General features: G+C 67.6%; 61 protein-coding genes and 1 tRNA gene (2 of these 62 cut by a window edge). 54 read left to right on the top strand and 8 right to left on the bottom strand.

What is annotated here, in order from left to right; all coding sequences use genetic code 11:
• The 25 genes from SL003B_RS22515 to SL003B_RS22495 form a co-directional block, all read left to right on the top strand.
• Positions 1-97, top strand: the 3' end of a protein-coding gene (locus SL003B_RS22515; protein WP_013654720.1) for a phage head morphogenesis protein. The gene continues 1,166 nt to the left of window position 1, outside the view; 97 of the gene's 1,263 nt are visible here — the last part of the coding sequence; its start codon lies beyond the left edge, outside the window; the stop codon is at positions 95-97.
• A gap of 352 nt (positions 98-449) precedes the next feature.
• Positions 450-1,463 (top strand): phage protease, encoded by a 1,014-nt coding sequence (locus SL003B_RS20125; protein ID WP_013654719.1) that lies wholly within the window; start codon positions 450-452, stop codon positions 1,461-1,463.
• Positions 1,464-1,512: 49 nt separating this feature from the next.
• Entirely contained in the window at positions 1,513-1,914 is a 402-nt protein-coding gene (locus tag SL003B_RS20120) for a hypothetical protein (RefSeq protein ID WP_013654718.1), read from the top strand.
• A gap of 36 nt (positions 1,915-1,950) precedes the next feature.
• Positions 1,951-2,850, top strand: a complete 900-nt coding sequence (locus SL003B_RS20115; protein WP_013654717.1) for a Mu-like prophage major head subunit gpT family protein — start codon at positions 1,951-1,953, stop codon at positions 2,848-2,850.
• A 77-nt stretch (positions 2,851-2,927) separates the two neighbouring features.
• Positions 2,928-3,197 (top strand): hypothetical protein, encoded by a 270-nt coding sequence (locus tag SL003B_RS20110; RefSeq protein ID WP_013654716.1) that lies wholly within the window; start codon positions 2,928-2,930, stop codon positions 3,195-3,197.
• A 21-nt stretch (positions 3,198-3,218) separates the two neighbouring features.
• Positions 3,219-3,635 carry a gp436 family protein gene (locus SL003B_RS20105; RefSeq protein ID WP_013654715.1) on the top strand — a complete coding sequence of 139 codons (417 nt, stop codon included), beginning with the start codon at positions 3,219-3,221 and terminating at the stop codon, positions 3,633-3,635.
• Entirely contained in the window at positions 3,632-4,111 is a 480-nt protein-coding gene (locus tag SL003B_RS20100) for a phage virion morphogenesis protein (RefSeq protein WP_013654714.1), read from the top strand. The genes SL003B_RS20105 and SL003B_RS20100 overlap by 4 nt, the downstream gene beginning before the upstream one ends.
• Positions 4,108-5,577, top strand: a complete 1,470-nt coding sequence (locus tag SL003B_RS22510; RefSeq protein ID WP_013654713.1) for a phage head spike fiber domain-containing protein — start codon at positions 4,108-4,110, stop codon at positions 5,575-5,577. Before SL003B_RS20100 ends, SL003B_RS22510 begins: the two co-directional genes overlap by 4 nt.
• Positions 5,574-6,140 (top strand): hypothetical protein, encoded by a 567-nt coding sequence (locus SL003B_RS22505; protein ID WP_013654712.1) that lies wholly within the window; start codon positions 5,574-5,576, stop codon positions 6,138-6,140. Before SL003B_RS22510 ends, SL003B_RS22505 begins: the two co-directional genes overlap by 4 nt.
• Before the next feature lie 13 nt (positions 6,141-6,153).
• On the top strand, positions 6,154-6,345 hold the full coding sequence (locus SL003B_RS20085; RefSeq protein ID WP_041375658.1) for a hypothetical protein: 192 nt from the start codon (positions 6,154-6,156) through the stop codon (positions 6,343-6,345).
• Positions 6,346-6,349: 4 nt separating this feature from the next.
• Positions 6,350-6,757: a GPW/gp25 family protein gene (locus tag SL003B_RS20080; RefSeq protein WP_013654711.1), complete on the top strand. Its 408-nt coding sequence runs from the start codon at positions 6,350-6,352 to the stop codon at positions 6,755-6,757.
• A complete protein-coding gene (locus SL003B_RS20075; RefSeq protein ID WP_013654710.1) occupies positions 6,754-7,602 on the top strand; it encodes a baseplate J/gp47 family protein in 849 nt (282 codons plus the stop codon). Before SL003B_RS20080 ends, SL003B_RS20075 begins: the two co-directional genes overlap by 4 nt.
• Entirely contained in the window at positions 7,599-8,753 is a 1,155-nt protein-coding gene (locus SL003B_RS23585) for a phage protein gp27 (RefSeq protein WP_013654709.1), read from the top strand. Before SL003B_RS20075 ends, SL003B_RS23585 begins: the two co-directional genes overlap by 4 nt.
• Positions 8,754-8,760: 7 nt before the next feature.
• Positions 8,761-11,973, top strand: coding sequence for a DUF4815 domain-containing protein (locus SL003B_RS20065; protein WP_013654708.1), 3,213 nt, complete (start codon positions 8,761-8,763; stop codon positions 11,971-11,973).
• Between the two features lie 11 nt (positions 11,974-11,984).
• Positions 11,985-13,058 carry a phage tail fiber repeat family protein gene (locus SL003B_RS20060; RefSeq protein WP_013654707.1) on the top strand — a complete coding sequence of 358 codons (1,074 nt, stop codon included), beginning with the start codon at positions 11,985-11,987 and terminating at the stop codon, positions 13,056-13,058.
• Positions 13,055-13,564: a hypothetical protein gene (locus tag SL003B_RS22500; protein WP_013654706.1), complete on the top strand. Its 510-nt coding sequence runs from the start codon at positions 13,055-13,057 to the stop codon at positions 13,562-13,564. The genes SL003B_RS20060 and SL003B_RS22500 overlap by 4 nt, the downstream gene beginning before the upstream one ends.
• A gap of 175 nt (positions 13,565-13,739) precedes the next feature.
• Entirely contained in the window at positions 13,740-15,002 is a 1,263-nt protein-coding gene (locus SL003B_RS20050) for a phage tail sheath C-terminal domain-containing protein (protein WP_013654705.1), read from the top strand.
• A gap of 38 nt (positions 15,003-15,040) precedes the next feature.
• Positions 15,041-15,559, top strand: coding sequence for a phage major tail tube protein (locus SL003B_RS20045; protein ID WP_013654704.1), 519 nt, complete (start codon positions 15,041-15,043; stop codon positions 15,557-15,559).
• Positions 15,560-15,584: 25 nt separating this feature from the next.
• Positions 15,585-16,037 (top strand): phage tail assembly protein, encoded by a 453-nt coding sequence (locus SL003B_RS20040; protein WP_013654703.1) that lies wholly within the window; start codon positions 15,585-15,587, stop codon positions 16,035-16,037.
• On the top strand, positions 16,034-16,159 hold the full coding sequence (locus SL003B_RS23440; RefSeq protein ID WP_148259355.1) for a GpE family phage tail protein: 126 nt from the start codon (positions 16,034-16,036) through the stop codon (positions 16,157-16,159). Before SL003B_RS20040 ends, SL003B_RS23440 begins: the two co-directional genes overlap by 4 nt.
• 12 nt (positions 16,160-16,171) lie before the next feature.
• On the top strand, positions 16,172-18,655 hold the full coding sequence (locus SL003B_RS20035; protein WP_013654702.1) for a phage tail tape measure protein: 2,484 nt from the start codon (positions 16,172-16,174) through the stop codon (positions 18,653-18,655).
• Positions 18,656-19,087, top strand: coding sequence for a phage tail protein (locus SL003B_RS20030; protein ID WP_013654701.1), 432 nt, complete (start codon positions 18,656-18,658; stop codon positions 19,085-19,087).
• On the top strand, positions 19,084-19,344 hold the full coding sequence (locus tag SL003B_RS20025; protein WP_013654700.1) for a tail protein X: 261 nt from the start codon (positions 19,084-19,086) through the stop codon (positions 19,342-19,344). Before SL003B_RS20030 ends, SL003B_RS20025 begins: the two co-directional genes overlap by 4 nt.
• On the top strand, positions 19,344-20,348 hold the full coding sequence (locus tag SL003B_RS20020; RefSeq protein WP_013654699.1) for a phage late control D family protein: 1,005 nt from the start codon (positions 19,344-19,346) through the stop codon (positions 20,346-20,348). The genes SL003B_RS20025 and SL003B_RS20020 overlap by 1 nt, the downstream gene beginning before the upstream one ends.
• A gap of 63 nt (positions 20,349-20,411) precedes the next feature.
• Complete coding sequence (locus SL003B_RS22495; protein WP_013654698.1) at positions 20,412-21,134, top strand: hypothetical protein; 723 nt, start codon at positions 20,412-20,414, stop codon at positions 21,132-21,134.
• 315 nt (positions 21,135-21,449) lie between these two features.
• Here the strand turns inward: SL003B_RS22495 and SL003B_RS20010 are convergent, their stop codons facing one another.
• Together SL003B_RS20010 and SL003B_RS20005 are read right to left on the bottom strand one after the other, a co-directional pair.
• Positions 21,450-22,106 carry an RES family NAD+ phosphorylase gene (locus tag SL003B_RS20010; RefSeq protein WP_013654697.1) on the bottom strand — a complete coding sequence of 219 codons (657 nt, stop codon included), beginning with the start codon at positions 22,104-22,106 and terminating at the stop codon, positions 21,450-21,452.
• Positions 22,066-22,449 carry an MbcA/ParS/Xre antitoxin family protein gene (locus SL003B_RS20005; protein WP_041375656.1) on the bottom strand — a complete coding sequence of 128 codons (384 nt, stop codon included), beginning with the start codon at positions 22,447-22,449 and terminating at the stop codon, positions 22,066-22,068. Before SL003B_RS20005 ends, SL003B_RS20010 begins: the two co-directional genes overlap by 41 nt.
• A gap of 494 nt (positions 22,450-22,943) precedes the next feature.
• On the opposite strand from SL003B_RS20005, the gene SL003B_RS20000 reads away from it, so the two are divergent.
• From SL003B_RS20000 to SL003B_RS19945, 12 genes are all read left to right on the top strand, one after another.
• Positions 22,944-23,612 carry an RNA polymerase sigma factor gene (locus SL003B_RS20000; protein WP_083812134.1) on the top strand — a complete coding sequence of 223 codons (669 nt, stop codon included), beginning with the start codon at positions 22,944-22,946 and terminating at the stop codon, positions 23,610-23,612.
• Between the two features lie 136 nt (positions 23,613-23,748).
• A complete protein-coding gene (locus SL003B_RS19995) occupies positions 23,749-24,573 on the top strand; it encodes a flagellin (protein ID WP_013654694.1) in 825 nt (274 codons plus the stop codon).
• Positions 24,574-24,644: 71 nt separating this feature from the next.
• A complete protein-coding gene (gene fliD, locus SL003B_RS19990; RefSeq protein WP_013654693.1) occupies positions 24,645-26,312 on the top strand; it encodes a flagellar filament capping protein FliD in 1,668 nt (555 codons plus the stop codon).
• Between the two features lie 2 nt (positions 26,313-26,314).
• Positions 26,315-26,761, top strand: a complete 447-nt coding sequence (locus tag SL003B_RS19985) for a flagellar export chaperone FliS (RefSeq protein ID WP_013654692.1) — start codon at positions 26,315-26,317, stop codon at positions 26,759-26,761.
• A gap of 205 nt (positions 26,762-26,966) precedes the next feature.
• Complete coding sequence (locus SL003B_RS23120; protein ID WP_049792622.1) at positions 26,967-27,476, top strand: hypothetical protein; 510 nt, start codon at positions 26,967-26,969, stop codon at positions 27,474-27,476.
• Between the two features lie 11 nt (positions 27,477-27,487).
• Positions 27,488-27,976, top strand: coding sequence for a periplasmic heavy metal sensor (locus SL003B_RS19975; RefSeq protein WP_013654690.1), 489 nt, complete (start codon positions 27,488-27,490; stop codon positions 27,974-27,976).
• 167 nt (positions 27,977-28,143) lie between these two features.
• Positions 28,144-28,812 carry a flagellar hook assembly protein FlgD gene (locus SL003B_RS19970; RefSeq protein WP_013654689.1) on the top strand — a complete coding sequence of 223 codons (669 nt, stop codon included), beginning with the start codon at positions 28,144-28,146 and terminating at the stop codon, positions 28,810-28,812.
• Between the two features lie 9 nt (positions 28,813-28,821).
• Complete coding sequence (gene flgE / locus SL003B_RS19965) at positions 28,822-30,078, top strand: flagellar hook protein FlgE (RefSeq protein ID WP_013654688.1); 1,257 nt, start codon at positions 28,822-28,824, stop codon at positions 30,076-30,078.
• Between the two features lie 2 nt (positions 30,079-30,080).
• Positions 30,081-30,347 carry a hypothetical protein gene (locus SL003B_RS19960; RefSeq protein ID WP_013654687.1) on the top strand — a complete coding sequence of 89 codons (267 nt, stop codon included), beginning with the start codon at positions 30,081-30,083 and terminating at the stop codon, positions 30,345-30,347.
• A 10-nt stretch (positions 30,348-30,357) separates the two neighbouring features.
• Positions 30,358-30,813, top strand: coding sequence for a hypothetical protein (locus SL003B_RS19955; protein WP_013654686.1), 456 nt, complete (start codon positions 30,358-30,360; stop codon positions 30,811-30,813).
• A gap of 12 nt (positions 30,814-30,825) precedes the next feature.
• On the top strand, positions 30,826-32,205 hold the full coding sequence (gene flgK, locus SL003B_RS19950; RefSeq protein WP_013654685.1) for a flagellar hook-associated protein FlgK: 1,380 nt from the start codon (positions 30,826-30,828) through the stop codon (positions 32,203-32,205).
• Between the two features lie 40 nt (positions 32,206-32,245).
• Positions 32,246-33,142: a flagellin gene (locus tag SL003B_RS19945; protein ID WP_013654684.1), complete on the top strand. Its 897-nt coding sequence runs from the start codon at positions 32,246-32,248 to the stop codon at positions 33,140-33,142.
• A gap of 55 nt (positions 33,143-33,197) precedes the next feature.
• Here SL003B_RS19945 and SL003B_RS19940 read toward each other — a convergent pair whose 3' ends face one another.
• Positions 33,198-34,001, bottom strand: coding sequence for a cyclic nucleotide-binding domain-containing protein (locus SL003B_RS19940; protein ID WP_339325432.1), 804 nt, complete (start codon positions 33,999-34,001; stop codon positions 33,198-33,200).
• Between the two features lie 242 nt (positions 34,002-34,243).
• Positions 34,244-35,167 carry an AraC family transcriptional regulator gene (locus SL003B_RS19935; RefSeq protein WP_013654682.1) on the bottom strand — a complete coding sequence of 308 codons (924 nt, stop codon included), beginning with the start codon at positions 35,165-35,167 and terminating at the stop codon, positions 34,244-34,246.
• Positions 35,168-35,318: 151 nt separating this feature from the next.
• On the opposite strand from SL003B_RS19935, the gene SL003B_RS19930 reads away from it, so the two are divergent.
• From SL003B_RS19930 to SL003B_RS19895, 8 genes are read left to right on the top strand one after another with little or no spacing between them, the layout of a single operon-like run.
• Positions 35,319-36,773: an aldehyde dehydrogenase family protein gene (locus tag SL003B_RS19930; protein ID WP_013654681.1), complete on the top strand. Its 1,455-nt coding sequence runs from the start codon at positions 35,319-35,321 to the stop codon at positions 36,771-36,773.
• 37 nt (positions 36,774-36,810) lie between these two features.
• Entirely contained in the window at positions 36,811-38,010 is a 1,200-nt protein-coding gene (locus SL003B_RS19925; protein ID WP_013654680.1) for an amino acid ABC transporter substrate-binding protein, read from the top strand.
• Positions 38,011-38,064: 54 nt separating this feature from the next.
• Positions 38,065-38,931: a branched-chain amino acid ABC transporter permease gene (locus SL003B_RS19920; protein ID WP_013654679.1), complete on the top strand. Its 867-nt coding sequence runs from the start codon at positions 38,065-38,067 to the stop codon at positions 38,929-38,931.
• Positions 38,928-39,866 carry a branched-chain amino acid ABC transporter permease gene (locus SL003B_RS19915; RefSeq protein WP_013654678.1) on the top strand — a complete coding sequence of 313 codons (939 nt, stop codon included), beginning with the start codon at positions 38,928-38,930 and terminating at the stop codon, positions 39,864-39,866. The genes SL003B_RS19920 and SL003B_RS19915 overlap by 4 nt, the downstream gene beginning before the upstream one ends.
• The gene (locus tag SL003B_RS19910; protein ID WP_013654677.1) at positions 39,863-40,591 is read left to right on the top strand and encodes an ABC transporter ATP-binding protein; all 729 of its coding nucleotides are present in this window, start codon (positions 39,863-39,865) and stop codon (positions 40,589-40,591) included. Before SL003B_RS19915 ends, SL003B_RS19910 begins: the two co-directional genes overlap by 4 nt.
• On the top strand, positions 40,584-41,906 hold the full coding sequence (locus SL003B_RS19905; RefSeq protein WP_013654676.1) for an ABC transporter ATP-binding protein: 1,323 nt from the start codon (positions 40,584-40,586) through the stop codon (positions 41,904-41,906). Before SL003B_RS19910 ends, SL003B_RS19905 begins: the two co-directional genes overlap by 8 nt.
• A gap of 13 nt (positions 41,907-41,919) precedes the next feature.
• Positions 41,920-43,395, top strand: coding sequence for an aldehyde dehydrogenase family protein (locus SL003B_RS19900; protein ID WP_013654675.1), 1,476 nt, complete (start codon positions 41,920-41,922; stop codon positions 43,393-43,395).
• A 20-nt stretch (positions 43,396-43,415) separates the two neighbouring features.
• On the top strand, positions 43,416-44,972 hold the full coding sequence (locus tag SL003B_RS19895; RefSeq protein WP_013654674.1) for a flotillin family protein: 1,557 nt from the start codon (positions 43,416-43,418) through the stop codon (positions 44,970-44,972).
• An 84-nt stretch (positions 44,973-45,056) separates the two neighbouring features.
• Here the strand turns inward: SL003B_RS19895 and SL003B_RS19890 are convergent, their stop codons facing one another.
• Complete coding sequence (locus SL003B_RS19890) at positions 45,057-45,893, bottom strand: MBL fold metallo-hydrolase (RefSeq protein ID WP_148259353.1); 837 nt, start codon at positions 45,891-45,893, stop codon at positions 45,057-45,059.
• 188 nt (positions 45,894-46,081) lie between these two features.
• On the opposite strand from SL003B_RS19890, the gene SL003B_RS19885 reads away from it, so the two are divergent.
• Complete coding sequence (locus SL003B_RS19885; protein WP_013654672.1) at positions 46,082-46,432, top strand: RidA family protein; 351 nt, start codon at positions 46,082-46,084, stop codon at positions 46,430-46,432.
• 266 nt (positions 46,433-46,698) lie between these two features.
• On the opposite strand, the gene SL003B_RS19880 is transcribed toward SL003B_RS19885, so the two are convergent.
• Positions 46,699-48,135 (bottom strand): XRE family transcriptional regulator, encoded by a 1,437-nt coding sequence (locus SL003B_RS19880; RefSeq protein WP_013654671.1) that lies wholly within the window; start codon positions 48,133-48,135, stop codon positions 46,699-46,701.
• A 128-nt stretch (positions 48,136-48,263) separates the two neighbouring features.
• On the opposite strand from SL003B_RS19880, the gene SL003B_RS19875 reads away from it, so the two are divergent.
• Positions 48,264-48,554: a helix-turn-helix domain-containing protein gene (locus SL003B_RS19875; RefSeq protein ID WP_013654670.1), complete on the top strand. Its 291-nt coding sequence runs from the start codon at positions 48,264-48,266 to the stop codon at positions 48,552-48,554.
• Positions 48,555-48,564: 10 nt separating this feature from the next.
• On the opposite strand, the gene SL003B_RS19870 is transcribed toward SL003B_RS19875, so the two are convergent.
• Positions 48,565-49,587: a helix-turn-helix transcriptional regulator gene (locus SL003B_RS19870; RefSeq protein WP_013654669.1), complete on the bottom strand. Its 1,023-nt coding sequence runs from the start codon at positions 49,585-49,587 to the stop codon at positions 48,565-48,567.
• A gap of 219 nt (positions 49,588-49,806) precedes the next feature.
• On the opposite strand from SL003B_RS19870, the gene SL003B_RS23580 reads away from it, so the two are divergent.
• Positions 49,807-50,064: a YjiS-like domain-containing protein gene (locus SL003B_RS23580; protein ID WP_013654668.1), complete on the top strand. Its 258-nt coding sequence runs from the start codon at positions 49,807-49,809 to the stop codon at positions 50,062-50,064.
• A 23-nt stretch (positions 50,065-50,087) separates the two neighbouring features.
• Here SL003B_RS23580 and SL003B_RS19860 read toward each other — a convergent pair whose 3' ends face one another.
• Positions 50,088-51,062 carry a complex I NDUFA9 subunit family protein gene (locus tag SL003B_RS19860; protein WP_013654667.1) on the bottom strand — a complete coding sequence of 325 codons (975 nt, stop codon included), beginning with the start codon at positions 51,060-51,062 and terminating at the stop codon, positions 50,088-50,090.
• 174 nt (positions 51,063-51,236) lie between these two features.
• Here SL003B_RS19860 and SL003B_RS19855 point away from each other — a divergent pair.
• The 6 genes from SL003B_RS19855 to rpoN all read left to right on the top strand — a co-directional run.
• Positions 51,237-51,321, top strand: a tRNA-Leu gene (locus SL003B_RS19855).
• A 251-nt stretch (positions 51,322-51,572) separates the two neighbouring features.
• Entirely contained in the window at positions 51,573-52,193 is a 621-nt protein-coding gene (locus SL003B_RS19850) for a ribonuclease D (protein ID WP_013654666.1), read from the top strand.
• A gap of 185 nt (positions 52,194-52,378) precedes the next feature.
• Positions 52,379-53,041, top strand: a complete 663-nt coding sequence (lptC, locus tag SL003B_RS19845) for an LPS export ABC transporter periplasmic protein LptC (RefSeq protein ID WP_148259493.1) — start codon at positions 52,379-52,381, stop codon at positions 53,039-53,041.
• Positions 53,038-53,574 (top strand): LptA/OstA family protein, encoded by a 537-nt coding sequence (locus tag SL003B_RS19840; protein ID WP_013654664.1) that lies wholly within the window; start codon positions 53,038-53,040, stop codon positions 53,572-53,574. The genes lptC and SL003B_RS19840 overlap by 4 nt, the downstream gene beginning before the upstream one ends.
• Positions 53,575-53,664: 90 nt before the next feature.
• Positions 53,665-54,462 carry an LPS export ABC transporter ATP-binding protein gene (gene lptB, locus SL003B_RS19835; protein WP_013654663.1) on the top strand — a complete coding sequence of 266 codons (798 nt, stop codon included), beginning with the start codon at positions 53,665-53,667 and terminating at the stop codon, positions 54,460-54,462.
• Between the two features lie 90 nt (positions 54,463-54,552).
• Positions 54,553-55,546 carry the 5' portion of an RNA polymerase factor sigma-54 gene (rpoN, locus tag SL003B_RS19830; RefSeq protein WP_013654662.1) on the top strand. 545 nt of this gene lie beyond the right edge of the window, so the window shows 994 of its 1,539 coding nt (coding positions 1-994); it begins with the start codon at positions 54,553-54,555; its stop codon lies off the right edge, out of view.

The following is a 55,546-nucleotide window of genomic DNA, read 5'->3' as shown; positions in this document are numbered from 1 at the left end:
GCTCGACCCGGCCCGAAGCGCGTGGCGGGTTCGCACGATCTTCACGACGAAGCGGCGGCGCTACTTCGATCGCCAGCCGGGCGACATGATCAGATGATGCCAGCCGGGCGACATGATCAGATGATGAAAGAGAAGGAGCACACGGACAGGAAGGTCGCTACCCCTTCCGCTCTCTAAAGCCGAGCGCGCCCGAAGGCTTTGATTTGCCCGTGTGCGCCGTCTTGATAGCACAGGCAACGCGCGAGCTCAAACCGATTGCCGCTGGCGCGGCCTGTGGCGGGCGTTTGAGGCTTGCCGGGCATCTTCCCGCCGCAAGCCTCAAACGCCGCTCCTACCCCCTTTGAGACCCCTTTAACGGCGATCCTGCGCGCGATGCGCGGTCGCAAGTTGCAGCTGGCGGCAATGTCGGCTTTGGGAAGTGTCTCCGCCTGACAGTGTCAGGGGCGCAGATGATGCGGGCGACATTCACTTTGTCGCCCATGACGACGCGAACCGCAACCGCCCTTTTTGCGACAGCCGCCATCGCCTCCAGCGAGGGAGCGTCCGCGCCCGAATGGGTGCAGATCTTTCCGGCCGGCCCGGATCTTGTCGCGCGTGACGGCCGCCGCTGGCGCCTCACCGATCCGCAGGCGGTGATTGCCGCCTTCGAGGCGAACGGCGCACCCATCCCCATCGACTACGAGCATGCGCAAGCGCACCGCGCCCCGAAAGGGGAGCTGGCGCCTGCCGCCGGCTGGATCGCGGCCATGGAGGTCCGGGAGGGTGCCATCTGGGCGCGCGTCGAATGGACCGAGAAGGCGAGCGCCATGATCGCGGCCCGCGAGTACCGGTTCGTATCCCCCGAGTTCTATTCCACCAAGGCCGGCGAAATTGTCCGCGTCGTCGGCGCCGGCCTCGTCAACCGTCCTGCGCTGAGGATGACGGCGCTTTCCCGCGCCGAAGGTTCGACCGCCCCCCACACCCTGGAGACTGACATGGATTTCACCGCCCTTTGCCGCGCGCTCGGCCTTGTGGACGACGCCTCGATCGACACCATCCTTGCGGCCGTGCAGCGGCTGCAGGGCGAGCTCCGTACCGCGCTCGCCGCCGCCGAGGCGCCGTCCATGGAGCGCTTCGTGCCGCGCGCCGACTACGACCAGGCGATCGCCCGCGCCGGTGCGGCCGAAACCTCGCTCGCCGCCGAGCAGACAAAGATCCGCGACGCGGAAGTGAACGCGGCGATCGAGGATGCGGTGAAGGCCGGCAAGATCGCTCCCGCCTCGCGCGATCACTACCGCGCGCTCTGCGCGGCCGAGGGCGGCCTCGACACATTCAGGAAGCTCGTCGGCACGATGCCGGTCATCGGCGCCCCTTCCGATCTCGACGAGCGCGATCGGAAGGGGCGCCCCGCGCTCACCGATCAGCAGCGCTCGATTGCCGCCATGCTGGGGCAGTCGGAGGAAGACTACGCGACGTCGCTCTGACCGGTCCTAGGCGGACCGCCTCTCCACCTGATCAATCCGGAGCCATCCCATGCCCCTCGCCAAAGAACGCCAGACCCCGATGCGGATCCCCGACTACGAGAGCCATCCGCTCGCGGCCGGTGTCAAGATCCACGCAGGCGCACTCGTCGTGCTCGACGCCGGTCTAGCCAAGCCCGGCTACACGGCCACCGGCCTTGTCTCGCTGGGCCGTGCCGAGCGCACCGTCGACAACACCGCCGGCGCGGCCGGCGACGCGCGCGTCGAGGTCCTGCGCAAGCGGACCTTCCTCTTCGCCAACCTGGAAGCCGATCCGGTGGCCCTCGCCGATGTCGGCAAGACCTGCTTCGTGGTCGATGACGAGACGGTCGCGAAGACCGACGGCACCGGCACCCGCTCGCCGGCCGGCCGCGTGGCGGCCGTCGATCCGTCCGGCGTCTGGGTCGATTTCTAGTCCGGCCACACCCGCCGCCCAACAAGGACCTATCCCATGATCATCAACCAGCAGTCCCTGGACGATCTCTTCCGCGGCTTCTCCCGCGCCTATCAGCACGGGTTCGACGACACGAAGCCGCACTGGCCGAGCATCGCGACCATGATCCCGTCCAGCACGCGCGAGAACTCCTATGCGTGGCTCGGCAAGTTCCCGAAGCTGCGGGAGTGGATCGGGTCGCGCACCTACGAGACCATGCAGACCCGCCGCTACACGGTGCTGAACCGCAAGTTCGAGGGCACGATCGAGGTCGATGCCGACGACATCGCGGACGACAATCTCGGCATCTACGCGCCCTTGTTTACCGAGATGGGCCGCGCGGCCGCCGCTCATCCGGACGAGCTGATCTTCGAGCACCTCGCGAACGCCTTCGAGGCCGAGTGCTACGACGGCCAGCCCTTTTTCGACACCGACCATCCGGTGCTTGACCCGCAGACGCGCAAGGAGGTGTCGGTCTCCAACATGCAGGCCGGCGCCAATCCCGCGTGGTACCTCATGGACACCCGCCGGGCGCTGAAGCCCCTGATCTACCAGAAGCGGCGCGACTACCGCTTCGTCCGCAAGGACGACCCGAAGACGTCCGACCGTGTCTTCGACAAGGACAAGTACGCCTATGGCGTCGACGGCCGGGCCGCGGCCGGGTTCGGCTTCTGGCAGATGGCTTACGGCTCGAAGCAGGAGCTGACCAAGGAGACGCTCCGGGCCGCGCGCACCGCCATGAAGGAGCTGAAGTCGGACGAGGGCCGGCCGCTCGGCATCGTGCCCAACATCATCGTGGTCGGAAATTCCAACAGCGACCGCGCCCGCGATCTCCTGCTCGCCGAGCGCGAGGCGTCCGGCGCCACCAACACCGACCGCGGGCTCCTGGAGATCGTCGAGATCCCGCATCTGGCCTAATCGCAGCTGGCCTGATCGACGCCCGCCCGCGCCGCCCGCCCGGCGGGCGCCCCCACCCTCTTGAAACAGGGATCCCGATGACCCGATCCAGGACAAGGCGCGCCGCGACCGCGCCCGAAGAAAGCAAACCCGCCGCCCCGGGAGCCGGGGCCGGGATCGAGACGCCGCCGACGATCGCTCCTGCGGCAGCGGGCTTTCTCGTCGTCACGTCGCCGCGACCGCGCCGGCGCGCCGGCCGTGCCTTCGGCCGCGATCCCCTGCGCATTCCGCTTGCCGGGCTGGGCGAGGACGAGCGCCGGGCGATCGAGGCCGACCCGCTGCTCTTCGTCCGCGTCGAAGAGGCGTAGGCAACCGCGAGGACAATGACCGTGGCCTATGCAGGCAAAACCGACATCGAGACGATCTGGGGGGCGGACTTCCTCGCCGACCTGTTGCCCGAGGATGTCGATCCGGCCGACGCCGTGGCCACCGCGCTTGCCTTCGCCTCGGCCGAGATCGACGCGCATCTGTCGGCGCGCTACGAACTGCCGCTCGCCGACCTGCCGCAGATCCTGATCGCGCCGGCCGTCAACATCGCGGTCTACCTGCTCGCCAACCGGCACGCCTCGCTGACGACGACGATCGAGGAGCGCTACAGGCAGGCGGTCGACCTGCTGAAGCGGATCGCCGAAGGCAAGGCCGGGCTCGGCCGCAGCGAACCGGCAATCGTCATCGACGGCGCGGCGAGCGAGAGCGGCGCGGCGTTCTTCTCCGAAGCGCGCCTGTTCGGGCGGCGCCAGCCATGAGCGGCGTCGCCATCCGCGTCGACGACACCGATCTGGCGCGCCGCCTCGTCACGATCGAAGGGATCCTCGACGCACCGCGCGAGGAACTCGCGGAAGGGATCGGGCGGCTGGTCCAGGAACAGACACGACGGCGCATCGAACAGGAAAAGACCACACCCGAAGGTGCCGCCTGGAAGCCGAACCGCGCGGGAACGTCGATCCTGTACGCCGAAGGACACCTCTCGCGGTCGGTCGACTATGTCGCGTCGAGCGCAGGCGTGCTGGTCGGCTCCGGGCTCGCCTATGCCCGCATCCATCAGCAAGGCGGCACCGTCAAGCCGAAGACCGCCAGGGCGCTGCGGTTCATGGTCGGCAACGCGGCCGTCTTCGCCCGGACGGTGACGATCCCGGCCCGCACATGGCTGGGACTTTCGGCCGAGAACCGCCGCGACATCGAGGACGCGACGCGCGACTGGATCGGGAGCCTTCTGCAATGAGCCGGATCAACGAGTTCCGCACCGCCGTCGAGGCGACCTTCACCGCCGCGCTGCCCGTTTTGCGCAGCTGCGCGGTGCAGTTCGGCCGGTTCGACCTGGACGAGCTCCAGCGCAACACGATCCGGGCGCCGGCGCTGCGGATCGGCGTCATCCGGGCGCCCGTCCAGGCGAGCGCCGGCGGCTCCTACGATGTCGGACTCGAAATCGCCGCCTTCGCGATCGCGGAAGGCAAGGAACCGGGGCGCGATGCAGACGCCTGGGCGATCGCCGAGGCCGTGCTCGCGGTGCTGTCGCCGCGCCAGCGGTTCGGGCTGGCGCGCATCGGCGCGCCGCAGGGCTTGCGGATCGCGCCGCTCATCTCGGGCCAGTTCGACCGGCGCGGCGTCTCGGTCGTCGCGGTGGAATGGACGCAAGCCCTGCGCGAGGTCACCGCCGGCGTCTTCGCCGAGGGCGAGCCGATCGAGCTCACGCTCGACGTGAACGGCGCGCCGTTCTGGCCGCCGCCCCCCGACGACACCCTTCCCGACGACAGCCTCCCCGAGGACGGGCGTCCCGCCTGGGTCCCCGCCGGGGCCGCGTTCTACCTCAATGCCCTCGCGGATCGAGCGTGGATCAACGGTCGCGCCTACGCGGCGCTTGAAGACCTGATTGCCTCGCCCGATGCGGACTTCGCGCGACCGACCGTGGGAACCGGCGTGGTGGATGGCGCGCTCGTCACATTTGCGCTCAACACCCCGCGTCTGACAGACGGCGGGTTACTCATCGAAGACGCGAGTACGAATTTGATCCTCACGTCGACAGACGTCAGGGAGGGAACCGGATGGCTTGGTTGGTGGAACCAACCAAGCCTTGCCAACCTCACCGGGGGCATCGCCGATCCCTTTGGCGGCAACGGCGCCGTGCGGTGGAACGCGGCCGCCACAAGCGGCAGCGGCAGCGGCATACGCGGCGGGCGCATCGCGGTCAACGCCGGTGCCCTCGCCGACCAGACGGAAGTCACGTCATCCATGTGGGTGCGGGCATCTGATGCCTACTCCAGCTTTCTCTTCAGCGTCAATTCGGTGGGCGTGGGCAATACAGGACTGACGACAACGTGGACCCGCAAGACCCACACCGCTAACTACAGGACCGGCTCCAGCGCAGCCGCCGACGAACGCGTCATCCTCTTTGGCGACGAGAGCAACGAAAACGTGAATATCGACGTTTTCGGACCGCAGTGCGAGCCTGGCAACAAGGCTACTTCGTACATCCCGACGACCGGATCTTCGGCGACTCGCGCCGCTGACGCACTTACGCTGGCTGTTGAGGACGGCACCTATGATGTCACTGTGACCTTCGACGACGACAGCACACAAACGCTTTCCGTCATAGTCGTCGATGGGGGCGGCTGGGGTGTGCCGACAGATCTCGACCGTCCCCATATCAAGACAATCCTCGGCGTCGCGACCTCCGGGGGTGGGGCATGATCCCGACCCTCGCGCGCGAGTTGCGCTCGCTCTACAAGGAAGTCGACGACCTGCATCGCCGTCTTGCCGCGTCGCACATGACGGGCAAGGTGGCGCAGATCCAGGGCGACAAGGTGCGCCTTGAGCTGATGCCGGCGGACGGCCGCACCGGCAAGCCGTTCCTATCGCCCTGGGTGCAGGTTCAGGAGAGCGCAGGGGACGGGGTCGGCGGCTACTCGACCCATGTGCCGGTCGCCATCGGCGAGACCATGCGCCTGCTGTCGCCCCACGGCGAGCTCGGCCCGCACTCGATCGCCGTGCGCGACGGCTACACCACCGACAACCCTCGGCCGACCGATCACGATCAGCGCCTCGTGATCAAGCACGGCAACACACGGCTGATCATGGACGGCGAAACAGTCGAGCTGGCCGTCGGCGACGCCGCCGTCAAGATCTCGGCCGACGAGATCCTCACCACCAAGCGCACCCGGCTCGCCAACGGAAACCGCAAAGTTCACTTCGTCGGCGGCCTGGACGACGGCGGCGACGTGGCTGTCGACGGCGCCGACGACGTTCTTGTCTGAAGGAGACGACCCCATGATGAAACCCTACCTCGTTACCGACAAGGCCGGCCCGTTCGTCGCCGGCACCCGCAACCCCGGGAAGGGGGAAACCCTGCGCCTGAGCGAGGACCAGGCCCGCTATGCCCTGATTGCCGGCGAGATCGAGCCGGCGGGCAAGGCAGAGGCCGTCAAGACCGCGAAGGCGATCAAGGCCGAGGACAGGTAAGCCCATGCGGACCGGTATCTCGGCAACGACGGGCAAGGTTCTGACGGGCTGGGACCACTGCGTCCAGTCGCTCGGCAAGATCCTGACGACGCGGTTCAACAGCCGGGTGATGCGCCGGGATTTCGGGTCGCGCATCCCTGACCTTCAGGATGCCAACGCCAACGAGCGCACGCTGCTGGAACTCTATGTCGCGATCGCCGAGGCCGTCGAGGATCCGGTCAACGGGGAGCCGGGCTTCCGGTTGCGCACGATCGACCTGGCCGCAGGCGGTCGCGCGGGGCGCTTCGTCTTCATCCTTGACGGGTATTTCTACCCGCGCGGCCATCTCGGCGACTACGCGCTCCGCGAGGCACGCGTCGCCGATCTTGCCGTCGGCAGCGGCGAGCGGCTCGTCCTGGAGCCCGTCTCTTGACCCGCCCCGATCTTCCGCCTCCCGCGATCCTGGAGGACCTTGACTTCGAGGCGATCCTCGCGGCGATCGCCGCGGACGCCCAGACGCGGCTTGCCGCCGCCGGCATCGCCTGGGACGTCGGCGCGCTCGAAACGGATCCGGTCACGATCCTCTGCCAGGCTTTCGCCTATCGCGAGCTGTTGCTCCGCGCGCGGATCAATGACGCGGCGAGGAGCAATCTGCTCGCATTCGCCGCCACGTCCGACCTCGATCATCTCGCCGCATTCCACGATGTGACGCGTCTCGTCGGCGAAGGCGACGACCGGCTGCGCGATCGGGTCTGGCTCGCCATCCTCGGCCGCTCCGCCGGCGGGCCGCTGGAACGGTACAAGACGATCGCCCTGGCTGCGTCGCTGCAGGTGCGGGACGTCGCCATATGGCGCGCGGGGCGCGATCCGACCGTGCATGTCGCTGTCCTTTCGACGGATACCGGCGGCGAGGCCAGCCCGGCGCTGCTCGCGGCGGTCCGCTCGGCGCTCGAAGCCCCGGCGGTGCGGGTGGTGTCCGACCGGTTCGAGGTGATCTCCGCCATCCGGACCGTCACGGACGTGGCCCTGACCGTGCGCCTGGCGCCGGATGCGCCCGTCTCCCGGCTCGCGGATGTCGCCGCGACCGTGCGCGAGGCCTGGACTGCGGAGAGCCTCCTTGGCCTCGACCTGACCTCGTCCTGGCTGATCGCGAAGGCGATGGTCCCGGGCGTGACGCGCGTGGCCGTAACGTGGCCGACCGAGGATCTGGTCGCCGCACCGAACGAGGCAATCGGCGTTGGCAGCATCGACATCCTCGACGGAGGGCGCGGCCGGTGAGCCATATCGATCCTGCTGGGTCTCTTCTTCCTTCCAATGCCACCGCCCTTGAGTGTGGGATCGATCTCGCGGGCGCAGATCTTGCCGCGCGGATCGCGCCGGGTGTCGACGCGATCCCTGGCTGGAAACTGGTCAACCCGCAACCGGCCCTCGCGGCCTGGCTGGTTTACGAATACGGGCTAGGCGCGCTCTCTGCGTTCATTCCGAATGTCTTCGATCTCCTGGAGGAAGGCATCCGGTGGGAGCGCCTGCGCGGCACGCATGCCGGCATGGCGGCGGGGCTCGGCTTTGTCGGCTACTCGGCCGATCTCGTCGATCCGCCCGCGCGCCGGCTCGCCTGGGCGGACTATCGGCTGACCCTCGACCGTGTCCGCGACGAGGAGGGCGACCTGGCGCGGATCGCCGGCATCGCCCGCCTGTCTCAGCCGGCGCGCTCGCAATTCCGGCGCGGCGTCCATGGCTACGACGTCGCGGCCGCCGAGGCGTCCTGGACGCGGCTGTCGGACTGCATGGTCGGCGACGACAGCGGCGTGCATGTCGAGGCGACGGACGGGCTTGCCGGCCCGAAGTGGAGCTTTGGGCGCGCGCACGAGGCCGAGGTGACGCTCAGCCAGGCGGAGCTCGAGGCGCTCGGCATCTGGATCGACGACGACGGCTCGGGCTCGCTCTCATGGTCGGACCTGCCCGTGGCGTGGTCGACTGTCACCAACACCTGGTCGGAGCTCGGCTCGGCCGGCGCCCGCGTCCGCCAGATGGCGGCGGCCCTCGCCGCGCGCGGCGCCTATCTCGGCTTCTACGATACGGGCGGGGCGCTGATCGGCGCGCGCCGCTGCCGCTGCTTCGCGCAGGTCGCGCCGGCCGGTGCGGCCGGGCTCTATGGGGTGCTCGGCCATGGCTGGTCACCCGGCGCGACCGGCGAGGCGCTGGCGGCGATCGCCCTGACGGGGTTCGGGGATGGCGACGGCGCCCGTGCCGTCGAAGCCGCCCTGCTCGTCGCCGCCACGCCGCTCGATCCCGCAACGCCCGGCAAGATCTGGCTTGGTCCGGGCGAGATCCACACGCCGCACGCCCCCGTCGGACGCACGTCCGTCGACATCCGCTTCGGCAAGACCGTGCGCGAGCGCATCGGACTGCTGGTTCGTTTCACATGAGGTTCAAATGGCCTTCGAACACCCTCTGATTTCCGGCGCCTACGACCGCTCGGCGACGAAGCCCGCCATGACGGATGTCGTGTTTCGCGAGGGCGCCTTCCTGCAAGGCGCGGAACTCAACGAAGCGCAGTCGATCCTGCGCGGGCGCATCGCCCGCGCGGGCGGACTGTCCGCCCGCGACGGCGACCGGATTGCGGGTGCCGGCATCGTGGTCGACCCGGACGCCGGCAGCGTGTTCCTCGAGCCTGGGCGCATCTTCGCGGCCGGCGACGTGCGCCCGGTCGTGGCGGCGACACTGGCCGGCGTGCCGATGGACGGCGAGGTCGCGATCGGCGTGCGGCTCGTGCGCCAGGCGGTCACTCACGAGCAGGATCCGGATCTGCTCGGCCTTGCGCCTGGCACGGCGGCCGAGGGCGAAGCGGGCGCCGCGCGGATCGAAGAGAGCCTCGCCTGGGGACGGGCCGGCGACGGCCAGCCGGGCGACCTCTACCCGGTCTACCTGCTCAAGGACGGGGTGGCGCTCGACCAGACGGCTCCGGCCGAGCTGTCGGTGACGCTCCAGGCCATCGCCGGCTACGATCGCGACGCAAACGGCTCCTATGTCATCTCCGGCTGCCGCGTCTCAGCGCTTGGCCGCATGGCGGGCGCCCAGGTGTTCGTCATCGAACAGGGTGTCGCCAACATCAACGGCTTCAAGCGGACGCGGAGCGCGTCCCTGCGCCTTGCGGTGCCCGAGACGGCCGACGTCGGGAGGATCGACGCCGAACAGCATGTCTTCGCCGATGGCGGGACCGGGACCGCGACGCTCGTCCTTCGCTTCCCGCCGCTTGCGAACCTGGTGATGGCGCTGGTCACGAAGGAGACGACGGAAACGGTCACCCACGGACCGTCGGTCGGCTCCATGGACCTCCTGTCGCAGGACAGCGTCACGGCCCTGATCGAGGTCCGCCAGGGCGGGACCATCTACACACCCGGGACGGACTACGTGCTCAATGCCGACCGCGTCGACTGGACCCCGGGCGGCGGGGAGCCGGCGCCGGGATCGAGCTACGAGGTGACCTATCGCTATCGCGACGCGGTTGTGCCCGTCTCGACCACGGACGGAACCGTGACGCTGGCCGGCGGCGTCACCGGCGGCGAGGTGCTGCTGACCTACGACTACAAACTGCTGCGCGTCGACCTCATCTGCCTCGACCCGGACGGCCGGGCCGTCTACATCGAGGGCCTGTCGAGCCGATCGAGACCGGTGCCGCCGGCCGCGCCGGCAACGCATCTGCCCCTCGCCGAGGTAGTCAACTCCTGGTCCGGCGCGCCGACGATCATCAACAGCGGTGTGCGGGCCTACCCCTTCACGGACATCGACCGGATGTACAAGCGCCTGGTCGACGTGCTCGACCTCGTCGCCCTGGAACGGCTGCGCCGCGACATCGACAGCCGCGAGCCGACGGCCAAGCGCGGCGTCTTTGTCGATCCCTTCACCTCCGATCGCTGGCGCGACGGCGGCGTCGCCCAGGACGCCGCCCTGTTCGACGGCTCGTGCCAACTCGCGATCGACCCGACGATCCACCGGCTCGGCCCGCCGCGTCCCGTGCTGCTCGACTGGAGCCCCGAGGTCGTGATCTCGCAAGGTCTGGTGACGCATTGCAGGCTGGTCAACCCCTATGCGAACTTCCTGCCGATCCCGGCGGAGCTGACGCTCGATCCGGCTGTCGATCTGTGGACCGAGACCCGCACCGAATGGGCCTCGGCGCAGACAGCTGTCTTCGGCGCCGGCAACCTGTCTCGCACCACGACGCGCACCGACGTCGTCGACACCCGACAGGAACTCGCCGAGTTCCTGCGCGCCATCGACGTCGGCTTCACGATCCGCGGCTTCGGCGCGGGCGAAACGCTGGACGCACTCACCTTCGACGGCGTCGACGTGACGCCGGCCGGCGTCGTCGCGGACGGCAACGGCGAGATCTCCGGCACGATCGCCATTGCGGCCGAGACCTATCCGGCCGGCCGCAAGCTTGTGCGCGCTGTCGGCGGATCTGGCACGGAAGCCACCGCGCTGTTCGTCGGCGAGGGGCAGATCGAGATCACGGTGATGCGCCAGGTGAGCACCGTCACAAGATGGAGCGACCCGCCCGTCCGGGAGTGGGACGGCAGCGTTCAAGGCAGCGACGGCGCCGGCGACGCCGACCCACTCGCGCAGACATTCGTCCTTCCGGCCGGCACGCAAGGCCGGCATATCGCGGCCGTGACCCTGCGCATCTGCGCGGTCGGCGATCCGACAAATCCTCTCCTGCTGGAGATCCGCTCCTGCTCCCAGGGCATGCCCACGGCCGAAATCCTCAGCCAGGCGTATGTCGTGATGGGCGGTGTCGCGATCGGCCAGCCGACCGTGATCGCTCTGCCGGAACCGCTCTGGCTGTCGGCTGGGCGCGAATACTGCTTCGTCGTCAAGTCGGACGATGCCGCGCATTCGATCTCGTCCGCCCAGATCGGCGCCTTCGACGCGGTGGCGCAGTCCTGGGTGACCGCGCAGCCGTACCCGGTCGGCGTCATGCTCTCCTCGAGCAACGCGCGGACCTGGACGGCGCACCAGGACGAGGACCTTTCATTCGACCTGCGCGCCGCCCGCTTCGCACCCGGCGTCAAGCGGATCTCGCTCGGCCAGGTCGACCTGGTCGACTGCACGGATCTCATCATCCGCGCCGTCGTGGACTTGCCAGAAGCCGAATGCTCGGTCGTCTTCGAGGTCGAGCGCCCTGGCGGTGGCCTCTGGCGCATGGCGCCAGGACAGGTGCTGGAACTGGACACGCGCGTCACGGAAACGGTTGTCGTCTTCGCCGTCCTCGCCGGCACGGAGACGGCGTCGCCGACGCTGTTTCCGGGGGTGCAGCTCATCGCCGGGTCCTTGCGCGATACCGCCACCTATGTCTCGCGTGCCTTTGCCGTCGATGGGGCGGTCCGCATCCCTGTGCGCCTCAAGGCGCTTTTGCCATCCGGATCCGCTTTGACCGTCGAGCTGCAGCGCGGCGATGCAGGCTGGGAAACGATCCCGCTGCGCTCGATCGATGTGCTCGAGACGGACGGCTGGGTCGAGCGCAGCCATGAACTCGACCCGCTTGATCCGCAGCCCGCCTGGGGCGCGGAAACCCGCGTCCGCCTGACGCTCACAGGCGGGCCGGCGGCCCGCCCCTCGCTCGCGGATCTCCGCGTCGCAACGATCTAGAGGGAGCTGCCATGGTTGCCCAGACGACCCCAAATCGCGGCTACCCGCTGCCGCATGCAGACAACAAGGTGAATGAAGACGTCGCGAGGCTGATCGACGCTTTTGCGGCGATCGACGGTGACGTCGCCGCTCTCCTGGTCGCGCTGGCGGCCAAGGCGGCGGCCGTGCACGGACACGCGATCGCCGACGTCGCGGGTCTTGCCACCGCGCTCGACGGCAAGGCAGCGCTCACCCACACCCACACGCTTGCCGGGCTCGCCGACGTCTCGATCGCCGGCGCGCCGGCCGGGCGGCCGCTCACGACGCAGCTGGGTGGCGGCATCGGGATCGGCGAGGTCTATGCAACGCAGGCCAGCGTCAACACAGCGCTCGGCGGCGACGCCAATTTCGCGGCGACGATGATCGCCGCCCTTGCCGCCAAACTGGATGCGAGCGCGACCAGCGAAGCGGCCGCGGCGGGATCGGTCGCCAAGCGCGACGGCGTCGGTAGCCTGGCGGCCGCCGGTTTCGCGTCCTACGCGCAAGCGGCCCATGCGCTGCTCGGCGATGTCGACACCGCCAAGTGGGCCGAGGTCCTGGGCAACTACATGATCCACCTGATGAGCGACAGCGCCAGTACCGAGACGACGGGCCTGGCCAGCGACCAGACCGTCGCCGGCCGGACCTTCCGGGCCAAGATGAGCGTCGACGGCCTCGGCAACGCTTTCTTCGCCGGAGACCTGCACGTCCGGGGCTCACCGCTGCCGATCACGAAAGCATATGTCAGCCCCGAGCAGACGATCACGAGCGGCGGACTTCTGACGCTCGCGCACGGGCTCGGCGCCCAGCCGAAAATCATGACCGCCGAGCTGGTCTGCAAGGCCGCCGAACACGGGTATTCTGTCGGCCAGATCCTGTCGATCAACATCGGGATCAACGCGGCGAATGCACTCGCCGCCGGCCTGTCCGTCGTCCCCTATCCGACAACGGTGGAGGTCAGGTACGGATCGGCGGCGAGTGCGGTCCAACTGCTGGACAAGTCAACAGGTGCAGTCGCCAACGCCACGAATGCCAATTGGCGCCTTGTCGTGAGGGCTTTCGCATGACCGCGAGCACGAAATACTACACCGACGCGGCAGGGTTGTATCTCGGCGGTTTCGCCCCCGCGCCGGCCTATGACATCCGCACGCCGCAGGAGCCCATCCCCGATCCCGACACGGGCGAGATGGTGCCGCGGCCACCGCTGGTCCAGACCGTGACGCCCGAAGTCGTGCCGCCTCCCGGCGGGATCGAGGTGCCGCACCCGCCGGCCGATGCGCGCGCCGTATGGGATTTCGACGCGCAAGAGTGGCAGGAGCCCGCGCCGGCGCTGCCTGTGATCACTGCCCGCCAGTGCCGGCTGATGCTGCTCGCCGTCGGGATCACGCCCGCCATGGTCGAGGCCGAACTCGGCGCGATCCAGGACGAGACCGACCGGGCCAGGGCACTGATCGAATGGGAGTATGCGTCGGCCTACGAGCGCACCCACCCGCTGATCGACCAGATGGCCGCGGCCTTCGACCTGCCGGCCGTCCAGGTCGACGCGCTCTGGCTGGCTGCGGCGGATCTCTAGGCCGCGTTGCCACCAGCCCGGGTTTATGGCAGCGTGAGGACTGCTCCGACCTGCCGTTTCCGCCTGGGCAAACCTCGGCGCAAACCGACCCGCGCTGCCGCTGACAGTGTCAGCGGCGCGGGCGTAGGCCGCGCCCCCATAGTGTCGTGCTGGACCTTTCAACGAGGATCAGCGCATGCCCGTCGCCCCCTTCAATCACGGCACCCGTGTCCTGCGGCTCGGCGACGAGCCGCGACCGATCGCCGTTTCGGACGTTTCCACCCTCGGCGCGCTCGTCACCGCCCCGGATGCCGACAACGACGCCTTCCCGCTTGACGAGCCCGTCCACCTCTACACGCACGAGGCCGAGAAGATCGCGCTGCTGGGCACGACCGGCACGGCGCTTGACGTCATCAACGCCGTCAAGGCGCAGGGGATCGAGGCCTCGATCGTGATGGTGCGCGTGGCGGAAGGGGTCGACGCCGAGGCCACGCGCGCAAGCATGGTCGGATCGGCCGCTGCGCAGACCGGTGCGCACGCCTTCGCCTACGCCCTCGGGCATGTCGGCGTCGAACCCGATCTCCTGATCGCCCCCGGCTATGCCGCCACCCGGATCGCCGGCGCCAAGAACCCGGTGGCCGACGCGGTCGAGCAGATGGCGAAGAAGCTGCAGGCGATCGCGGTCTTCGACACCGGCGGTCCGACCCGGGAAGACAGCCTCGCCTATCGCGCCGATTTCTCCGACCGCTTCACCTATCTGGTCGACCCGATGGTCCGCGTGGCGTCCGAGGGCGGACCCGTCGTCAAGCCGGCGGCCGCCTACGCCGCGGGGCTTTTCATCAAGCGGGACAAGGAGAAGGGCGGACCCTACTGGTCCCCGTCCAATCAGGACTGCGGCGGCATCCTCGGGATCGCACGACCGGTCTCCTTCTACGAAGGGGAAGTGGATCACGAGGCGAATCTCCTCAACGAGGCTGGCATCGCGACCTTCATTCCCGCCCGCCTCGTCCAGGGCGCCGGCGGCACCTTCGCCGCCAACGGTCGCATCCTCTGGGGCAACCGCACGACGTCGACCGACCCGCTCTGGCAGTTCGTCAACGTCGTGCGCACCCGTGCCCTGATCGAGAAGACGATTTCCCGCTCGTTCCGCTGGGCCAACGACCAGAACCTTTCGCCGCAGCTCGTCATCACGATCATGCGGTCGCTGCAGCAGTTCCTGGACGAGTTGAAGGCGGTCGGCGCGATCCTCGGCGGCGACGTCTACTGGGACCGGGACGTCAACACCAACGCGTCGCTTCGATCCGGCAAGCTGCGGATCGAATTCGATGCCGAGGAAGCGCCGCCCCTGGAGGACCTCACCTTCGGCTCGCGCCGCAACGAGGTCTATTTCGACCTGCTCGCCGACGAGATCAATCGCCGTATCTCCGTCAGCTTCGAGCGCGTCGGCGACGCGGCGTAAGCCCGTCCCGTTCCCCGACCCTTCGAAAGGAGCTTTCCATGTCCCTTCCCATCCTGCGCGGCTTCACGCTGATCGTGAACGACGACATGAACCTCGCCCTCCAGATCGAGAGCATGCAGCTTCCGGGGCTCGAGGAGATCACGGAAGACTTCCAGCCCGGCGGCAGCGACCTGCAGATCCAGGTCGCCGGCCTCGGCGTGAAGCCGCTCGAAGCGCCGTTCAAGCTCAAGGGGCACATGCCGGCCGTGGCCGGTCTCTTCGGCGGCGCGCCCGGCATCCGCCACACCTTCACCGGCAAGAAGTTCATCGTCGACGACCTGGACGGCGCCGAGCACGAGCATGCGATCGACATCACCGGCCGGCTGGTCTCCGTCGCCGAGGAAGAGATGAGCGGCGGCAAGGCAAGCGGCTACGATCACAAGATCGGATCGATCACCCAGTATTCCTACATGGCCGACGGCAAGGTCCTTCACCGCTTCAACTTCGCTCAGGGCGGCTGGGCGGTGCGCAACGGCGTGGCGGTCAATGAGGGCCGGCGCCGTGTCCTGTTCGGCTAATCTTTCCATTTGAGAGGGATCTCCCATGACCGACCCCGCGAAGACCGCCGCCGCGCTGACCTTCACCATCCAGCTCACCGTGCCGGCAGAGGAAGGCTTCGGCGCCGGCGCCCGCCGGCACATGTCGCTCGCCATGCGCCGCCCGCGCGTCCGCCACGTCAAGCAGGTGGTGGCACTCCTCGGGCCTGATTTCGTGCGCAACCTGATGGCGATGTCGGACGATGCCGCAGGCAGTGGAGCGTCAGGCGGCAAAGCTCCGGACAGCGCGGCGATCGGCTGCCGCGACACCATCGCCGAGGCGCTGGCGCTGCTGACCGATCCGGCTCGGCTCGACGGCCTGACCGGGATCCTCGCCGATCTGTGCGGTGTGTCGCCGGAGGCGATCGACGATCTCGACCCGGCCGACCTGATCTCGGTCGGCCGGGCAATGTTCCGTTTTTTTCCGGACCTGAGTGGCCTCGTGTCCACGAATTCATGAGCGACGTCGCGGCCGTCTACCATTGGCCGCCGTCCGAACTGGAGGCGCTCGACTGGCGGGAGTTCCTCGCTTATCGACGCGATCTGCCGCGGGTGCTGAAGGTGCTGGGACAACTCCCGTAAGAGAGACAGACCATGGCTGACATGAATGTCTCCCTGCTGATCGAATTCCTGACCAAGGGCGGCGACAAGGTGCGCCGGGATCTCGCCGGCATTCGGTCCGGCGCGAAGGATCTGCGCGAGGGATTGGCCGGCGCGATCCGGCAGGGGTTCTCCGTCGAGAACATCGAACGGGCGACGCGCGACGCGGAGCGCAAGCTCAACGAGGCGCGCGGCCGGCTGCGCGGCGCGATGGGCAGCGCGATCGCTCTCGCCGCCCCCGTCTGGACGGCCGGCAATTTCGAAGCAGGCATGGCGGACGTGGCGACGCTCATCGACACGGCCGCCGAGAGCCTGGAGGAGATGGGCAGCCGGGTCCTGCAGATCGCCGACCGGACGCCGGTCACGCTGGACGACCTGACGGCCGCGCTCTACGACGTGCGGTCGGCCGGCATCGAGGCAGCTGACGCGATGTCCGTGCTGGAGGGATCGGCGCGTCTGGGGGTCGCCGGCAAGGGTACGACGAAGGAGGCGGCCGACCTCGTCACGTCCTCGATCAACGCTTTCGATCTGAAGGGCGAGAAACAGGCGCGGATCTACGACACGATCTTCAAGGCGGTGAAAAACGGCAAGACGACGATCTCCGAGCTCTCCCAGGGTTTCGGTGCCGTCGCGGGCACCGTCGCCAACGCCGGCGTCGAGATCGACGAGTATCTGGCCTCGATCGCGGCCATGACCACGACGGGCATGCCCGCGGCGCAGGCGCATACGCAGATCCGCGCGGCAATCTCGGGCCTGACACGAGAGACCAAGGACTCCAGAAAGCTCTTCAAAAAGCTCGGTGCCGACAACTTCCGGGACCTGGTCGAAAAATCCGGCGGGATGGTGCCGGCCTTCGACCGGATCCGCCAGGCGCTCGGCGGGAACGACGCCGCCATCTTGAAGGTTCTAGGATCGGTCGAGGCGCTCAACGCCGTGCTCGGCCTGACGGGCGAACAGGCGTCGGTTTTCCAGGAGACCCTCACCGACATGCGCGATGGCGCCAACGCCGTCGACGAGGCGTTCGAGAAGCTGGCGGACCCCTTCAAAAATCAACTGCGGGTGATGCGCAACCAGCTGCAGGGCCTGGCCATCGCCGTCGGAACCCATTTGATCAAGCCCCTGAAATCGGTGATCGCGACGATCCGGCCGCTTGTGGTGGCCATCGCCGACTGGATGCAGGCCAATCCGGAGCTCACGAGCTCGATCGTCCAGGGAGTGGCCGCGCTCCTTGCCATGAATGTCGCGATGCGCCTCGTGTCCTATGCGGTCGCCGCGGCCCGGCTGCCGCTGATCGGTCTGGCCAAGAGCTTCCTGTTGTTCGACGCCGCCGGCCGGAACGTCTCGATCGTGGCGCGCGCCGTCAGGGCGCTCGCCGGCGCGGGGGCCGGTCTTGGCCGCGCGGCGACATCGGCCGCGCTGTTTCTTGCGTCCTTTGGCCCGAGACGGATCAAGTCCGCGCTGGCCGGTTTGGCGAAGCTCTCGACCTTCATGAAGGGAGGGGTGATCGCCACCGCATTCGCCGGCCTGAAGACAGCGGCGACTGCCGCGCTGTCGGCGATCGCGGCGGCGGGGTGGCCGGTGACGGCGGTCCTGGCGGCGATCGCCGCCGCAGCCTTTGCCGTGTGGAAATACTGGGACCGGCTGAAGGCGGCCGTCGGCGGCGTCTTCGAGGGATTGACGGCGGCTTTCGCGCCCGAACTGGACTTCGTCAAACAGGCATGGTCGGACCTCGTCGACAATGTCGCGGCAAGGGCGGGCGAGATCGCCACACGCCTGGGCGTGAATGTCGACGCCGTGAGGGACACCCTTGCTCGCATGGTCGACGTCTCTGGAGCCCTCGCCGGGCTCAGGAACGGGCTCGGGCAAGCCAAGGACGTGGTCACGGATTTCCTCGCCAGCGTCTTCACGGCCGAGACGCTCAGCGAGGCGGAGGCCGAAGAGATCGCCGCTGCCGCGCGGCGCATCGGCGAGCGCATCGGCCATGCCATCCGCGACACGCTGCGCGCCTTCACGGGGTTTGGCACGGCAATCGTCGACGCCATCATCGACGGCCTCGACAGCGCCTGGGGCACGCTGACGGAGTGGTTCGAGGCCAAGGTCGCGGCGCTCAAGGGACTGCTGAGCTTCGGCTTCACGTTTGGGGGCGGCGGCGCTGAGCTGCCGGGCAATCTACCCGAGATCGGCAGGAATAACGGGTTCACCGATGCGCCAAGCAAGTCGCCGTTCCCGTCTTCCGCACAGGATCCCATTCAGCCGTTGGAGAGCTATGCGAATGACCGCAAGCTCACCGGCGCGAAGGTCGAGCAGGAGATCAAGGCGGAGGTGGTCGACCGCCGGCCGCCGCAAGTGACCGTCCACGTCTCGCAATCCATCACGGGGGTTTCCGACCCGGTGGCGGCTGCCGCCGCCGCCAATCGCGGCATCACCGATGCGGTGCGCCGGGCCAAGACGGGCGCGATGCACGGGGGGACGGAATAGATGGCCGTGCCGCTGCTCGCGCTGGGAGCGCACATCTTCGAACTCGCCCCGCTCAACTTCCAGGCGCTCGATCGCCAGACGGAGGCGCTCTGGCCTTCCGTGCCCCGCTTCGGCAACGCGCCAGGCCGACAGTTCGTCGGCTACGGCGAGAACCCCGTGACCATCTCCGGCCTGCTGTTTCCCGAGGAGTTCGGCGGGCGGGGCGAGTTCGAGGCGCTCCGCGCCACGCAGGTGGCCGCGCTGCCGGTAATGATGGTGGGCTGGGCGGCAGCCGGGACTGCCGGGCGCGTGTTCGGCAAGGTGGTCATCCTGTCGATCTCCGACACGCAGTCGATCATTTCCGCCAACGGTCAGGGGCGAAAGCTCGAATACACCATTGAGGTGGCGCCGCACGGCGACAGCTCCGGCGGCAGCCTGGGGATCTTCCGATGAGCGAGATCGTCATTCCGGCCGCGACCATCCGCGCGACCCGCGAGGACGCGAGCCTTGAGCAACTGTGCTTCGAGTATGCGCACCAGATCCTGTCTGACGCGCGCAAGGCGGCACGGCTCAAGGGCTATGTGGAAGCCGCGATCGAGGCCAATCGCGGCATCGCGGCGGCCGGCCTGGTGCTTCCGCTTGGAACCGAGATCCGGCTGCCCGAATGGCGCCTCTCGAACCGGGTCGAACAGGTGAGGCTTTGGGATTGATGCGGGACCGCCCCTTTATCGAAGTCGCGGTCGATGGTCAGCCGGTGGCGGGCGTCTTCTACTCGCGCCTTGTCTCCGCGACGCTTCATGATGCCACCGGGCAGGATGCCGATACCTGCGAGCTCGTGCTGGATGACGCGGGCAACACGCTTGCGGCTCCTCGCGAGGGGGCTCGGCTGCTCGTGCGGTTCGGGTACCGAGATGTCGGGACATGGATGATGGGGCTGTACACGGTCGAAAGCGTGTCCTTCGAAGGCGGCCCCCACGGCGAGACCATGACCGTCTCCGGCCGGTCGGCCGACATGCGGTCCGACCTGAAGGAACCGCGGTCCGAGCACTTCGACAACGAGACGGTCGGCGGCGTGATGCGCCAGCTCGCCGATCGCCACGGTCTGGAGGCGGCCGTCAGTCCCGAGTTGGCGGCCGAGCCGCTGCCCTATATCGCCCGTATCGATCAGTCGACGCTGGACTTCGCCACCCGCATCGCCGATCGGGTCGGCGGACTTTTCTCGGTCAAGGGCGGGAAGCTTGTCCTGGTCAAGCGAGGCTCCGGATCGGCAACCGGCAAGGTGGTGCCTGCGCTGACGATCGAGCGGTCGCAGGTCAGCGACTGGCGTGTCGAGGGCGATCCGCGCCCTCGCTACGGCGGCGCCGAGGCCAAATGGTTCGACCGCAAGACTGGCAAGATCGAGATCGAGGAAGCCGAGACCGGCCAGCAGGGGCCTGGCCGTCGGCTTCGTCATGTCCTCTCGTCGAAGGACGAAGCGAAGAAGGCCGCCTCGGCCGAGGCCGGGCGACTGTCAAGAGCGACCGGCTCTGGGTCGATCACGCTTGCCGGTCTTCCGGAGGTGCGCGCCGAGATGGATGTGGTGTTGACCGGGTTCCGGGCCGAGATCAACGGCCGCTGGCGCGCCGCCAGCGTCGAGCATCGGTTCGACGGCAGCTACACGACGACGATCGAACTCGAGGCCCCGGAGGGAGGGAGGAAGGAAGGAAGGAAGTAGGGTTGCAATCCGCATCACTGCGCGTCTAACAAGGTATTCTCAGACTTTTCAGTGAGGCCTCTCATGTCGATGATCCTTGGCTTTTTCACCCTCGCTGCAATGATTTTTGGCGCCTGGAACGCTCTGTTGATTGTTTTTGCGCGCGGCCAAAGGCGCAGGGCATTCCGCCGGCTCGGCTATTCGGTTCTGGCGCTTGTGGGATCGGTCATGGGGCTGGTGTCCGCTCAGGACCGAGAAGCGCGTCAGGCGGGTTTCACGGACTCCAGCGACAGGAGATACGCCGAAAGGGCGGGGATAGCCGATCCGTCGGAGTGGGCACTCGTCCGTGAGGAAAAGAAGGCGGAGATGGCCCGAGAAGCCGCCCAGGCAGCTGATGAGCGAGCGCAGCGCGAAGCCAGCGAGAAACGCGAGGCAGCGACCATCAAGGCCAACGAGGAGAGCGAGGCACAGACCCGGAAAGCCGAGGAAGAGCGCGCGAAAGAGGTAGCCTGCCGCAACGATCTCACTTGTTGGGGAGAAAAGGCTTCTGTTGTCGCCAGTGTATATTGTCCCGACAGCATCGAACGGCTCGCCAAGTACGATGCCGAGTGGGTTGATGGCATATTCGAACCGAAGTTCTCTCACTATCGTTGGCGAGACAAGGATCGCGGGGTGGTGACGATGATCGGCGATAAGGTCAGGTTCCAGAACGGCTTCGGCGCCTGGATGAGGATGACCTACGAATGTGACGTCGACCCCTCGACCGATCGCGTACTTGATGTCCGGGTGTTGGAGGGGCGGCTCTGACTGGCGCACGCCGCAGGATCTTGGCCTTCGACAATCTGACGCTCCGGCCTTCGAAGGGTCCTTGGGAGCCCTTCGAAGGCCGCTCTAATGGTTTTCAGTAGCTACAAATTCAAGTGTCCGGCTACACAGGGCCCGGCCCTTGCCCCACACTCAGCCGTCACCCCGGGCGAGCGCAGCGAGACCCGGGGTCCACTCGTTCCCGGAGCGGCGGGGATTCGCTCCGCGGCACGGCGGAACCATCGGCGCGGCCGTGCGTTCGCACGGCGATTTCTGTTGCCATCTGATCTTGCGCGAAGTGCCATTTGTTTTTGCGCGCTACAGGATGCGCCAGGTCTGGCGCTCGACCGGCGTGGCCTTCGAGAACGCGCGGCACGTCAGGATCGCGAGATTGACGCCCGCGGCCGGGTCGCGAACCGACCGGTAGCGGATCATGTCTGCCTCCGTCGCTCTGACCGCGTCTGCGAAGGCCTGGAAGTGGCCGTAATCGGTCGGATCGGTCCAGAGCCCGCTGTCGAGAGACAGCGGATCGCTCGTCAGGTCGAGGAGGCGTGCGGTTGCGATCGCGGCGGAGAAGGCGGTGAATTCGGCCGCACCGGACGGCCAGGGCGTAGCCGGCGATTCGGCGAAGAACAGGAGCCGGTAGAAGGCCGTCTCCGCGACCGCGGTGGCGACGCTTTCGGCCGCATAGTAGACGCCGAGCGTGCGCCCGGCGCGCCGGAAGCGCGACCCGTCCGGATAGACGGCGCCATAGCGGAAAGGCGTCGCCAGCAGGAAGTCGAGATGGCGGCACTCCGGCGGGATCGCCGGCTTGGTCTCTTCGACAAGGTTTTCCAGCAGGGCCTGCTCGGCGAGCGTATCGGTCAGTTTCAGCGTCGAGACGCGGTGCTGGGCCTCGACCAGCCGCCAGCACGCGCCATCGAAGCGACGGAATTCAGACGAGAGCGCGACGCGCGTCCAGATAGGCGATGACATCGACGAGCCCGCTCACGGTCTGCAACTTCTCGATCGGCCGGGCGCCGAGGACGGTGTTGGGGGCGGCAAGCCAGCGTGCCGCGACCTTCTCGTCGCCGCCGGCGATCGCGTCGAGCGATCGGAACAGGCGAACGAAGAGGACCGCAAGCTCGAAAGGCTTCGTCCCCGGTTCGAGCCCGAACGCGCCCCGCTTCATACGCGACACGGTCGCCTCGCTGACGCCGATGACGGCGGCGAGGGTCCGGGCGGTGACGCCCAATCGATCCGCGGCACGGATGGCGGCCTTGGTGACGACGGCGCCGGCTTCAGGACGCGCGGCAGCGGCAGTACGAGGTGTGGGCATGACCGAGCCTTTCTATAGAAACAATATAGCAGAAAATTTTTGCAGAAAGAAAAATCCAGGGAAGCGCTCCGTACCGCCGTCGACACCTCATAGGACGACCGGCGGGACTCGACCGGGTCCTCTCGCGGCGACCTCCGAAATGCTCAAGACGTCGGGGACGATGTGGGAGATACTTGGGTCGCGCTGCCGGCGGTCATTCGAGACGTTCGAAAGCCTATGGCTCGGCTTTCGGTGCGGGACGCATCTGTGTGCTCCGCGAAAGGCCTATCTTGGCGGCTGTATTCGAGCGCTCCCTGCGTATAGTGGTTAAAAAGCGCTCAAATTTTCCTTATAGGAAAAAGTTTCCTACTAGATAGGAAAATTTTTCTCACTCTATATTTAAAAAATGAAGAAAATGATTAAATCATGCGCCTGAAATATTATGAGTCATCGTTCAATGCCTGAGCGCGACTGTCTTCGGACGCGCCTAACTGCTGCAGGCGGGGGTATCGATCATGGGCTTCGCGACACTTACTCGGGCATCTGCCGGACCGGGGGAAGCGAAGGCGACGGCGCACACGGGTCGCAAGCGGATGCGGGAAGCGGGCGGGGATATGCGGTCTGCGAGCGATGACGATCTGCTGCAATTCATCGGTCTCGGCGACGAGGATGCGTTCCGTATCCTGGTCGAGCGCCATGTCGACCGCGGTTACGCCGTCGCGTTCCGCATCCTGCGCAACCCGACCGACGCCGAGGACGTGGTGCAGGATGCCTTCCTGCAGCTGTGGACCCGCCGCACCGCCTGGCAGCCGGGCAGGGCGCGCTTCTCGACCTGGCTGTACCGGGTCGTCACCAACCGGTGCATCGACCTGTTGCGCCGGCCGCGCGTCGAGGCGATGGACGACCTGCCCGAAGTGCCGGCCGGCGGCGCCGACCAGGTCCAGACGATGATGCAGGAGGAGGTAACGGCTCTGCTCAACGCGGCCATGGCGCAACTGGCCGGCCAGCAACGCATCGCCCTCATTCTCTCCTATCACGAGAACCTGTCGAACGGCGAAATCGCCGAGATCATGGAGACTTCTGTCTTCGCCGTGGAGTCGCTGCTCAAGCGCGGACGGCAGAAACTGCGCCAGTTGCTGCGCAACAAGGGCGACGAGATCACGACCCTGTTTACCAACGATTAACCAAAAACCGCGGTCGAGCCGGAATTGGTGCGCCTGAAATGGGGGACGTCTGCCGTTCAAGGGTCCAGACGCAAGGACATGCGTCATGTCCGCGCCGGATCCCGTGGCGTGGCATCAAGGATATCAGGAGTAGTCCATGCCCGTTATCTCGACCAACACGGCTGCGAACACCGCCGTCCGCTACCTCAACTCGAATTCGACCGACCAGTCCGACTCGCTCGCCAAGCTGGCCAGCGGCTCGCGCATCACCAAAGCGTCGGACGACGCGGCCGGCCTTGCCATCTCGACCAAGATCCGCTCGGATGTCGCCGTTCTGGAGCAGGCCAGCACCAACGCCTCCAACGCCATCTCCATTCTGCAGACCGCCGATGGCGGCGCGGCGCGCATCAGCGACATCCTGGAACGCATGAAAGTGCTCGCGGCCCAGTCGTCGTCGGGCACGGTGACCGACAGCGAGCGGGTCTATATCGATGCGGAATTCCAGCAACTCATCGAAGAAATCGACGGCATCGCCCAGTCCACCCGCTACAACGGCGACAGCCTGCTGGAGTCGACCTCCGCCGCCACCGCTGGCCTGTCCGTGGTCGTCGGCACCGATGTCAGCGACACCATTTCGCTGACCACCTATGCGCTGGACGCGACCAGCATCGGCGTCAACGCGCTCGACCTGGCCTCCGCCACCAACGCCGATGCCGCCATGACCGCGCTCGACACGGCGATCGACAGCGTCTCTGCGGCGCGCGCCAAGATGGGCGCCACCATGTCGCGCTTCGAGTTCCGCTCCGAGGCGATCGCCACCAGCATGGAGAACCTCGACGCCGCCCAGTCGGCCATCGCCGATGTCGACATCGCCGCCGAGCAGGCGCGCCTGTCGGCGACCAGCGTCAAGGTGCAGGCAGCCGTCGCCGCCGCCGCCCAGGCCAATGAGATGCCGCAGAACCTTCTGAAGCTTCTGCAGTAGCTCGTCAACCTGTCCGCCACCCCCACCTGGCGGGCAGGTTTGCCCCGGGTCCTGTTCGGGAGAGTTGCGCCATGGCCACAGTGTCCTCGTCGACGTCGACCACCAGTTACAGCTACACCAGTTCCGGCTCCAGCATCGACTGGAACGCCTTGATCGAAGTTGCCGTCGCTGCGAAGACGGCGCCAGCAGACCGTATCGACCTACAGATCGCGAGCAACGAGACCAAACTTGCAGCCTATCAGGACATGCAGGCGCTGCTGCAGGCTATCCTGTCGGTCACGGACACCATTCGGGGCACCACCGACAGCCTGACAGTCAAGGACGACATCTTCTCCCTGCGCGAGGCCTACCTGACCGCCCAGGGCAGCGTGAACGCCGAATCCGCCGTGGTTGTCACAGCGCAGAATGGCGTCAACACCGGCAGTTACGATCTGCAGATCCTGCAGCTGGCGAGCGTTCACAAGGTGGCCGGAGACACGTTCGCCAGCAACACCGAGGAGCTCGGTCTGTCGGGCACCCTTTCCCTCGCTCTGGGCGATGGCGATAGCGTCACCTACGACATCGACGAGACCATGTCGCTGAAGGAAATAGCCGCGCTGATCAATGCCAATTCGACCCAGAGCGGCATTCAGGCCTCGGTGGTCAAGGTCGCAGAAGATAGCTATCGCCTCGTCCTGTCAGGAACGGAAACCGGCCAGGAGATCGTGCTGTCCTCCCTGGCAGGCGACATTGGCAGCGCCCTCGGCCTCACCTCCGAGGACGGCAGCTTCGCCAACGAAGTCCAGGCGGCAAAGGATGCGGTGATCCGCATCGACGGCATCGAGATCACCCGCAAGAGCAACACGATCGACGATGTCATCGACGGGTTGACCTTCAATCTCTATCAGATCACCGGCGAGGATGCCTCCATCGCCGTGGAGATCGCCAACGACCTGACCTCGATCAAGAGCGCGATCACCGACCTGGTCACCGCCTACAACGCCTATCGCGACTGGGCGCTGACCCAGCAGGCGACCGGTTCCTCCGGCGCCGCGTCGAGCGATGCCGTGCTGTTCGGCGACGGCACCCTGCGCAGCGCCAACACGCAGATCGCCGCCGCGCTCGCAACCCTGATCGACGAAACCTCGATGGCCCTGCTCGGCCTGTCCTACGACAGCCAGAACAAACTGGTGCTGAACGAAACGACGCTGAACAACGCGTTGCTGAACGATCTGGCCTCGGTGGAAAAGCTGCTGAGTTTTCAGATGACCAGTTCCTCGTCCGATGTGGCGCTGCTGTCGCGCAGCACGGCGATGCCGGACAGCCTGACGCTCGACATCGTCGTCGACGAGAACGGTGCCATTGCCTCCGTCGCCGTCGACGGCGACGCGTCCGCCTTCACCGTCAACGGCGCCCGCATCATCGGCGCCAAGGGCACGGCCTACGAAGGCATCACCTTCGTGTTCACGGGCAGCGCGTCGCAGTCGGTCGAGCTGAGCTTCTCCTCGGGTCTGACCGAGAAACTGGCGACAGCAGTGGCTGCTGTCGCCGATTCGAGTTCCGGCACGCTGGCCGAGATCATTGCCAACCTGACGGACAAGAATACGGCACTGGAGGAACGGGCCTCCAGCATCCGCAGTCGGGCGGAAAGCTATCGCAGCTTCCTGACCCAGCGCTATGCCGCCTATCAGGCGGCGATCGAGCAAGCCAATTCGACCCTGACCTATCTGGAAGCCCTGCTTAACGCCGGAGACGATTGATCATGACCCTGCCCATGGCCCGCGCCATCGATGCCTACCGTCGGGCGGCCACTGCCGTCCCGCCTGCCCATGCCGTTGTCCTGCTCTATGACGAGGTGGTGAACGCGCTGACCCACGCGGAACAGCATGCCCGGCTCGGCCGCTACGACGTAGCCTTCGAGCGCGGCCAGCGTGCGGTCACCATCTTGCGCGGGCTGCGCGGCACGCTGGACATGGACCGCGGCGGTACCCTGGCACAACAGCTGTGCGACACCTACACGCGCAACATCTTCGCCATCAACGCGGCCATCGGCAAGGCGGACGCGGCCGAGCGCCTACGCGCCCTCGTTCTCGGCCTTGTCGCCCTGCGCGACGCCTTTGCTGCCCTGGCGGCGATGGAGCCGCGCGGCACGCCGCGCCGGCTCGAGGAGATTGGTGCCCCCCCTTGGCAAGGCCCCGATGCTGCCTGATTCGGCCTCGGTCGCGCGCCGGCGCGTGGTCGGGTGTGTCCTTGTTGTCAAAGGCTTTCTGGACATCGCTCACCGGGCTTTGTCGCCACCCAGACGCCGGGGCGATGCTGGACAGCCTGAAAGTTCCAAGCTAGCGTGACCCGGCGCGCAAGCTGGGGATCCCCGGGCAGGAAGCCTGGGACGGTCCGGAGGTCGACGAGTGGAAATGTCCAAGACCACGATGACACTCGAGGAGTTCCGGGACTGTCTCGACCGCTACGGCGACGATCCGGCGCGCTGGCCGGACGCCGCTGCGGCCCGTGCCCTGCTGGAGGAAAGCGATGCCGCGCGCGCAGCGCTCGACGAGATGCGAAGGCTGCGCGCAGCCTTCTCGGCTTCCGCCGGCAGCCCGAGAGCGCCGGCGGGCCTGGCCGATCGCATCGCCCGCCGGGCGGCGCTGGAGGCGCCGGCTGCCGGCTTGGGGCGCATGCCGGCCCGAACCGCCGCTGCGGCGAAGCGGCGCGGCCCGGACACGGACGCGAGGCAGCGTGCCGGCGGGCCGATCTGGATCCTGCGCGATCTGGCAAATCGGTTTGGCGGCACCCGGGTTGTCGCGACCTTGATGCTCTTTTTCGTGCTCGGCTTTGCGCTCAGGTATCTGGACGCGAGCCAGACGGACACGCTGTTGACTTATCGGTCCGTTCCGACGTTCTTTTCCGTGTTTGACCTATCGTGACGGATCTGCGCGTGACCTCGACCCCGGACCGCAAGCGGTCCTCGCCGCTGACCAGACTGCTTCTCGTTTCTCTTGCCGCCAACCTGTTCCTCGCGGGCTGGGTACTCGGCGGCGTCGCCAATCGCCCGCCGCGGCCGCCGTTTCCACCCGATATCCTGCGCGACGTGGAGATGCGCCTCGAGCCGCGGCTGACGGCGGCGGGCATGGAGCGCGTGAGGGCCACCCTTGCGACCGTCGCGGCCGAGATGGAACGCAGCGGTGCGGCGGGCAGTTCCTTCGCCGAGCAGGTTGCCGCGAGCCTGCGCCGGCAGCCTTTCGACGAGGCCGATTTCCGTGACGTGGTGCGATCCGCGATCGACCGGCGAACGGCCATGGATCTGGCGATGCTGGACACCGTCGTCGACCTGATGCGCGATATCGATCCCGTCGACCGTGCTGCCTTTGCCGACGTGATCGAGCAGTTGCACGCCCTCCGGCCTCCGCCGCCCGTCAGGCGTTAGGGGCCTGCGGCACAGGCGCCTAGAAACGCTTTTCCCAGTAGATCTCAAGATGAATGCGCCTGATTTCCGGCGCCCGTCCGTTTCTAAAACAATCGGACGGCGCTCGGCAGAGCTTGTCAACGTAGCCGTCCGGCACTTTTCGGTTCACGAAAATTGTCTGGGCAATCATGACCATCTCGACAGTAAATTCCTACAGCTATGCCACGTCGTCTTCGTCGACGGGCAGCAGCAGTTCGACCCTCGGGCTGACGAGTTCCGACTTCCTGTCGCTGATGCTGACGCAGCTGCAGAACCAGAACCCGCTCGATCCGACCGACACGGATACCTATCTCGACCGCATGGTCTCCTATGCCAGCTACGACACGCAGACGGAGATCAGCGAGCAACTCTCCTCCATCGCGTCGTCCGTGTCGCAGATGATCTCGGGATCCGGCCTCGGATATCTCGGTCAGACCGTGGAGGCCTATGGCAACACGACCACGCTCGCTGACGGCGCTGCGACCTGGGGCTATTCGCTCGAGTCCACCGCCTCCGAGGTAACCATCACCATCTATGACGAGAGCGGCAAGTCGGTGTGGAGCGGCGCCGGGGAGACCGGTGCTGGCTCGCATTATTTCAGCTGGGACGGGATCACCTCAAGCGGCACCCAGCTTGAGGACGGCGGCAGTTACACCATCTCCGTCACGGCCACCGATGCCTCCGGCAACGACGTTTCCGGCTCGACCACGGTCATCGGCAAGGTCACGGGCATCGATGTCGATAACGGCAGTTCGGTGCTGAAGATCGGCGACGCCTCGGTGCTCGTCGGCAATATCCTCACCATCCGAGCGGCGTGAGGTGCAGCCATGAGCCTGATGGGCGCCCTCAACTCCGCCATTTCCTCGCTCTATGCCCAGAGCCAGGCGCTCTCCAACGTTTCGTCCAACCTGGCGAACTCGCAGACCACGGCCTACAAGGCCAGTTCGACCAGCTTCACCAGTCTGGTCGCCGGGACCACCAGTTCCTCCAGCGGCGGCGTGGTCGCCTCGACCCGCTCGTCGGTCAGCGAGCAGGGCCTGCTGGTCTCCTCCTCCTCGAGCACCCATCTGGCGATTGAGGGCAGCGGCTTCTTCGTCGTGTCCTCGGAGGTCAGCGGCGGTCAAACCTACTATACCCGCAACGGCGAGTTCGAGATCGACGCCAACGGCTATCTGACCAATGGCGGCTACTATCTGCTGGGCTGGGCCACCGACGCCTCGGGAAATCCCGTTGCCGGCACCAGCGAGGCGTCCCTGGTGCCGATCGACGTGGACTCCGTCAAGAGCTCCGTCGGCGCCACGTCCAACGTGACCATGCAGGCCAACCTGCCGGCCGACGCGGCCGTCGGCGACAGTTTCGACACCACGATCGAGGTCTATGACAGTCTCGGCACCACCAACACGATCACCGTGACCTGGACCAAGACCGATGCCAACACCTGGGAGATGAGTTTCGCCGATCCGACCCTGGCCGGCGGCACCGCTGCCAGCGGCACGGTGACCAGCACCCCTGTCACCATCACCTTCAATTCCGACGGTACGCTCGCCGTGACCGATCCGTCACCCGCCGAGCTCACGATCGCCGGTTGGACCACCGGCGCTGCCGACAGCGCCATCGCGCTCAATCTGGGAACGCTCGGGGCAGCCAATGGCCTCACCCAATACGCCTCCGGCAGCACCGACCCTTACATCGCCATCCAGTCGATCACCCAGGACGGACTCGCTTATGGCGCTCTGACCGGCGTCGAGATCGGCGCGGATGGCTCGGTGACCGCCTTCTTCGACAACGGCGAGCAGAGGGTCATCTACAAGATCCCGGTGGCCACCTTCCCCAATGCCAACGGCCTGACCGAGATGAGCAACGGCATCTACGCCCGCTCGTCCTATTCGGGCAACAGCACGCTGCACCTGGCGGGGACCGGCGGCGTAGGCACCATCAATGGCGGCTATCTGGAAGCCAGCACCACCGATACCAGTACCGAATTCAGCCGCATGCTGACGGCGCAACAGGCCTATTCCGCCGCTTCGCAGATCTTGTCGGCGTCCAACGAAATGTTCCAGTCGCTGATGCAGGCGGTGCGCTGACCATGGTGGGGGAGCCCGACAGCGATCCGCTGCTGCGGCGCCTGCGGACCCTGGTGGCGGCTTGCGAGGCCCGGTCGGGAAGGGTCGGCGACGCCCACGAACGTCTGCGGCTGCTGCTGCTCAGGCAGGACGTGAAGGATTTGCTGGCCGCAATGCGCATCGAGCGCGACCGGCTGGCGGCCGAACTGTCGCGGCTGCAGGCGGTCACAATTTCGGCAGGGGCCTATGCCCGCTGCGGCGCGCGGCTGTCAGGCCGGCGCAAGGATTGAGGACAAGGCGATGCAGGACGATCTCGAACGGGCGGCGGCCGATGCGGCGGTGCACCGGCTCATCCATCTCGTCGACCAGTTGATGGCGGTGGCCGAAGCCGAGAACCGGCGCCTTGCCAGCGGCTTTCCCCTCGTGCGTAACGAGGAGGTGTTCCGCAAGCACGAACTGGCCACCGAGTTCGAGCGCTGGCTCGGCATGGTGCGCAACCAGCAACTGGTGCTGCTCAAGGCCTCGGCCGAACTGTCCAGTGACCTGCTCGAGCGGGTGGGCCGGCTCGAGCAGGTCCTGGCGGAGAATTCACGGCATCTGCTGAAAGCGCTGGCCTGCAGCCGGCGACGGGTGGAGGCCATCATGCGGGCCATCCGAGAAGATCGGCTTCAGCCGATCGCCTATGGCGGCGACGGGCGCTACCGGCCGGGTACCGCCGGCGGCACCGTCTCGATCCAACACGGTCTGGAAGTGTGACGGAGTCCGCCGATGACCACTCTGGCAGCCGCAGGACTGATCGCCACCAGTTCGCTGGCGTCCACCCAGGTCCAGCTCTCGATCGCGGCCAACAACGTCGCCAATGCCGACACCGAGGGCTACACGCGCAAGACCGCGTCCTCAGTGGCGCTGACGACGGCAGGGACCGGCTCCGGCGTCACGGTCGGCAAGATCACCTCTGGCGTCAGCCGCATCCTGCTTGCCGACCTGGTGGCGGCGACGACCGCGGCCGGCGAGGCCGGCGTCACGGCCGATTATCTCGACCGGCTTCAGAGCCTGATGGGCAGCACCTCGTCCAGTTCCGGCAACGGCACCTCGTTGGCCAACAGTCTCGCGGCGGTAGAAGAGGCCTTCGCCGCCCTGGCGGACACGCCGGAAAGCGTGTCGCTGGCGGCAACCGCGGTCAACGAGCTCGACGAACTGGCGGCCCAGTTGCGCGCGCTGTCGGCCTCGGTCCAGAGCTTGCGCAGCGCCGCCGACACCGACATCGCCGCCGCCGTGACCTCGGCGAACGATACCATTACCGCGATCGCCAGCCTCAACGAGCAGATCCTGGCCACCGCCGCCCGCGGCCAGTCGACGGCCGACCTGGAGGATCAGCGCAACCAGGCGCTGGCCACCCTGTCGCAGTCGCTGGGCGTCACCAGCTTCATCGCCGACGATGGCAGCATGAAGGTCTATACCACCACCGGCCAGGTGCTGGTCGACAGCCGCGCCCACCTGCTGTCCTTCGATCCGTCTTCCTCGGTCGGCGCCGGGGTCGTCTATGACGGCAGCGGCTCGGGCCTCTCCGGGATCACTGTGGACGGCAAGGACATCACCGCCAGCATGACCGAAGGCGAGATCGGCGCGCTGTTGGCCCTGCGCGACAGCACGCTGCCCGAAGTGCAGGAGATGCTGGATGCTCTGGCCTCGACGCTGGTCTCCAGCCTCAATGCGGTGTCGCCCGATCTGCTTTCGGGGACGGACGCCACCGATATCACAGTCAATGGCGATCTGCTGCGCACGCCTTCGGCGCTCCTGCCGGAAACCGGTGGCGCGGACATTGCCACGGCCCTGGTGGAGGCCTTGCAGGGCAAGACGGCCTTCCCCGACACAGCGCGGCAGGGGGGCGGCGAGAGCACGTTCGCCGACTATGCCGCCCGTCTGCTGTCGCTTGTCGTCAGTGACGCCAATTCCGCCAGTGCCCACCTCGAACGGGCGACGGCGCAATTGGCGGAGATTTCCGACACCATGTCCTCGCTCTATGGCGTCAACATCGACGAGGAGACGGCACGCATGTCCAATCTGGAGCAGCTCTATTCCGCCTCCGCCCAGGTGCTCAGCATCCTGAAACAGATGTATGAGGACCTGCTCGCTGCGATCGCTTGAGCTGACGGTCCCGCCGCGCTGAAATCGACAGGAGGTCGTGATGGTCGCAAGGGTTGCCACATTCTCTCACGCAGAAAGCCTGCTGCAGCATGCCATGCAGACGCAGGCGCGGCTGGCGCAGAAGCAGATCCAGCAAGCCTCGGGCGAGATCGCGTCCAGCTATGCCGGCCTCGGCACGGGCGGCGAGGCGCTGGTCAGCCTGGAAGTGGCCGCGACGCGCGCCGGCTCCTACCTGTCGTCAGCGCAGACCACCCTCGACCGTGTCGAGATGATGTATTCCGCCGTCGGCGCGATGAGCGACCTCCTCACCCGCATGCGCGCAGAGGTCGCCGGCACGATGACCGTCGACCAAATCTCCGACCTGCAGAGTGTCGCCGCCGGCCTGCTGGAGGACATGGCCAGCCAGCTCAACACCCAGTTCGAGGGGCGTTATCTCTTTGCCGGCAGCCTCACCGGCTCGGCACCGGTCGTGCTGGACGGCTACCAGGCGACAAGCCTGGCCACGGCGGATGCCGGCTATTATCAGGGCGACGACCTGCTGCAATCGGCACGGATCGGCGCGACCCGGGTGCTCGACTATGGCGTGACCGGCGACGCCACGGCCTTCGAGACCGCGCTGCGGGTGCTGTCCTATGTGGCGACCGCCGACCCGCTGGACCTGGACGAATTGTCCGAGGTGGCGGCTCTGCTGGTCGAGGCGCAGGACGGCATCATCGCCCTCCAGAGCGGCCTGGCCACCAAGGCGGCGACCCTTGAGGCGACGATCGAGGCGGAGAGTACTTACATCGCCACGCTGGAAGAGATGATCAGTGCCCGCAAGGGGGTCGATGCGGTCGTCGTCGCCGCCGAGATCGCCACACTGGAGACCCAGCTTCAGGCAAGCTACGCTGCCATCGGCAAGCTCTCCAGCATGTCCCTGCTCGACTACCTGCGCTAGTTTTTCCGAAGCATGCCGCGTCCCGGCCCGTCTGCCGGTCTAACCGGCAAGCCCGTCACGTCGCGAGCTTGACCGGCGGAAGGCTCGACACGGCCCCGACGGCGTCCAGGTCGGGGCCGTCGATCAGTCGGTCGGGCTTGACGAACGCCGTCAGCTTTCCCCGATCGGTGATGACGACGCGCATGCCGTCGATCTTCACGCCGACGGGTTCGAGCGCTTTCAGGATCCGGCTGAGGTTCTCCGGCGTCATGCCGAGATAGCTGGCCAGCAGGCGTTTCTCGACGGGCAGGAAATAGCTCGGCGCGTTCCCGGCCAGACGCGACTGGCGCAGCAGGTAGGAGGCGATGCGCTCGCGCGAATTGCGCAGCTTGAGGCCCTTGGCATGCCGCACCACGGCGCGGTAGCAGCCCGCCAGTTCCTGAATGACGGAAACCGCGAATTCGCTGTCCTGTCGGAAGATAGCGCGCAGATCGCTCGACGGCACCAAGATGATTCGCGACCGCTCCAGGGTGCGCGCCGACATCAGGTAGGGCGCGTCGCGGATCGTCGCCGCGAGGATGAAAGTGCCGACAGGGTTGACCACCGCCATCGTCGCCTCGTGATCGTCCCAGTGCGCGTACAGCTCGACCAAGCCTTCCATCACCACATGCAGGAAATCGGCAGGATCGCCCTGGCGGATCAGGTCCAGCCCGGCAGGAAAGTTCTGCGCATAGGCGGCCTGCATCAGCGCTTCGAAGCTGCTCTGGCGCATGTCGCGAAACAGCGGCAGGTGGCGGATCTCGGGCAGTTCGTGAGGGCGCATCGGACCGATTGAGGTTGCTCGCTTGATATTTATCGTATCACCAAACGGCAGATGCAATGCTACGGGCTAGCATCTGCTGTTCCGATGGTTATCGTTGTTCGCGGCTGCAGACAAAACGGGCAAGTCGGGATTGTGTGCGAGGACTGCCCCGACCGGCGATTCCATGACGGCGGGCGGCAAGAGAAGCGCCGACGCGGCCCGGATCGAGACCGACCCCGCGCGTGTCGCGGCATTCCGGCCGGGCATCTGACAGCCCCCGACTACCCTGGTCGGCCCCGACTGGCACTTTCGCGCCGTGCTCACGGCCAGTCGTGGATCGCCGTCCGCTCCGCGCCTTCGGCCATCGCCGAGGCAGACTGACTCGACCTGTACCGCCCTGGGGTTTGCCCTGTCATGTCGGTGAAGAAGCGCGAGAACTGTGACGCGCTGGCGAAGCCGAGCACGCCGGCGATCTCGCCGAGGGCGAGCGGCGAGGTCTCCAGGTAGATGCGCGCCTCCAGCAGCAGCCGCTCGCGGATCAGCCGGGCCGGCGGGCGGCCATGGGCCCGGATGCAGATGTCGTTCAGCCGGTCGCGCGATATGCCCAGTTCCGCTGCATAGCGGGCCACCGGCCAGCGGTCGCGGAAATGGCCTTCGACCAGCGCCGTAAACTGCCCGGCCAGCGCCTGGCCGCCGCCGGCCTGCCCCTCGGCCGCCCCACCATGTGCCTGTCCCCGATAGAGATGCACGAGCAGCACGTGCAGCAGCGAATCCACCGCCGCAGACGACATCGGGCCGGGACGCAGCGTCTCCGCCAGGATGCCAGCGAAGCACGCGGCCACGGCCTCCGCGGCCGGATCGTCCGGTTCCAGGCGCAGGAGCGACGGACGGCTCGCCATGAACTGGAGCTGGGCGGCTTCCGGGCGGCGTTGCAGGACCCGGTTCAAGGTGGCGATGCCGAGCAGGAGGTGGGTGCCCTGCGCGCCCGCCGCCAGGTCGAGGCGCATGTCCTCCCGCCAGGGGAACCAGCCGACCAGACGGCCGGCAACGGGCAGCGGCTGCCTGTCCGTGCCGCGCAGCACCGCACTGCCCCGCTCCAGCAGGAGCACGCGAAAACTGTCCTCATCGCCGAGCCCCGCGCGGCCGAGCACGCGGGTCTGCAGCGCCGCGCGGAACCCTTCGGCGCGCACGGGCGTTTCGGCGCGCGGCGCAGGCTGGTGCGGATCAAAACGGCGGTGAGGCATTCGATTTCCCGCAAAATGAGAAGACAATCCCACAAATCGTCATTTACTCGCGGCGCTTGTCAAACAAAATAGCCGACCAAGGCCCGGCGAGTTCGGAGGAGAACGTCCGCGGGCTGCGAAATTGTCTCGAAACGCCGTTTGGGAGGACGACGTGTTCGTAGCGCATGGCATCATAGCGGGGGCCGCGGTGGCCGCTCCCGACCAGCGTCTCTACGAGCGCCGGGACATCGTCACGGGCGACATCGTCACCCAGGCGGCCGCCCTCGGTACGAGCGAGGCATCGGCCGCGGCGGATGCCGCAGCGGGGGCCTTTCCCGCTTGGTCCGCGCTCGATCCGGAGCGCCGGGCGAGCCTGCTTCTGCGCGGAGCAGCGATCCTGCACGAGCGCCTGCCGCAGCTGTGCGCGATCGGCGAGCGCGAGGTCGGCGCGGCCGCCGACTGGATCGCCTTCAACGTCAGGATCGCCCAGGATACCCTGAGCCAGGCCGCTTCGCTGGCCGGTGCCGTCGGCGAGACGGCGGCCGCGGGTGCCCCGCCGGGCCTGGATTACCGGATCGTCAGACGCCCGGCCGGCGTCGTCCTGGGCCTGGCGCCCTGGAATGCCCCGGTCACGCTGGCGGTCAGGGCCGTGGCAGCCCCCCTGGCGCTCGGCAATACGGTCGTCCTCAAGGGCTCGGAACTGTGCCCCAAGATACACGAGACGGTGACCCGGGCGCTAATCGACGCCGGTCTGCCCGACGGCGTTCTGAATTTCGTCAGCAACGCGCCGGAGGATTCCCGTGACGTGGTCGAAGCGCTGATCGCGCATCCTGCCGTCCGCCGTGTCAATTTTACCGGTTCGACCCGCGTCGGCCGCGAGATCGCGGTCCTGGCCGCCCGCCATCTCAAGCGCTGTCTGCTCGAGCTTTCCGGCAAGGCCTCGTCGATCATCCTGGCGGACGCGGATCTGGAAGCGACGGCGCGCACCATCGCGCATGGCGCCTTCTTCAACCAGGGCCAGGTCTGTATGTCGACCGACCGCATCGTGGTCGAGGACGCCGTTGCCGGCCGGTTCGTCCCCCTGCTGAAGGAGCAGGCCGAACGGCTGCGGGCCGACCCCGCAACCGGCCGCAGCCCGCTCGGCCAGGTGATCGGCCCGGAGGCCGTGCTGCGGCTCCACGGCCTGGTCGAGGATGCCGTCGCCAAGGGCGCCGTCCTGATCACCGGCGGCGAGAGTTCGGGCACGCTGATGCAGCCGACGGTCCTCGATCACGTCGCCTACGGCATGCGGATCTATGAGGAGGAGATCTTCGGTCCGGCCGTCGGGGTCATTCGCGTCGCCGACGCCGAGGAGGCGGTGACGGTGGCGAACGACACCGAATACGGGCTCACTGCGGCGGTGTTCAGCCGCGATCTGGATCGCGCCCGCGCCATTGCGCGGCGGCTCGAGGTCGGCGCGGTTCACATCAACGGTTCCACGGTGTGTGACGACCCTGCGATGCCCTACGGCGGCGTCAAGGCAAGCGGCTACGGACGCTTCGGCGGACGGGCGGTGATCGAGGAGTTCACCGAGATCCAGTGGATGACGGAGCGGGCCGAACCCGCTTCGGACCCTGCCGGGGGATGACCGGCGCATTTGGAAGCAATGTGGGAGGAGAGACAGCATGAAACGCAGGACTTTCAACAAACTGGCGGCGCTTGCCCTGATGGCCGGCGTCGCGGGCGGCCCCGCTCTGGCCGAGGACGTGCTGAAGGTCGGTGCGGTCGCCCCGAAGACCGGCCCGCTGGCCGGCGGTGCGGCCGTCACCTACTGGCCGAACGTCAAGCTGTGGGTGGAAACCGTGAATGCCCGCGGCGGCCTGACCGTCGACGGCAAGCAGATGAAGCTGGAGGTCATCGAGTATGACGACCAGACCAATCCGGGCGAGACGATCAAGGCCGTCCAGCGCCTGATCGACCAGGATGGCGCCCGCATCGTGCTGCCGCCCTATTCCACCGGCCTCAACCTCGCGGCCGCGCCCATCTACCATCGCTACGGCATCCCGATGATCACCTCGACCGCCACGACCGACAAAGCGGACGAGATCTCCAGCAAGTTCCCCAACGTGTTCATCACCCTGGGCGGCGCCAAGCCGATCGTGCAGGGGGCCGTCGAAGTATTGTCGAAGCTGCGCGATCGAGGCGACATCGGCAACAAGCTGGCCATGGTCAACGTAGCTGACGCCTTCGGCATCGAACTCGCGAACGAGGCCAAGCCGGCCTTCCAGGCTGCCGGTTTCGAGCTGGTCTACGAGTCGTCCTATCCGCTCGGCACGCAGGACCTGTCGCCGGTGATGAAGGCCGCCAAGGCGGCGGGCCCCGACGCCTTCGTTGCCTGGTCCTATCCGCCGGACACCTTCGCTCTCACAGAACAGGCAGTCGTCGAGGATCTCCAGGTCGGCGCCTTCTTCACCGCGGTCGCGACCGCGTTCCCGGCCTATGCCGCCCGCTTCGGCGACAGCATCGATGGCGTGCTCGGCATCGGCGGCGTCCATGCCGACGGACAGGACTTCCAGGACTATGCCAAGCGGCATGAGGAAGTGACCGGCGCCAAGCCCGACTTCTGGGCGAGCGCGACCGTCTACGCCACCTTCCAGGTGCTGGAGCAGTCGATCGAGGCCGTCGGTCTCGATAACGCGAAGATCCTCGATCACATCAAGGGCAACAGCTTCGACACCGTGATCGGTGCCCTGGAGTTCGACGAGCACAACAACAATCCGTCCTTCTGGACCGTCGGCCAGTGGCAGGACGGCCTGTTCAAGGGCGTCGCTTCCACCGGCCGTGAAGGCGCGGTCGAGGTGCTCAAGAAGGGCGCCTGGAAGTAATCCGCGCATGCCCCGGGACTTTTCGGCCCCGGGGCTACTCCTTAGGGGATACGTATGGACGTCATCATAACAGGGCTGCTGCTGGGCGGGACCTACGCGCTGATCGCGATGGGCCTCAACCTGCAATACGGCATGGCCCGGATCATGAACCTCGCCAACGGCGAGATGCTGGTGGCCGGCGCCTTCGCGGCCTTCTGGTTCTGGACGGGCGGGCAGATCAGCCCGCTCCTGACCGTGTTTCTGGTGGCGCCCGCCGCCTTCCTGCTCAACTGGCTGGTCTATGTGGTCTTCCTGCGCCCGCTGGTAAGGCGTGCCAGGTCGCGCGGCCAGCTGGAGGTGGATTCGATCCTGACCACCTTCGGCCTGTCGTTCGTCGCCGTCGGCCTGATGCTCGCGCTCTTCGGCGGCGACTACTTCAGCTATTCCTATCTGTCGGTCCCGGTTCACATCTTCAGCAGCACCTACGGCGCCAACCGCATCGCGGCCTTCGCCGCAGCGGTCGTGATTTGCGGCGCCTTGTGGCTGTGGCTGAACCGCAGCCGGGCCGGCATGACCATCCGCGCCATCGCGGTCGCGCCCGACAGCGCCCGGCTTGTCGGCATCGACGTCATGCGCATGGCCGCCTTTGCCTTCGCGCTCGGCGGCGCGGTGACGGCGACGGGCGGCGCGCTGATCTCCACCTTCCTGACCCTCGATGCCTCGACCGGTGGCCTGTTCACCCTCAAGGCCCTGGTCATCGTCATCATGGGCGGCGTGGGCGACGTGCGCGGCACGGTCGTGGCGGCCCTGCTGCTGGGCCTGCTCGAAACCTTTGTCGCAACGGTCATCGACCCCGGCCTGACCCTGGCCGCGGCCTATCTGGTCTTCATCATCGTGCTTCTGGTCCGCCCGCAGGGCCTGTTCGGAAGGAGCACGTCATGAACCTGACCGCTACCGATTGGCGCAACCTGACGCTGTCGGCTCTCGCCCTGATGCTGGCGGCGGGCCTGCCCTGGATGATCGGTCCGTACGGGCTGACCATCGGCGTGACCATCGCCATGTACACGGTGCTGGCGACCAGCTGGGCCCTGTTCTCGGGCCCGACCCATTACATCTCGCTGGCAACGGCCGCCTTCTTCGGGGTCGGAGCCTATGTCACCGGTCTTGGCATCGACGCCCTGCCCTACTGGCTTCTCCTGCCGCTGGCCGGCCTCGCCGGCGCGGTCATGGCGGCCCTGATCGGCCTGACCACCCTCAAGCTCTCCGGCGTCTATTTCGTGATCTTCACCCTGGGCCTTGCGGAGTTCATCCGCCAGCTCATCACCTGGGGCCAGAACATTTCCGGCACCAAGGGCATCTATGTGCTCACCTCGATCACCGAAAAGCACATCTACTGGCAGTTGATGGCGCTGGCCGCTCTGGTCTGGCTGCTGGGCTGGCTGATCGCCCGCTCGAGGCTCGGCTTCGCCCTGCGTATCATCGGCGACGACGAGCAGGTGGCCAGGCATTCGGGCATCAACACGGCACGGGCCAAGATCCTGCTGTTCATGCTGCCCGGAGCGGTGGCGGCCATCGCCGGTGCGATCATGGCCCCGCGCTACGTCTATCTGGAACCCGCGCTCGCCTTCACCCCGATGCTGTCGTTCCAGGTCGTGATCATGGCGCTCCTCGGCGGCACCGGACGACTGTGGGGTCCCCTGGTCGGAGTGATCCCCTTCACCTTCCTCTGGGAGGCCATCTCGATCTCCTTCCCCAACCAGACGACGCTGCTTCTCGGCGTGTGCTTCCTGGTCATCGTCTACCTGCTGCCCAAGGGCTTCGTCGGCCTCATAGACATGGTTCGCCGGCGGCTGCAGCGCGCGGAGGGCTGGTCATGACCCCTGTCCTGTCGCTGCGCGGCGTCGCCAAGCGGTTTGGCGGCCTCGTCGCCGTCAACCGCATGGATTTCGACGTTGCCGAACACGAGGTGCTTGGCCTCATCGGCCCCAACGGCTCGGGGAAGTCGACCACGCTCAACCTGATCTCGGGCGCCTTCCCGGTGTCGGCGGGCACGATCAGCCTGCGCGGCGAGCCGGTCACCCACTTGCCGCCCCAGGATATCGCCCGGCGCGGCATTGCCCGGACGTTCCAGCTGGTACGGCTCCTGCCGTCGATGTCCGTGCTGGAAAACGTCATGGCGGGCGCGGTTTTCGGCCACCGTCGCCGCTGGGGCCACGAGGCCGAAAGCGTGGCCGAGGCCATGCTGGAGAAGGTCGGACTGGGCGGGCGCGGCCACATGGCGGTCGGCCAGCTGACCTATATCGACACCAAACGCGTTGAACTGGCGCGCGCGTTGGCCGGGGAACCGCGCGTGATCCTGCTCGACGAGTGGCTGGCGGGTCTCAACCCGACCGAGCTTGAGGACGGCATCCGGCTGATCCGGTCCCTGCGCGACGAAGGCCGCACCATCGTCCTGGTGGAACACGTGATGGACGCCATCCGCTCGCTGTGCGACCGGTGCGTGGTCATGGCTTCCGGCTCGAAGATCGCCGAGGGCACGCCTGCGGAGGTGCTTGCCGACCCGGATGTGATCCGTGCTTATCTGGGGGATGACGATGCTTGAGATCAAGGGCTTGTCCGCCGCCTATGGCCAGCATAGGGCGCTGGAGGACGTGAACCTGCGGGTCGACCGCGGCGAGATCGTGGTGATCCTCGGCGCCAACGGTGCCGGCAAGTCCACCCTGCTGAAGGCGATTTCCGGGATCTGCGAGGGACAGGTCGGCGGCTCTGTCGTCATGCAGGGAACCGAGCTCCTGGGCATGGCGGCGAACCGTATCGTCGAGGAGGGCATCGCCCTGGTGCCCGAGGGCCGCGGCGTCTTCGGCGACCTGACTGTGGCCGAGAACCTGACGCTCGGCGCCTATGCCAACCGTGCCCGGGAGGAGGAAGCGGGCAACCTCGAGCGAGTGCTGCGGCTCTTCCCCAAGCTGCGGGAGCGGCGCGGCCAGCAGGTCCGCACCATGTCCGGCGGCGAGCAGCAGATGGTCGCGATCGGTCGGGCGATGATGTCCAATCCCGCGCTTCTGACGCTCGACGAGCCGTCCCTCGGGCTGTCCCCCCTGCTGTGTAAGGAACTGTTTCAATCGCTCAAGACCGTGCGGGACGCCGGCATCGGCATCCTGCTGGTGGAACAGAACGCCAGGCAGAGCCTCGCCATCGCGGATCGCGGCTATCTCATCGAGAACGGCCGCATCCTGCAGGAGGGGAAGGCGGCCGAACTGCGCAACGACCCGGCCGTGCAGGCGGCCTATCTGGGCGGCGGCAACAAGGGGGCTCGGTCGGCGGCTGCGCGCCCTGCCGGGCCGGTCGCGCCGCCATCCCCGGCCCGGCCGGACATGGCTCGGCGCCCGCCCGACGTCGAAGTCGTGCGCGCCGTCGCGCCGGCCGTACAGGACCAGTCCCGACCGATCCGGCCGTCCGGCCCGGCTCCCGACGAGATCGCGGCCGCGGCCCTGGCGTCCCTGCCCCGGCCGCAGGCCGCGCAACCGGCCCCGCAACCGACTCGGCCGATCTCCGAACCGGCCCGGCCGGCAGTGCCGCCAGCACCGGCGCGCACCACCGCCGGCGCCGCATCGCAGCCCAGACCCGCGGAGCGGCCGGCGTCGCCGCCCGCGGCCGTGCGCGGCGCCGCCGACGCGCTGCTCGGCGGCCTGTCGATCGGCGACCTGGTGGCGCAGGCCAGCGAGGAGAGCCGTGCCCGCTACGGCGCCAGCCAGCCGTCGCCGCCGCCGCGCCCGCGCGCGTCCGCCCCAACCCCCATGCCCGTGCCGGTCCTCGAGCCCGGCAGGAGCGATACCCGCCTGAACGCGGTCCTGAGCGAGATCGAGGACGCCGCGGCCCGCGCAAGGGCCTGGCGGTCCGGCTCGGGCCAAAGATGAGGAACCAAGACCGATGCTAGACAAAGTCTCCAGCGCCCCGACCATCCGCGGCATATACATCGGCGGACAGTGGGTGCCCGCCGCCCGGACCTTCGAGGACCTGAACCCCTCCGACAACACCGTCTATGCCCGCATTCCCGACGGTTCCGCCGCCGACATGCGCCGCGCGATCGAGGCCGCCCAGGCGGCCTTCCCCGAGTGGTCGGGGCGGGCCTTCCACGACCGTGCCCACCTCCTGCTGAAGATAGCCGACGTGTGGCAGAAGCGGGCCGCGGACTTCTGCGCCGCCGCCGTCGCCGAAGGCGGCGGCTGGAAGGGCAAGGGCCTGTTCGAAGCCGGCTACGTGGCGGAAGTGTTCCGCTCGGCCGCCGCGCTCTGCTACCAGTCGATCGGCGAGGTGCTGCCCTCCGAGCATCACAAGCTGATGATGGCGACGCGCTTTCCGCTCGGCGTCGTCGGCGTGATCTCGCCCTGGAACATGCCCGGCATCCTGACCTCGCGCGGCTTTGCCGCCGCGCTGGCCGTCGGCAACACGGTGGTGCTGAAACCGTCCGAGGACACGCCCTATTCGGGCGGCCTCTACTTCGCCGAGATCCTGGAGGAGGCAGGCGTGCCCGCAGGCGTCTTCAACGTCGTCACCTGCTCGCGCGACAGCGTCGGCGCCGTCGGCGACGAGATGATCGGCAACCCGAAGGTCAAGGCGATCAGCTTCACCGGCTCCACCGCCGTCGGCCGGCACATCGCAGCCAAGTGCGGGGCCTATCTGAAGAAGGTCTGCGTCGAGCTCGGCGGCAAGGATTCGATGATTGTGCTGGACGATGCCGATCTGGACGCCGCGGCGCGCGCGGCGAATTTCGGCAGCTTCATGCACCAGGGCCAGGTCTGCATGTCGACCGAGAAGCTGCTGGTGCACGAGAAGGTCTACGCGCCGTTCATGGACCGCTTCCTGGCCCGGGCGCGCAAGCTGAAGACTGGCCATACCGACGATCCGTCCAACGTCATCGGGCCGCTGGTCAACAACCGTCAGGCGCAGCGCGTCAAGGCGCTGATCGACGACGCCGTCGCCAAGGGCGCCACGGTCGAGCTGGGCGGCCGCGCCTGGGACAATTTTGTCGAGCCGACGGTGCTGACCAACGTCGATTCCAGCATGAACATCTGGCACGACGAGACCTTCGGTCCGGTCGTCATCGTCAGCCCGTTCCGCGACGAGGACGAGGCCGTCGCCCTCAACAACGACACGGAATACGGCCTGACCGCCGCCGTGTGGAGCCGCGACGAGGCGCGCGCGCTGCGCATGGCGCAACGGCTCGAGACCGGCATCGCCCATGTCAACTGCCAGAACATCAACGACGAGCCGCATGTGCCCTTCGGCGGCACCAAGGCGAGCGGCGTCGGCCGCTACGGCGGCCGCTGGTCTCTGGATGCGTTCACGGAACTGCGCTGGATCACGCTCGACCGTGGCGGCCGGCATTTCCCGCCGCAATTCTGAGACAGGGAAAGGACAGGACCATGAACGTTTTGGGTTGGATTATCCTTCTTCTCGTCGTCGCCGCGGTGGTGATCACGCTGGCCGCCTGGTTCTACGAACGGGCCACCAACGAGGTCAGCCTGGTGCGCACCGGCGTCGGCGGGCGCAAGGTGGTGATCGACGGCGGCACACTGGCGATTCCCTATTTCCACGAGGTCGGCCGGGTCAACATGCAGACGATCCGCATGGACGTCACCCGTGCGGGAGACAGCGCCCTGATCACCAAGGACCGCATGCGCATCGACGTCGGCGCCGAATTCTACGCCTCGGTCATCCCCGAGGAGGGCGCCATCGTGCGCGCGTCGCAGACGCTCGGCCGGCGCACCTTCCAGCCCGACCAGTTGAAGGCGCTGATCGACGGCATGATGGTGGACGCCCTGCGCGCCGTGGCGGCGCAGATGACCATGGACGAGCTGCACGAGAACCGCGGCATCTTCGTGCGTGACGTGCGCGACGCGCTGACCGCGACCCTGTCGAAATACGGCCTGCAACTGGACAGCGTGTCGCTGACCTCGCTCGACCAGACGCCGTTCTCCGCCCTGGACGAGAACAACGCCTTCAACGCCGTCGGCATGCGCAAGCTGGCCGAGGTCATCGCGAAGTCCAAGAAGGAGCGCGCCGAGATCGAGGGCGAGAGCCAGGTGAGCGTGCGGCGCGCCGAAGTCGAGGCGAACCGCAGGAAGCTGGAGATCGAACTGGAGCAGCGCCGGGCCGAGATCCAGCAGACGCAGGAAATCGAGCTGCTGCTCGCCCAGCAGCTCACCGAGGTGGCGCGGCGCAAGGCCGAGGCCGAACGCGCGGCGGCCGAGGCGCGCATCGAGATGGAACGGGCGATCCAGACGGCTTCGCTGGCGCGCGAGCAACTCGTCCGCGAGGCCGAGATCGCCCAGGCCAAGGCGCTGGAGATCGCCGAGCAGGAGCGCACCATCCTGATCGCCGCCAGGAGCCAGGAGGAGAGCCGGGCCAAGGCCGAGGCGGCGGGCGCCCGCGCCGCCGTGGTCAAGGCGGAGGAGGACCTGTCCACCGTCCGTCAGCTCGCCGAAGCCGAGCGGCGCAAGAGCCTTGCCCTTCTGGCCGCCGAGCAGGAAGCCGAGGCGCAGGCCATCCGCGTGCGCGGCGCCAGCGAAGCCGATCAGGTCGCGGCCAGGGCCCAGGGGATCGTCAAGCGCGAGGAGGCGGAAACCCTGCGCATCCTGCGCCAGGCGGAAGCCGACGGCCTTGCGGCGCGCATCGCCGCGGAAAACCAGCGCACGCCCGAACTGGCGGCCCTGGAGATGGAAAAGGCCCGTCTGGCAGCCCTGCCCCAGATCGTCGGCGAGATGGTCAAGCCGGCCGAGAAGATCAAGGGCATCTCCATCAATCACGTCACCGGACTGGGGCGCGGCGCGGGCGCGGACGAGCGGCCGGCCTCGCCCGTGAACCAGACCGTGGACGCCATCCTCGACATGGCGGTGACCTTCCCGGCGATGAAGAAGCTGGGCGATGCCATCGGCCTCAATCTGGATGGCGTCGTCCCGGACGAACGGCGGCAGGGCTGAGCGAGCCGGCGGATCGCCGCCCCCGTGAGACCCGCCCTTGAAGGGCGGGTCTGCCGGTTCAGCGCCCCAGGTTAGCGCCCCAGGTCAGCGTCCCAGGCGGACGACCGAGCCAGCGCCGCCGGCGATGAAGTCGGCGCCGAATTCCGCCTCGAACAGGCGCCGGGCTGCCGGGCCGCTGCAATGGGACGGGGCGACCCGCTGCACGCCGAGCCGGCGCAGGCCGTCGACGACGCGGGCGATCTCCGCCGTGCCGGTCTTGTAGAGATGGAATCCGCCGAGCACGAGAGCGACCGGCCGGCCGGCGTGCTGGACGCGGACCGCCTCGACGACCCGCAGCACGCCGGGATGCGCGCAGCCGGTCACGACGGCGAGGCCTTCGGCGGTGTCCACCACCAAAGCCTGCTCCGGAATGCCGCCGCCGAGCGACCCGGTGCCGAACACGCCGGGCAGAATCTCCGCCCGGCCGGAGACGGAACGCAGCCGCGCGCCCGCTGCCGCGACCTGGCGGCGGATCGTCTCGGGAACAGGCGCGGGCACCACCACCTCGACCTCTCCGGCTCCCCTTCCGATCGCCGCCAGCAACGCCGTCAGCCCGCCGGTGTGGTCGGAGTGGGCATGCGACAGCACGACCGACCGGATCGCGTTCGGATCGAGTCCGAGCCGCGTCATGTTGGCCAGCAGCGCGGCGCCGTCGCGGCCGGTATCGAACAGCACGGTGCCGCCCGGCGTGCTGACCAGGGCGGCAAAGCCCCAGCCGGTGGCAAGGCCCGGCCCGGCCGCCTCGTTGTCGTAGACGGTAACGATCCGCACCGGACCTGCGGCGCGCGCCGGCATCGACACCCCCGGCAGGAGCACAAGCAGCAGCGCCGCGCCGAGGGCGATTGCGGCGAACACTCTCTGAATGGCGGATCGGCGGCTCACGGACGTGCCCCTTGCTGAACGGAGGAGGACGGATCCAGTGCAGGGGATTCCGCCGGCCCGCGCAAGAGGCGATGCGTCGCGTCGGGCAGGCGCGCGCCATTTCCCGCTTGCGCCCCGCCCCGGCCATGGTGTTCAACGCGCGTACCGGTCCTCGGCCGTCGAAAAATCCCGAACAACAGGAAACTCCCATGTCCGACATCACCCGTCTCGATCCCGGCCCGCGCATGAGCCAGGCCGTCGTCCACGGCGGCCTCGTCTGGCTCGCCGGCCAGGTCGGCGCGCCGGGCCAGAGCGTCACCGCGCAGACGCAGGCCGTGCTTGCCTCGATCGATTCGCTGCTTGCGCGTGCCGGCACCGACAAGTCGCGCCTGCTGCAGGCAACGATCTGGCTCGCCGACATGGCCGATTTCGCCGAGATGAACGCGGTCTGGGACGCCTGGGTCGACCCAGCGAATCCGCCGGCGCGCGCGACGGGGGAATCCCGTCTCGCCGGCCCCGACTACAAGGTCGAGATCATCGTCGTCGCCGCGCTGAAATAATCTCACGGCCGGCTCCTCTCTTCTCCTCGACGCGGAGAGAGGCCCCGTCGCGAGGCTGCTGACGAACCTCCGTTTTCGTTATCCCGCACGCAGCGAAGCGGAGATGCGGGACCGGTGAGCCGGGGCGTCGCCGTGCCTGTTTTGTCGAAATGGGCGGGGTTTTGGCTCTCCGGTCTGGACTCCAGGGGCCGCTTGGTCGGAAGGATACCGCAGGAGAGTCCCCTTCGGGATCGAACTGACGGCAGGTCCGCTCCCGCCTTGCCGCGTCAGCGCATCGAGAACGGCACGACGCCGCGCGCCGACTGGTCGACCAGCAGTTCCTTGTCGAGCGCGGGGAAGGCGCGGTCGAGGCAGTCGCCGCGCGGGCAGATGCGACAGTTGATGCCGATGCGCGCCGGCCGGCTCTTGTCGGCCGCCGACAGACCGTCGGCATAGACGATCAGGTCGGCGTATTTCAGCTCGCAGCCGAGGCCGAGGGCGTAGCGCCGCTCGCGGGCGCCGAAGCCGGACGCCGGCTTCGACACGCTGCGGGCGAGGCACAGGTATTGCGTGCCGTCGGGCATCTCGCCGACCTGCACCGACAGGCGGTTGTCCAGGTGCTCGAACGCCTCGTGCACGTTCCACACCGGGCAGGAGCCGCCGTAGCGGGCGAATTGAAAGCGCGTGGCGCTGTGCCGCTTGATGACGTTGCCGGCGCGGTCGACCTTGAGGAAGTAGAACGGCACGCCCTTCTCGCCGCTGCGCTGCAGGGTCGACAGCCGGTGGCCGATCTGCTCGACGCTAGCCCCCGTGGTCACGGCGAGCCGGTCGAGGTCGTGGCGGTAGTCCTTGGCAAGGGAGAGGAACCGCCGGTAGGGCAGCAGCAGGGCGCCGGCATAGTAGTTCCGCAGTGCCAGCCGGCAGATGTCCCGGGCGGCCGGGCTTGTGAAGCCGGCTCGTTCGGCATGGGCGGCCATCAGATCCTCGGCGGTCAGGTCGCCGACGACGCCGGCGAGCAGGAAGTCGAGGCTGGGGCGCGGTAGCGCCCGGTCCAGCACGACCAGCTTCCGTCGTCGGTCGAAGGCGACGATCGGCGCGTCGGCGCTGCCGCGCTCGACGACATCGACCGTCACGCCATGCCGGTCGGCGAGCCAGCCCGAAAGTACCCGCAGCCGGTCGGCGTGCCAGGCCAGGCCGAGTTCGGAGGCCAGGCGTTCGGCGCTCTCGTCCAGGTCGTCGACATAGTTGTCGATGTAGTGGAAATGGTCGCGCACCTCCTCGTAGGGCGGCGTCAGCCGCTGCGGCCGGCCGGGATGGCCGCCCTGCGTTTCCAGCACGTCGTCGAGCGAGGCCTGCTGCTCGCTCATCCGCCGCAGGGCGCCGTAGAGGTCGAGGAAGGCGCGGGCGAAGTCGGGCGTGTGGGTGGCGACGCTCTTCAGGTCCTGCAGGCCGACCGAGCCGTCGTGGAAGCGGCTGTCGGCGAAGGCCTCGCCGAGGTCCGCCACCAGCCGGTCGAGATCGCTTGCCTCGAAGCTGGCGAGATCGGCGCCGAATTCGCGGCTGACCGCGATCAGCACGCCGGCCGAGACGGGGCGAACGTTGCTTTCCAGCTGGTTGACGTAGGACGGCGACAGTCCGAGCCGGGTGGCGAAGCCGACCTGGCTCAGCCCCGCGCGTTCGCGGATCTTCCGGAGCACATGTCCGGCGAACAGTTTCTTTGCCATCGCACGGGTCTCGAATTGCGAAGATTTTGCAATTTAACTTTCTGCATCTTTGCATATCGCAGTGGATCAGCAAAGAGCATAGGGTGCAGCCGACGGCCGATCGGCCGACCTGTTTGGGAGGACCTCGCATGCTGGACATCATTTCCGACGGCTGGCACAGGACGCCGGACTATCCCCTGCCGTCTCCCGCCGTCACCGCCCGCTCCACGCCGGGCGAACGCGTTGCCGCGCTGACCGAACGCCAGAAGGCGGTCATGCGCATGCTCGCCGACGGCCTGATCAACAAGCAGATCGCCCACCGCCTCGACATTTCCGTCGCCACGGTCAAGACCCATGTCGCCGCCGCCGTCCGGCGCATGAAGGCGAAGAACCGCATCCATGCCGTCGCCATGCTGATCCGGGCCGACTGCGAGGGTTGAGCGGACCGGCTCAGGGCGCAGCGCCGCCGCCCTCCCGGTGGCTGCGCGCCATGGCCTTGAGCTCTTCGGCGAGTTCGCTCCGCAGGGCTGCCGGCTCGACCAGCTCGGCCCCCGGCCCGAGCCAGCGGATCAGCGGCAGCAGCCGGTCGCGGCTGGTGTCGGGGATGCTGATCAGCACCCGCCCGCCGTCGGCGGGCGTGAACACGGCATGGCGGTAGTACCAGTCCTGGGACAGCCTGAGAGCCTGCCCGCCGCTGACGCGGATCTGCGCGATCGCGTCCTCCCGCTCCCACCGCCGCATCGCCCGCGACAGCCACGCTCCGCCGAGCAGGCTCTGCACCGAAAAGTCCTTGTTGGGTCGGAACCGGAGCCCGCTGACCTCGATGTTGCGGATCCGGTCCGCCCGGTAGATGCGCAGGTCGTCCGCGTCCACCGACCGCCCGGCGAGGTACCACAGGTCGCGGTCGAACAGGATGCCGTAGGGCTCCACCTCGTGATCCCGCGGCGCCTCGCGCGCCGGATTGTGATGCTCGAAACGCACCCGCCGGCCCGCCAGCAGCCCGGTCATGAAGCCGTCGAGCGCCTTCTGCCAGTCGGCCGAGGGTTCGACCCGGGTGCCGGCATGGAACAGGTCGGGCGGCGTCGGCTCGATGCCGATGATGCGCTCCGCATCGACCAGCAGGTCGTGCACGCTGCGCGGCAGCGACGCCACCAGCTTGCGTTCGGCCGTCTCCAGGTCGCCTGCGAGCGGCGTCGCCCGGATGCCGCGCACCAGCGCCAGGGCGACCAGCAGGGCCGCCGTCTCGCTGCGCGTCAACGCCACCGGCGGCTGGAGGTAGCCCTTCGCCAGCCGGTAGCCGCCTTCGGCGCCCCGCTCCGCTTCGATCGGCACCCCGAGCGCCAGCAGCCGGTCGACGTCCCGGTAGATCGTCCTCAGCGACACCTCGAATCGCTCCGCCAGCCGGGTCGCCGGGACCAGCTTGCCGCCGGACAGCAGCAGCAGGATGCCGAGGGCGCGTTCGATCGGGTTCATGGCCTGCGTGTCTCCCGCATCGGACAGGGCAGCAGAAGTCCGGCAGGTCTCCGGCGCTTCTCCGGCACCATGCCGGTGGGAGTCCGGCACCGCTTGGCACCCCTGTCAAGGTCGTTTCGGACAGAACATAGCGGGATCAAAGCTGACTCGGAGCTGTCAGGTTTGATCCCGCATCCTCCCGTCGGGCTCGAAAAACCGGCCCGGACAGGAGACTGGATCATGACGACATATGAGGACAGGGAAATCGGCCGGGTCCGTGCTGCCGGGCTGGCCGGTGTGGGATTGGCACTGCTGCGCGCGCTTGGCGAACGGCTGCGGGCCTGGCGGCGGCGGCGCCGGACGATGCTGGCACTCGACCGCCTGGATGACCGGTCGCTGTGGGACATCGGCCTCACGCGCACGTCCACCGGCTATGCGCGCCTCGCCCGCGAGCCGGGGGACAACTACCACACGCCGCGCGGTCTCCGCCGACCGTGACCGGGACAGGGCCCGCCGCGCGCTCAGGCGGCGCGGTGGGCGTCGTACTGGCCGTGCTGGCGGAACCGTTCCAGATAAGTCGGCAGGATCGCCGCCAGCGTCGACGGCGCGATGCCGAGCCCGGTCAGCGTCCGCCCGTCGCGCTCGGCCTCCGCCGACACGACGTTGTCGGATTTCAGCAGGCGCACCTGATCGACCGTCAGCAGCGGCCTGGGCAGCATCTGTAGGATACGCGCTTGCAGTTCGGCGACGCCGAAGGGCAGCGGTATGAGCAGGCGCTGGCGCCGGGTGATCTTGAGCATCAGCTCCAGGCATTCCTTGAAGCTCTTCACCTCCGGCCCGCCCAGTTCGTACACCGTCCCCGCCCGCGCCTCACCGTCGACCGCCTTGGCGACCGCGGCGGCGACGTCACCGACATAGACCGGCTGGAACCTCGTCTCGCCGCCGCCGACCAGCGGCAAGACCGGCGACAGCCGGGCCATCGCCGCGAAACGATTGAAGAAATCGTCTTCCGGCCCGAAGATGATCGACGGCCGGAGGATGACACTGTCGGGCAGCGTTTCGAGCACGGCCGCCTCGCCGGCGGCCTTGGAACGGGCATAGGCGGACGGCGAGCGGGGATCCGCGCCGATGGCCGAGACGTGGGTCACCGCGCCCAGTCCGGCGGCGCGAGCGGCTTCAGCGATCGCGCGCGACCCGAAGGCCTGCACCGAATCGAAGCTCTGCTTGCCGGATTCGTAGAGGATGCCGACCAGGTTGACCACGGCATCCGCGCCCTCGACCGCCCGGTCGACCGACCAGCGGTAGCGCAGGTTGGCCTGGACCGGCATGATCTGGCCGACGGCGCCAAGCGGCTGCAGGTGTTCGGCCAGGTCAGGCCGGCGCACGGCGGCGCGGATCCGGTAGCCCCGGCGCGCCAGCGCCTGCACCACATGGCGGCCGACGAAACCCGAGCCGCCGAACACCGTTACCAGTTTTCCGTTGAGCGCCGTGGTCATGCCTGCCGCTCCTTGTCGCGTCACAGAATGAAGGGCACCGGCCGGAACGGCGGCGCCGAGAGGTCTCTTAGCCCGTTGCCGCGCCCCTGTGAAGGGCGGAAGTGTACGAATGGCGTTCGTCCCGAAAGAGATGATTGACAAGGGTCGAGGCGCCCCTTAAAAGCCGCTCCCACAGCCCAGGTGGCGGAATTGGTAGACGCGCAGGTTTCAGGTACCTGTGCCGCGAGGCGTGGAGGTTCGAGTCCTCTCCTGGGCACCAAATTCCGGTTTCGGATCGCTCGCTTCGGTCCGGGACACACGAAAAAGGCCCGGTTCTCCGGGCCTTTTTTCGTTTCCGGCGTCCGGTGCCGATCGCCTCGGCAGCAGGACTTGCCGTCCGGCGGGCGAATATGCTGTATGGGATCGTCAGTGCCGACGGGCCGAGGCGGACATGGCCTTGACGGACCGGGTGCGCCCAGCCGGTCCTTGCGGCCGCCACAGATAGCGCGTGAGCGAGGAAGCCGGCCTTTCATGACCATCCGACACCACAAGACCGATCTGCCCGACCTGTCCGCCTATGATGCGGCCCAGGCCGTCGCCGTCGATACCGAGACCCTCGGCCTCAATCCGCACCGCGACCGCCTCTGCGTGGTCCAGCTGTCGCCCGGAGACGGTACGGCCGATGTCGTCCAGATCGCGCGCGGGCAGCGCGCGGCGCCCAATCTCGCGCGCTTGCTGACCGATCCGGCCAAGATGAAGATCTTTCATTTCGCGCGCTTCGACCTTGCGGTCCTGCGGCACAATCTCGGCATCGAGGTCGCGCCGGTTTGGTGCACGAAGATCGCCTCGAAGCTCGTGCGCACCTATACCGACCGTCACGGCCTGAAGGACATCACGCGCGAATTGCTCGGCGTCGATCTGTCGAAGCAGCAGCAGAGTTCGGACTGGGCCGCCGAGACGCTGACCGATGCCCAACTGGCCTATGCCGCCTCGGACGTGCTGCATCTCCATGCACTTCGCGAGAAGCTGGCGGCAATGCTTGAGCGGGAGGAGCGCACGGCCCTGGCCCGGGCATGCTATGAATTCCTGCCCACGCGCGCGGCTCTCGATCTCATGGGCTGGGAGGAGCAGGACATCTTCGCCCATACCTGACGACTGCGAGGCGTTTTCGCTGGGGGGCGACGGCGTGGCGTGCTGCGGGTTTTGCCTTTAATGTGCCGCTGTTTCCATCCATATGCGTTTCATATGCGATCAGGGTGCATGGACGATCGGGCACGGCCCGGAGCCGCAGTGCGGCATGGGCCGGTCGGGCGGGAGAACACGGCAACGTGACGACGATGACGGAAAGGGGCGCGCAGGAGTCCGCCGTCGAGGCGGTCGGTCTCGAACGCCGTCGTCTGGCACGCAAGGCGGCGCGGCGCAATTCCGGGCTCGTGCGTCTGCTTCGGATCCTCTTCCCGTTGCTCGGAGTGGCGATCCTGGTTGCCATCGCCGGCCTGATCTTTCTCTACAACGTTCTCAACAGCCTGGGCATCGGCAACGTGATCCTGACCAGCGAAGGCCTGGTCATGGATCGCCCCGAACTGTCCGGCCATGACGGCGAGAGGTCCTACAAGGTCTCGGCGGTGCGCGCGATCCAGCGCATCACCGATCCTCGGATCATCGATCTGGAGACCATTACCGCCGAGATCGTGCTCGGCCCCGACCAGCGGGCTGCGATCACGGCGACGAAGGGAACCTACAACAACGGCGCCGAAACGCTCAGCCTGAGCGAAGGAATCGAACTCGACTGGAGCGGAACCTACCAGGTGCATTTCGAAAGCGTCGACGTGGACCTGAGGACCGGAACGGTCCGCACCTCGGATCCCTTGCAGATCAATTCGCAACAGGGGGACATCCAGGCCGGACGGTTCGCTTACGACCAGGACAAGGGACTCGTCCGCTTCACGGACGGAATCAAGATGGTGCTCAGACCGGGCGCCCAGGAGAAGACGAAATGATCACACGGCTGCAGCGGATGGTGGCCGCCCTGGCCCTCCTCGTTCTTGTTCCGGCAACGGCTGCCGGACAGACGTTCTCCAACGCCTTTGCCGGCTTCGGCTCCAATGACAAGGAGCCGATCCAGATCGAGGCACGCGAGTTGCAAGTCGAGGACAAGACCAACAGCGCGACCTTCGTCGGCGACGTGGTCGTGTCGCAGGGCGACACGCGTCTCAAGACGCAGCGGCTGCGGGTGTTCTACGACGGCAAGGCGGCCGGCGGCGTCCAGCAGCGCATCACGCGCCTGGAGGCGAGCGGCAGGGTCTACATCTCCTCCAAAGACCAGACCGCCACCGGCGACGACGCCAGCTTCGACATGAACCGCAAGGTCATGGTGATGACCGGACAGGAGGTCGTCCTCAGCCAGGGGCCGAACGTCGTGGTCGGCAACCGGCTGACGATCAACCTCGATACCGGCAAGGCCGATCTGGAGGCGCCGAGGTCCGGGCGCGTGAAAGTGCTGATCCAGCCCAACAGCCTGAATGGCAATTGACCTAGCGGAAGACGTGAGCCGGTCGGTCTCGACAGCGCCGCCTCCAGCGCTTAAGAGGGGCGAAGGAACTCGATCGACGGGACGCTCTGCGTGAAACTGTTTCCCTTCTCATTCGGCGATCCGCACCCGGCCGCGAGGGCAGGCGTGCAGGATGCGGGGACGGAAGACGGTGCGCTCGTCGTCGAAGGCATCGGCAAGAGCTATCGCCGCCGCCAGGTCGTCAAATACGTCTCGCTGACAGTGCGTCCGGGCGAGGCCGTCGGTCTCCTCGGCCCCAATGGCGCCGGCAAGACGACCGTCTTCTACATGATCACCGGCCTGATCCGTCCCGATCAGGGCAAGATCGAGCTCGACGGCTTCGACATAACCGATCTGCCGATGTACCGGCGCGCGCGCCTCGGCATCGGCTATCTGCCGCAAGAGGCGTCCATTTTTCGCGGCCTGAACGTCGAGGACAACATTCGAGCCGTGCTCGAGGTGGTCGAGCCGGACCGGCGCCGGCGCGAGCAGGACCTCAACGACTTGCTATCCGAGTTCGGTCTGACGCATTTGCGTCGATCGCCTTCCATCGCCCTGTCGGGAGGCGAGCGTCGCCGGGTCGAGATTGCCCGGGCACTAGCCAGCCGGCCGTCCTTCATGCTGCTCGACGAGCCGTTCGCGGGTATCGACCCCATCGCTGTTGGCGATATCCAGCAACTCGTTCGCCATCTGACCCAGCGCGGTATCGGCGTGCTGATCACCGACCACAATGTCAGGGAAACCCTGGGCCTGATCGACCGCGCCTACATCATCGCAGCCGGTGAGGTGCTCACCGAGGGATCCCCGTTCGAGATCGTCGCCGATCCGGATGTGCGCAGGCTCTATCTCGGCGAACAATTTACGCTTTGATGTGACGCTCTGGGGTGCGCTATAAGGTCGTGGTGCGCGATAAGCAAGAAGCGGACCAGAAGGCAGAGCGAAGGGTACGGCAGCCCCGTCATGGCGATCACGACCAAGCTGGAGATGCGGCAGAGCCAGTCGCTGATCATGACGCCTCAGCTGATGCAGGCGATCAAGCTGCTGCAGTTGTCGAACCTCGATCTGGTCGCGTATGTCGACGCCGAATTGGAGCGCAATCCGCTCCTGGAGCGATCCGAAGCGGACACGGGCGCTGACGGGGGTCCGGACCCGGACGGCGCAGCCGAGCGCGATCCGGGCCCGGGCGAGGCCGCCGGCACAGATGCGGAGTCCCCCGACTGGATGCAGAGCCAGCTGGAGACTGCCGCCGAGACCATCGCCTCGAAGCTCGATACCGATCTTGGTAACGTCTTTCCGGACGAACCCGGCGTGCCGGCATCGCCGGATCCGGCCGCCCTCGGCGGCGGCGACAGCTATCGCAACGCTGCGACCGGTAGCACCGACGACTACAATCTCGAGGCCTTCGTCGCGGAAGAGACCTCGCTGGTCCAGTCGCTGACCGATCAGATGAATCTGGCGCTGGCCGACCCCGTCGATAAGCTGATCGGCCTGCATCTGATCAACAGTCTCGACGAGAACGGCTATCTGTTTGTCGATCTGGATGAAGCGGCAGTTCAGCTTGGCGTGTCGGCGGAGCGCCTCGAGGGGGTCCTGTCGATTCTGCAGACCTTCGAGCCCTCCGGCGTCTTCGCCCGGTCGCTGGCGGAATGCCTGGCCTTGCAGCTCAAGGAGCGCAACCGCTTCGATCCGGCAATGGCGGCGCTGATCGGCAATATCGAACTTCTGGCGCGCCATGACTTTCCCGCCCTCAAGCGCGTCTGCGGCGTCGACGACGAGGATCTCGTCGAGATGATCGCGGAGATCAAGGCGCTGGATCCCAAGCCCGGCAGCGCCTTCGGTTCCTCGCTGGTCCAGCCGATGGTGCCCGACGTGCTCGTGCGGCGGGCATCGGACGGCGGCTGGAGCGTCGAGCTGAACACCGATACCCTTCCGAAGGTTCTGGTCAACCAGACCT

This window comes from Polymorphum gilvum SL003B-26A1 (assembly GCF_000192745.1).
Lineage (GTDB): Bacteria > Pseudomonadota > Alphaproteobacteria > Rhizobiales > Stappiaceae > Polymorphum > Polymorphum gilvum.
The sequence above is the reverse complement of the archived record's forward strand: the minus strand, read 5'-3'. Positions and strand labels throughout refer to the sequence as shown.

Coding starts and splice junctions, on each gene's coding strand:
- SL003B_RS20125 (WP_013654719.1), top strand. CDS start 450: ATGATGCGGGCGACATTCACTTTGTCGCCCATGACGACGCGAACCGCA.
- SL003B_RS20120 (WP_013654718.1), top strand. CDS start 1,513: ATGCCCCTCGCCAAAGAACGCCAGACCCCGATGCGGATCCCCGACTAC.
- SL003B_RS20115 (WP_013654717.1), top strand. CDS start 1,951: ATGATCATCAACCAGCAGTCCCTGGACGATCTCTTCCGCGGCTTCTCC.
- SL003B_RS20110 (WP_013654716.1), top strand. CDS start 2,928: ATGACCCGATCCAGGACAAGGCGCGCCGCGACCGCGCCCGAAGAAAGC.
- SL003B_RS20100 (WP_013654714.1), top strand. CDS start 3,632: ATGAGCGGCGTCGCCATCCGCGTCGACGACACCGATCTGGCGCGCCGC.
- SL003B_RS22510 (WP_013654713.1), top strand. CDS start 4,108: ATGAGCCGGATCAACGAGTTCCGCACCGCCGTCGAGGCGACCTTCACC.
- SL003B_RS22505 (WP_013654712.1), top strand. CDS start 5,574: ATGATCCCGACCCTCGCGCGCGAGTTGCGCTCGCTCTACAAGGAAGTC.
- SL003B_RS20085 (WP_041375658.1), top strand. CDS start 6,154: ATGATGAAACCCTACCTCGTTACCGACAAGGCCGGCCCGTTCGTCGCC.
- SL003B_RS20080 (WP_013654711.1), top strand. CDS start 6,350: ATGCGGACCGGTATCTCGGCAACGACGGGCAAGGTTCTGACGGGCTGG.
- SL003B_RS20065 (WP_013654708.1), top strand. CDS start 8,761: ATGGCCTTCGAACACCCTCTGATTTCCGGCGCCTACGACCGCTCGGCG.
- SL003B_RS20060 (WP_013654707.1), top strand. CDS start 11,985: ATGGTTGCCCAGACGACCCCAAATCGCGGCTACCCGCTGCCGCATGCA.
- SL003B_RS22500 (WP_013654706.1), top strand. CDS start 13,055: ATGACCGCGAGCACGAAATACTACACCGACGCGGCAGGGTTGTATCTC.
- SL003B_RS20050 (WP_013654705.1), top strand. CDS start 13,740: ATGCCCGTCGCCCCCTTCAATCACGGCACCCGTGTCCTGCGGCTCGGC.
- SL003B_RS20045 (WP_013654704.1), top strand. CDS start 15,041: ATGTCCCTTCCCATCCTGCGCGGCTTCACGCTGATCGTGAACGACGAC.
- SL003B_RS20040 (WP_013654703.1), top strand. CDS start 15,585: ATGACCGACCCCGCGAAGACCGCCGCCGCGCTGACCTTCACCATCCAG.
- SL003B_RS23440 (WP_148259355.1), top strand. CDS start 16,034: ATGAGCGACGTCGCGGCCGTCTACCATTGGCCGCCGTCCGAACTGGAG.
- SL003B_RS20035 (WP_013654702.1), top strand. CDS start 16,172: ATGGCTGACATGAATGTCTCCCTGCTGATCGAATTCCTGACCAAGGGC.
- SL003B_RS20030 (WP_013654701.1), top strand. CDS start 18,656: ATGGCCGTGCCGCTGCTCGCGCTGGGAGCGCACATCTTCGAACTCGCC.
- SL003B_RS20025 (WP_013654700.1), top strand. CDS start 19,084: ATGAGCGAGATCGTCATTCCGGCCGCGACCATCCGCGCGACCCGCGAG.
- SL003B_RS20020 (WP_013654699.1), top strand. CDS start 19,344: ATGCGGGACCGCCCCTTTATCGAAGTCGCGGTCGATGGTCAGCCGGTG.
- SL003B_RS22495 (WP_013654698.1), top strand. CDS start 20,412: ATGTCGATGATCCTTGGCTTTTTCACCCTCGCTGCAATGATTTTTGGC.
- SL003B_RS20010 (WP_013654697.1), bottom strand. CDS start 22,106: ATGTCATCGCCTATCTGGACGCGCGTCGCGCTCTCGTCTGAATTCCGT.
- SL003B_RS20005 (WP_041375656.1), bottom strand. CDS start 22,449: ATGCCCACACCTCGTACTGCCGCTGCCGCGCGTCCTGAAGCCGGCGCC.
- SL003B_RS20000 (WP_083812134.1), top strand. CDS start 22,944: ATGGGCTTCGCGACACTTACTCGGGCATCTGCCGGACCGGGGGAAGCG.
- SL003B_RS19995 (WP_013654694.1), top strand. CDS start 23,749: ATGCCCGTTATCTCGACCAACACGGCTGCGAACACCGCCGTCCGCTAC.
- fliD (WP_013654693.1), top strand. CDS start 24,645: ATGGCCACAGTGTCCTCGTCGACGTCGACCACCAGTTACAGCTACACC.
- SL003B_RS19985 (WP_013654692.1), top strand. CDS start 26,315: ATGACCCTGCCCATGGCCCGCGCCATCGATGCCTACCGTCGGGCGGCC.
- SL003B_RS23120 (WP_049792622.1), top strand. CDS start 26,967: ATGTCCAAGACCACGATGACACTCGAGGAGTTCCGGGACTGTCTCGAC.
- SL003B_RS19970 (WP_013654689.1), top strand. CDS start 28,144: ATGACCATCTCGACAGTAAATTCCTACAGCTATGCCACGTCGTCTTCG.
- flgE (WP_013654688.1), top strand. CDS start 28,822: ATGAGCCTGATGGGCGCCCTCAACTCCGCCATTTCCTCGCTCTATGCC.
- SL003B_RS19960 (WP_013654687.1), top strand. CDS start 30,081: ATGGTGGGGGAGCCCGACAGCGATCCGCTGCTGCGGCGCCTGCGGACC.
- SL003B_RS19955 (WP_013654686.1), top strand. CDS start 30,358: ATGCAGGACGATCTCGAACGGGCGGCGGCCGATGCGGCGGTGCACCGG.
- flgK (WP_013654685.1), top strand. CDS start 30,826: ATGACCACTCTGGCAGCCGCAGGACTGATCGCCACCAGTTCGCTGGCG.
- SL003B_RS19945 (WP_013654684.1), top strand. CDS start 32,246: ATGGTCGCAAGGGTTGCCACATTCTCTCACGCAGAAAGCCTGCTGCAG.
- SL003B_RS19935 (WP_013654682.1), bottom strand. CDS start 35,167: ATGCCTCACCGCCGTTTTGATCCGCACCAGCCTGCGCCGCGCGCCGAA.
- SL003B_RS19925 (WP_013654680.1), top strand. CDS start 36,811: ATGAAACGCAGGACTTTCAACAAACTGGCGGCGCTTGCCCTGATGGCC.
- SL003B_RS19920 (WP_013654679.1), top strand. CDS start 38,065: ATGGACGTCATCATAACAGGGCTGCTGCTGGGCGGGACCTACGCGCTG.
- SL003B_RS19915 (WP_013654678.1), top strand. CDS start 38,928: ATGAACCTGACCGCTACCGATTGGCGCAACCTGACGCTGTCGGCTCTC.
- SL003B_RS19910 (WP_013654677.1), top strand. CDS start 39,863: ATGACCCCTGTCCTGTCGCTGCGCGGCGTCGCCAAGCGGTTTGGCGGC.
- SL003B_RS19905 (WP_013654676.1), top strand. CDS start 40,584: ATGCTTGAGATCAAGGGCTTGTCCGCCGCCTATGGCCAGCATAGGGCG.
- SL003B_RS19900 (WP_013654675.1), top strand. CDS start 41,920: ATGCTAGACAAAGTCTCCAGCGCCCCGACCATCCGCGGCATATACATC.
- SL003B_RS19895 (WP_013654674.1), top strand. CDS start 43,416: ATGAACGTTTTGGGTTGGATTATCCTTCTTCTCGTCGTCGCCGCGGTG.
- SL003B_RS19885 (WP_013654672.1), top strand. CDS start 46,082: ATGTCCGACATCACCCGTCTCGATCCCGGCCCGCGCATGAGCCAGGCC.
- SL003B_RS19880 (WP_013654671.1), bottom strand. CDS start 48,135: ATGGCAAAGAAACTGTTCGCCGGACATGTGCTCCGGAAGATCCGCGAA.
- SL003B_RS19875 (WP_013654670.1), top strand. CDS start 48,264: ATGCTGGACATCATTTCCGACGGCTGGCACAGGACGCCGGACTATCCC.
- SL003B_RS19870 (WP_013654669.1), bottom strand. CDS start 49,587: ATGAACCCGATCGAACGCGCCCTCGGCATCCTGCTGCTGCTGTCCGGC.
- SL003B_RS23580 (WP_013654668.1), top strand. CDS start 49,807: ATGACGACATATGAGGACAGGGAAATCGGCCGGGTCCGTGCTGCCGGG.
- SL003B_RS19860 (WP_013654667.1), bottom strand. CDS start 51,062: ATGACCACGGCGCTCAACGGAAAACTGGTAACGGTGTTCGGCGGCTCG.
- SL003B_RS19850 (WP_013654666.1), top strand. CDS start 51,573: ATGACCATCCGACACCACAAGACCGATCTGCCCGACCTGTCCGCCTAT.
- lptC (WP_148259493.1), top strand. CDS start 52,379: ATGACGGAAAGGGGCGCGCAGGAGTCCGCCGTCGAGGCGGTCGGTCTC.
- SL003B_RS19840 (WP_013654664.1), top strand. CDS start 53,038: ATGATCACACGGCTGCAGCGGATGGTGGCCGCCCTGGCCCTCCTCGTT.